Source organism: Herminiimonas sp. GW821-FHT09C12 (assembly GCF_059416385.1).
Map to the genome: position 1 here is coordinate 473,018 of NZ_JBWKPC010000002.1, position 45,082 is coordinate 518,099.

General features: G+C 50.8%; 44 protein-coding genes and 2 tRNA genes. 30 read left to right on the forward strand and 16 right to left on the reverse strand.

Translation table 11 applies throughout. The features are described 5' to 3' along the window. From AC07N2_RS12135 to AC07N2_RS12150, 4 genes are all read left to right on the forward strand, one after another. Window positions 1-220, forward strand: a 220-nt coding sequence (locus AC07N2_RS12135; RefSeq protein WP_494778490.1) for a hypothetical protein, incomplete at its 5' end; no start/stop codon positions are given. 153 nt (window positions 221-373) lie between these two features. Then, window positions 374-1,741, forward strand: a complete 1,368-nt coding sequence (locus AC07N2_RS12140) for an aspartate aminotransferase family protein (protein WP_494778491.1) — start codon at window positions 374-376, stop codon at window positions 1,739-1,741. 13 nt (window positions 1,742-1,754) lie between these two features. Continuing rightward, complete coding sequence (locus AC07N2_RS12145) at window positions 1,755-2,819, forward strand: GNAT family N-acetyltransferase (protein WP_494779248.1); 1,065 nt, start codon at window positions 1,755-1,757, stop codon at window positions 2,817-2,819. Next, window positions 2,812-3,699: an arginase family protein gene (locus tag AC07N2_RS12150; RefSeq protein ID WP_494778492.1), complete on the forward strand. Its 888-nt coding sequence runs from the start codon at window positions 2,812-2,814 to the stop codon at window positions 3,697-3,699. The genes AC07N2_RS12145 and AC07N2_RS12150 overlap by 8 nt, the downstream gene beginning before the upstream one ends. Here AC07N2_RS12150 and AC07N2_RS12155 read toward each other — a convergent pair whose 3' ends face one another. Genes AC07N2_RS12155 through AC07N2_RS12205 form a run of 11 tightly spaced genes read right to left on the reverse strand, consistent with a single transcriptional unit; the run spans window position 3,700 to window position 13,475 of the window. Further along, entirely contained in the window at window positions 3,700-4,941 is a 1,242-nt protein-coding gene (locus AC07N2_RS12155; RefSeq protein WP_494778493.1) for a DegT/DnrJ/EryC1/StrS family aminotransferase, read from the reverse strand. Then, window positions 4,928-5,341, reverse strand: coding sequence for a DMT family transporter (locus tag AC07N2_RS12160; RefSeq protein WP_494778494.1), 414 nt, complete (start codon window positions 5,339-5,341; stop codon window positions 4,928-4,930). The genes AC07N2_RS12155 and AC07N2_RS12160 overlap by 14 nt, the downstream gene beginning before the upstream one ends. Further along, on the reverse strand, window positions 5,338-5,712 hold the full coding sequence (locus tag AC07N2_RS12165) for an EamA family transporter (protein ID WP_157889122.1): 375 nt from the start codon (window positions 5,710-5,712) through the stop codon (window positions 5,338-5,340). The genes AC07N2_RS12160 and AC07N2_RS12165 overlap by 4 nt, the downstream gene beginning before the upstream one ends. Continuing rightward, the gene (locus AC07N2_RS12170) at window positions 5,709-6,581 is read right to left on the reverse strand and encodes an alpha/beta hydrolase (protein ID WP_494778495.1); all 873 of its coding nucleotides are present in this window, start codon (window positions 6,579-6,581) and stop codon (window positions 5,709-5,711) included. The genes AC07N2_RS12165 and AC07N2_RS12170 overlap by 4 nt, the downstream gene beginning before the upstream one ends. Then, on the reverse strand, window positions 6,578-7,303 hold the full coding sequence (locus AC07N2_RS12175) for an MtnX-like HAD-IB family phosphatase (protein ID WP_494778496.1): 726 nt from the start codon (window positions 7,301-7,303) through the stop codon (window positions 6,578-6,580). The genes AC07N2_RS12170 and AC07N2_RS12175 overlap by 4 nt, the downstream gene beginning before the upstream one ends. After that, window positions 7,296-8,204 (reverse strand): HlyD family secretion protein, encoded by a 909-nt coding sequence (locus tag AC07N2_RS12180; RefSeq protein ID WP_494778497.1) that lies wholly within the window; start codon window positions 8,202-8,204, stop codon window positions 7,296-7,298. The genes AC07N2_RS12175 and AC07N2_RS12180 overlap by 8 nt, the downstream gene beginning before the upstream one ends. Beyond that, on the reverse strand, window positions 8,201-8,950 hold the full coding sequence (locus AC07N2_RS12185) for an ABC transporter ATP-binding protein (RefSeq protein WP_494778498.1): 750 nt from the start codon (window positions 8,948-8,950) through the stop codon (window positions 8,201-8,203). Before AC07N2_RS12185 ends, AC07N2_RS12180 begins: the two co-directional genes overlap by 4 nt. Window positions 8,951-8,953: 3 nt before the next feature. Next, window positions 8,954-10,078 (reverse strand): ABC transporter permease, encoded by a 1,125-nt coding sequence (locus AC07N2_RS12190; protein WP_494778499.1) that lies wholly within the window; start codon window positions 10,076-10,078, stop codon window positions 8,954-8,956. Continuing rightward, entirely contained in the window at window positions 10,075-11,571 is a 1,497-nt protein-coding gene (locus AC07N2_RS12195) for an efflux transporter outer membrane subunit (protein ID WP_494778500.1), read from the reverse strand. The genes AC07N2_RS12190 and AC07N2_RS12195 overlap by 4 nt, the downstream gene beginning before the upstream one ends. Window positions 11,572-11,616: 45 nt before the next feature. Then, entirely contained in the window at window positions 11,617-12,768 is a 1,152-nt protein-coding gene (locus AC07N2_RS12200) for a sensor histidine kinase (RefSeq protein WP_494778501.1), read from the reverse strand. Next, window positions 12,753-13,475, reverse strand: coding sequence for a response regulator (locus AC07N2_RS12205; protein ID WP_494778502.1), 723 nt, complete (start codon window positions 13,473-13,475; stop codon window positions 12,753-12,755). Before AC07N2_RS12205 ends, AC07N2_RS12200 begins: the two co-directional genes overlap by 16 nt. Before the next feature lie 360 nt (window positions 13,476-13,835). On the opposite strand from AC07N2_RS12205, the gene AC07N2_RS12210 reads away from it, so the two are divergent. From AC07N2_RS12210 to AC07N2_RS12225, 4 genes are all read left to right on the forward strand, one after another. Then, window positions 13,836-13,909 (forward strand) — tRNA-Cys (locus AC07N2_RS12210). A gap of 66 nt (window positions 13,910-13,975) precedes the next feature. Beyond that, window positions 13,976-14,062 (forward strand) — tRNA-Leu (locus tag AC07N2_RS12215). Window positions 14,063-14,067: 5 nt separating this feature from the next. Beyond that, entirely contained in the window at window positions 14,068-14,490 is a 423-nt protein-coding gene (locus tag AC07N2_RS12220; RefSeq protein ID WP_494778503.1) for a DUF1178 family protein, read from the forward strand. A gap of 16 nt (window positions 14,491-14,506) precedes the next feature. After that, a complete protein-coding gene (locus tag AC07N2_RS12225; protein WP_494778504.1) occupies window positions 14,507-14,962 on the forward strand; it encodes a MaoC family dehydratase in 456 nt (151 codons plus the stop codon). A gap of 61 nt (window positions 14,963-15,023) precedes the next feature. Here the strand turns inward: AC07N2_RS12225 and AC07N2_RS12230 are convergent, their stop codons facing one another. From AC07N2_RS12230 to AC07N2_RS12240, 3 genes are all read right to left on the reverse strand, one after another. Continuing rightward, window positions 15,024-15,716, reverse strand: coding sequence for a glutathione binding-like protein (locus AC07N2_RS12230; RefSeq protein ID WP_494778505.1), 693 nt, complete (start codon window positions 15,714-15,716; stop codon window positions 15,024-15,026). 124 nt (window positions 15,717-15,840) lie between these two features. Further along, on the reverse strand, window positions 15,841-16,548 hold the full coding sequence (locus AC07N2_RS12235; protein ID WP_494778506.1) for a histidine phosphatase family protein: 708 nt from the start codon (window positions 16,546-16,548) through the stop codon (window positions 15,841-15,843). Continuing rightward, window positions 16,545-17,324, reverse strand: a complete 780-nt coding sequence (locus AC07N2_RS12240; RefSeq protein ID WP_494778507.1) for an oxepin-CoA hydrolase, alternative type — start codon at window positions 17,322-17,324, stop codon at window positions 16,545-16,547. The genes AC07N2_RS12235 and AC07N2_RS12240 overlap by 4 nt, the downstream gene beginning before the upstream one ends. Before the next feature lie 240 nt (window positions 17,325-17,564). On the opposite strand from AC07N2_RS12240, the gene AC07N2_RS12245 reads away from it, so the two are divergent. The 15 genes from AC07N2_RS12245 (at window position 17,565) to AC07N2_RS12315 (ending at window position 31,005) form a co-directional block, all read left to right on the forward strand. Beyond that, window positions 17,565-19,268 carry a GspE/PulE family protein gene (locus AC07N2_RS12245; RefSeq protein WP_494778508.1) on the forward strand — a complete coding sequence of 568 codons (1,704 nt, stop codon included), beginning with the start codon at window positions 17,565-17,567 and terminating at the stop codon, window positions 19,266-19,268. Window positions 19,269-19,607: 339 nt separating this feature from the next. Beyond that, complete coding sequence (locus tag AC07N2_RS12250; RefSeq protein ID WP_494778509.1) at window positions 19,608-20,837, forward strand: type II secretion system F family protein; 1,230 nt, start codon at window positions 19,608-19,610, stop codon at window positions 20,835-20,837. Further along, complete coding sequence (locus AC07N2_RS12255) at window positions 20,837-21,385, forward strand: type II secretion system protein (protein WP_494778510.1); 549 nt, start codon at window positions 20,837-20,839, stop codon at window positions 21,383-21,385. Before AC07N2_RS12250 ends, AC07N2_RS12255 begins: the two co-directional genes overlap by 1 nt. Beyond that, a complete protein-coding gene (locus AC07N2_RS12260) occupies window positions 21,376-21,858 on the forward strand; it encodes a type II secretion system protein (protein ID WP_494778511.1) in 483 nt (160 codons plus the stop codon). Before AC07N2_RS12255 ends, AC07N2_RS12260 begins: the two co-directional genes overlap by 10 nt. Before the next feature lie 72 nt (window positions 21,859-21,930). After that, entirely contained in the window at window positions 21,931-22,446 is a 516-nt protein-coding gene (locus AC07N2_RS12265; protein WP_494778512.1) for a prepilin-type N-terminal cleavage/methylation domain-containing protein, read from the forward strand. A 22-nt stretch (window positions 22,447-22,468) separates the two neighbouring features. After that, complete coding sequence (locus tag AC07N2_RS12270) at window positions 22,469-22,981, forward strand: type II secretion system protein (protein ID WP_494778513.1); 513 nt, start codon at window positions 22,469-22,471, stop codon at window positions 22,979-22,981. Continuing rightward, window positions 22,978-23,877, forward strand: coding sequence for a prepilin-type N-terminal cleavage/methylation domain-containing protein (locus AC07N2_RS12275; RefSeq protein WP_494778514.1), 900 nt, complete (start codon window positions 22,978-22,980; stop codon window positions 23,875-23,877). Before AC07N2_RS12270 ends, AC07N2_RS12275 begins: the two co-directional genes overlap by 4 nt. Next, window positions 23,874-24,335: an agglutinin biogenesis protein MshP gene (locus AC07N2_RS12280; RefSeq protein WP_494778515.1), complete on the forward strand. Its 462-nt coding sequence runs from the start codon at window positions 23,874-23,876 to the stop codon at window positions 24,333-24,335. Before AC07N2_RS12275 ends, AC07N2_RS12280 begins: the two co-directional genes overlap by 4 nt. A 242-nt stretch (window positions 24,336-24,577) precedes the next feature. Beyond that, complete coding sequence (locus AC07N2_RS12285) at window positions 24,578-25,456, forward strand: agglutinin biogenesis protein MshI (protein WP_494778516.1); 879 nt, start codon at window positions 24,578-24,580, stop codon at window positions 25,454-25,456. Beyond that, window positions 25,453-26,127 carry a PilN domain-containing protein gene (locus tag AC07N2_RS12290; protein WP_494778517.1) on the forward strand — a complete coding sequence of 225 codons (675 nt, stop codon included), beginning with the start codon at window positions 25,453-25,455 and terminating at the stop codon, window positions 26,125-26,127. The genes AC07N2_RS12285 and AC07N2_RS12290 overlap by 4 nt, the downstream gene beginning before the upstream one ends. Next, a complete protein-coding gene (locus AC07N2_RS12295; RefSeq protein ID WP_494778518.1) occupies window positions 26,124-26,822 on the forward strand; it encodes an MSHA biogenesis protein MshJ in 699 nt (232 codons plus the stop codon). The genes AC07N2_RS12290 and AC07N2_RS12295 overlap by 4 nt, the downstream gene beginning before the upstream one ends. Before the next feature lie 41 nt (window positions 26,823-26,863). Beyond that, a complete protein-coding gene (locus tag AC07N2_RS12300) occupies window positions 26,864-27,184 on the forward strand; it encodes an MSHA biogenesis protein MshK (protein WP_494778519.1) in 321 nt (106 codons plus the stop codon). 98 nt (window positions 27,185-27,282) lie between these two features. Further along, window positions 27,283-28,938, forward strand: coding sequence for a pilus (MSHA type) biogenesis protein MshL (mshL, locus tag AC07N2_RS12305; RefSeq protein ID WP_494778520.1), 1,656 nt, complete (start codon window positions 27,283-27,285; stop codon window positions 28,936-28,938). A gap of 7 nt (window positions 28,939-28,945) precedes the next feature. Next, complete coding sequence (locus AC07N2_RS12310; protein WP_494778521.1) at window positions 28,946-29,842, forward strand: ExeA family protein; 897 nt, start codon at window positions 28,946-28,948, stop codon at window positions 29,840-29,842. Continuing rightward, window positions 29,839-31,005, forward strand: coding sequence for a tetratricopeptide repeat protein (locus AC07N2_RS12315; protein ID WP_494778522.1), 1,167 nt, complete (start codon window positions 29,839-29,841; stop codon window positions 31,003-31,005). Before AC07N2_RS12310 ends, AC07N2_RS12315 begins: the two co-directional genes overlap by 4 nt. Before the next feature lie 33 nt (window positions 31,006-31,038). Here the strand turns inward: AC07N2_RS12315 and AC07N2_RS12320 are convergent, their stop codons facing one another. Further along, on the reverse strand, window positions 31,039-32,235 hold the full coding sequence (locus AC07N2_RS12320; RefSeq protein WP_494778523.1) for a pyridoxal phosphate-dependent aminotransferase: 1,197 nt from the start codon (window positions 32,233-32,235) through the stop codon (window positions 31,039-31,041). A gap of 28 nt (window positions 32,236-32,263) precedes the next feature. Continuing rightward, window positions 32,264-32,725 carry a putative toxin-antitoxin system toxin component, PIN family gene (locus AC07N2_RS12325; RefSeq protein ID WP_494779249.1) on the reverse strand — a complete coding sequence of 154 codons (462 nt, stop codon included), beginning with the start codon at window positions 32,723-32,725 and terminating at the stop codon, window positions 32,264-32,266. A gap of 30 nt (window positions 32,726-32,755) precedes the next feature. Between AC07N2_RS12325 and yaaA the strand changes: the two genes are divergently transcribed. The 7 genes from yaaA to AC07N2_RS12360 form a co-directional block, all read left to right on the forward strand. After that, window positions 32,756-33,532, forward strand: a complete 777-nt coding sequence (yaaA, locus tag AC07N2_RS12330) for a peroxide stress protein YaaA (protein ID WP_494778524.1) — start codon at window positions 32,756-32,758, stop codon at window positions 33,530-33,532. A 488-nt stretch (window positions 33,533-34,020) separates the two neighbouring features. After that, entirely contained in the window at window positions 34,021-35,676 is a 1,656-nt protein-coding gene (locus AC07N2_RS12335) for a TolC family protein (RefSeq protein ID WP_494778525.1), read from the forward strand. Between the two features lie 21 nt (window positions 35,677-35,697). Next, window positions 35,698-36,477 carry an OmpA family protein gene (locus AC07N2_RS12340; protein WP_494778526.1) on the forward strand — a complete coding sequence of 260 codons (780 nt, stop codon included), beginning with the start codon at window positions 35,698-35,700 and terminating at the stop codon, window positions 36,475-36,477. Further along, window positions 36,474-37,847, forward strand: a complete 1,374-nt coding sequence (locus tag AC07N2_RS12345) for an HlyD family type I secretion periplasmic adaptor subunit (RefSeq protein ID WP_494778527.1) — start codon at window positions 36,474-36,476, stop codon at window positions 37,845-37,847. Before AC07N2_RS12340 ends, AC07N2_RS12345 begins: the two co-directional genes overlap by 4 nt. 64 nt (window positions 37,848-37,911) lie before the next feature. Then, window positions 37,912-39,576, forward strand: a complete 1,665-nt coding sequence (locus tag AC07N2_RS12350) for a biopolymer transporter ExbB (protein WP_494778528.1) — start codon at window positions 37,912-37,914, stop codon at window positions 39,574-39,576. Between the two features lie 17 nt (window positions 39,577-39,593). Then, on the forward strand, window positions 39,594-41,351 hold the full coding sequence (locus AC07N2_RS12355) for a peptidase domain-containing ABC transporter (protein ID WP_494778529.1): 1,758 nt from the start codon (window positions 39,594-39,596) through the stop codon (window positions 41,349-41,351). A 50-nt stretch (window positions 41,352-41,401) separates the two neighbouring features. Next, window positions 41,402-45,082: beta strand repeat-containing protein (locus AC07N2_RS12360; RefSeq protein ID WP_494778530.1), on the forward strand; the 3,681-nt coding region annotated here is incomplete at its 3' end.

The following is a 45,082-nucleotide window of genomic DNA, read 5'->3' on the forward strand; positions in this document are numbered from 1 at the left end:
AGATTTAACTGCAATAATTTGCAGACATCAGGTGTTAAAAAAGGAGCTTATAGCTCCTTTTTTCATTTTCGCTTCACTTTCTATCTCTTCCACTGTTATTTGCCCGAGCTTGATGCATACGCTGTTGTGCGGTCTTGCCTATGCAAAATGGAACGTCGTCGCATTTCTGTTTTGTCATCAACGAGCTTCCGATGTGCTTTCAATTCTGCCATCGTCATGATGTTTGTGAAATGTTCTGGCCTTCCAGCTTTTCCCTCCACAAATTCCACACAATTCCTCGACAGTTGCGAAAGATTGCCATTCCAGAATGACGCCAGTCGTCGTTGCGCCTATGGGCTAGCAATGACTTTTCAACGCACAATCTGGAGTATGCATGAGCGCAAACCTGTTGGCTGACGAAGCGAAATATTGTTCCTTCGGCGATACCGTCCATTACGTTAACCCGCCTAAGATTTTCGCCGGCTGCGAAGGCAGCTACATGATCGACGCTGAAGATACGCGTTACCTTGATTTACAGATGTGGTATTCGGCCGTTAACTTCGGTTACAAGAACAAGCGTCTTGAAGATGCGATGCGGAAGCAGCTCGACGTGTTGCCACAGATTGCCAGCCAGTACCTGCATCCAACCAAGATTGAATTGGCAAAATGGATAGCACAGGATGCAGAGAAAAAATGGGGCCGTGAAGGTCGCGTGCATTTCAACGTCGGCGGTGCGCAGGCGATTGAAGACTCATTGAAAATTGTGCGTAATGCCAGCAACGGCAAGAGCCTGATGTTCGCCTTCGAAGGCGGTTATCACGGTCGTACCTTGGGCGCATCGAGCATTACTTCCAGCTACCGTTATCGTCGTCGCTATGGTCATTTTGGTGACCGTGCGCATTTTCTACCTTTCCCTTATCCATTTCGTCGCCCTAAAGGCATGACGGCTGAAGAATATGGTGAGTCGCTGGTCAAAGAATTTGCGCGCAAGTTCGAAAACGAATATCACGCAGTGTGGGATCCAAAAGCCAATCAGTGCGAATACGCTGCTTTCTATATTGAGCCGATTCAAGGTACAGGTGGTTACGTCATTCCACCACCGAACTACTTCAAAGGTATGAAGAAGGTTCTGGACGATCACGGTGTACTGCTGGTGGTCGATGAAATCCAAATGGGCTTCTGGCGTACCGGTAAACTCTGGTCGATCGAAAACTTTGGCGTGCAACCTGACGTATTGGTTTTTGCTAAAGCGTTGACGAATGGTTTGAATGCACTGAGCGGTCTGTGGGCACGCGAAGAGTTGATCAACCCTACGATCTTCCCACCAGGTTCGACACACTCGACCTTCGCATCTAATCCGCTGGGCACCGCCATCGGTCTGGAAGTGTTGAAGATGACGCACGAAGTGGACTTTGGCAAACAAGTCTGCGACAGCGGTGCTTACTTCCTCGAAGGTTTGCGCGATCTGCAAAAACGTCACAAGGAAATCGGCGATGTCGATGGCTTGGGTCTGGCCTTGCGGGCAGAGATTTGCACGGATGACGGTTTCACACCTAATCGTGCATTGCTCGACAAGATGGTCGATATGGGCCTCGAAGGTACGCTCGAATACAAAGGTCAAAAACGTGGTTTGGTGCTGGACGTTGGCGGCTACTATAAAAACGTGATCACCTTCGCACCGTCATTGATGATCAGCCGTGACGAGATCGATGAAGCAATGGTCTTGCTGGATCAACTACTGACACGCGCCAAGCGTGCCTGATGTGCAGGATGGCGTGTCGGCGACACGCCTGAATCAGCTCGAGCCGGATGCGTTGGTCGCACTGTTTGAGGCGCATCCTCCGCAAGGGTTTGCGCCTCTTTCACTGTTGCACGGCACACCTGGTTTCGTTGCGTCTTTTGATTTATTGACGACAGCGGACGATGCGTTGCGACGACGTGTGCATGCCTTGCCGTGGGCCAGCCGCTGGCTGCCATGGTTACGCGTGCGTACCGCGTTTGTCGGCACTACCGTCACTGAATACACCTTGTTGCCAGATGCTGAGCCTGCGAGCTTTGCCGACAGCTTGCGCTGTGTGCCAGGGCGCGATTATCGTCTGGTCATCGTAAAAGACATTCCACAGCAATCTCCTTTACTCGATGCACATACCAATGCACGTGCAGAACAATTTGCGCTCGCGTGTGAGGAGCAAGGATTTGTGTTGGTCGAGGGACAGGCGCTGGCTTATGTGGCTATCGATTTCGATCATATCGATGCTTATCTTGAGCGACTCTCTAATAGCCGTCGTAAAAACCTGCGCCGTAAATTACGCAAGCGTGATGGTTTGCAGATAGATCGTGTACATACCGGCAATCCACTTTTTGATGACGATGCTGTTGTCGATACTTACTACGCGCTGTATCTGGATGTGTATAAACAGAGTGAAATACATTTCGACTTGCTCACGCGTGATTTCTTTGCGGCTATGCTGCGGGATGGTAAGAACGGTGGCATCAGCTTTGAATATAGGTACGAAGACGAACTGATAGGCTACAACTTGTGCTTTGAGCACGATGGGCGCTTGATCGATAAATATATCGGTTTGCGTTATCCGCAAGCGCGCGAGAATAATTTGTATTTCATTAGCTGGTTTGTGAACCTTGAGTACGCCTTGGAGCGAGGATTGACACATTACGTAGCAGGCTGGACCGATCCACAGGTCAAGGCTGACTTGGGTGCGTCTTTCACCTATACGCGGCATGCGGTGTATGTGCGTAATCGTGTGTTGCGTGCATTGGCACGACGATTCGTAGGCAGTTTTGAAAGCGATAGACAATGGAGCGAGCAGCATCATGCATAAACAGCCGATAGTGCTAGATCTTGATGGCTCTACTGGTGTTCCGGATGGCGCATTGCATTTGCCGTTGCAGGATTGGCAGGAACGTCTACGCTTTGGTTGTCGTCGCAGTGTATTGGCTGCATTTGCTCGTTATCTGAGCACGCAGTTGCCGGCCGAATACGGACCGGTGTTGATGGGGAGCGGAGATTTCCATCATCTCAGTTTGCCCTTGGTAAAACGCTTGGCGGAAAAGCGGCAGCGTCCGCTGCGCTTGGTGGTGATCGACAATCATCCAGACAATATGCGTTACCTGTTTGGTGTGCATTGCGGTTCGTGGGTGCGACGTGTGGCGATGTTGCCGCAAGTCAGTCACGTGCATGTGGTCGGAATTACTTCACCCGATATCGGCAGTGGTCATGCGTGGGAAAACTATCTGACGCCGCTGCTGGCAGGCAAGCTCAGTTACTGGAGTGTTGGTGTAGATACGAGTTGGTCACGTTTCTTGCGACTGAATCACGCTTTTCACAACTTCGATAATGCGGCAACGCTGACTGATGCAGTGTGCGCAATGCTGGTTGAGAACAAAGAAGATACTTATCTATCCATCGACAAAGATGCATTCAGTCCGGACGTGGTGCGTACCAACTGGGATCAGGGGCAATTGCTGGAAGAACAGTTGATGCGCATGATCGCTACCCTTGATGGTCAAATGATGGCCAGCGATATCACTGGTGATGTTTCGGAATATCGTCATGCAAGTGCGTGGAAGCGTTGGTTGAGTGCGGGCGATGAACAGACTTTGGCGATTCCTTCTGCCATGTTGCAAGCTTGGCAGGTTGATCAACAAGCCTTGAATCAGCGCTTGGTGACACGTTTGCAGCAGGCGATGAGCAGAGATTAATTATGTTTGTTTGCAGATACGTGCAAGCGTGCTGCAGATAGATGCAAATGTTGCGTCGTCCAACCACGGACTGTTGCTGATTGTCAGTACGCGTGTAGCCAGCATGCGAGCGTTTGGCAAAGCATGTTTATCTTGTGCACTAGTCGGTATTACTTCATTCAAATACGCGTAGTCGGGTAGAGCATGCACGAAAGGCAGGCTCACACCGCATCTCATTCCCCATAAAGCCTGCAATGCCGCATCGCGACGCGTGCGATCCGGCATGAGCAAGCTGAGCACCGGCCATGTGCCACAGCCTTCTTCATCTTCAAACGGTATGATTCCTTCGATGGAGCGCAGTTGGGGCAGACGGCGTAGTGCTTGTTCGCGTGTACTCGTTTGAAATGCAGCTAATCTTTTTATGGCACGTACGCCAACTACCTGCCGCCATTTTCCGGGACGATGCAATACGGTACGAGTAGGGAAGCGATCGCCTGCGGCATCCAGCCAATCGTTGAGCTGCAGCGCGCGGCGTAATGGTTTGCCGTAGGCGAGGGGTAACAACGAAGGACGATATAGCACGGCATAGGCAGCCAGTTCCAGCGAACGCTGGCATTCGACAAGAGGGCGCGCTGGTGCAAGACGTGCGCTAGCCTTGGCGCAGGCAGCACGTACTGCGGCATCGCGTGCGATCAGAATGCCACCTTCGTAGATAGTCAAACCTTTGCCGATTGCAAGGCTAAAAATGGCGAGATCGCTTTCAGTACCGACGCTGTGTCCATCTACACGTGCACCTAGCGCTTGTGCTGCATCTTCGATCACCCAGGCACCACAGGCGCGGGCGCATGCTTGTATGGGGGTGACGGCGCTGATTCTTCCACATAGATGCGTGGGCAGGATGGCGAGCGTGTTGGCATCACACAGGCTCGCCAGCATGACTGGATCCATGCTCAGACTGTCTGGCAGCAGATCGCAGATGCGTAGCGTCAAGCCGCATTGTGCGACGGCCAATGCAACCAGCGGGCAAGTGTAGGCAGGAACGATGACGGTGTGGCGCGTCGGCGCGATGTCGTGCAGGGCATGCAAGGCAATGACCAGTGCAGCGGTGCCTGAGCTTTCCAGTTGTGCGTGTTCTACATTCAGGAATTGTGCGACGGCTACTGCCAGGTCGGCACTGCCAGGCAAAAGATCGCTTAGGTACAAGGGCAGGCCGGCGGTCGGCGGTACCTCGTACCTGGCATTTTTACTTTCAGCGAACTGCATGTTCCTCACCGCTGGCGGCTTCGGGATGGAGTTCGTTTTCACTGAAGGCGAGGCAGATGACGCCGGCAACAATCAGAACGGCAGCGAGTATTTGCGGCCAACCGATTTTTTCGTCGAACAGCCAGACGGACAGCAGCATGACGGACAGGATTTCCAAATGCGAAGCAGCAAAGGCCGGGCCGATGGGCGCGTGTTTCAGCAGCGTCATCCAACTGAAGAATGCACCTATGTAACCGATGAAGGCGCCATAGATCCACGGCATGCTGAATACCCGTAATAGCCACTCGGTATTTGCCTGCAGTGGTAGCGCGTGGATGGCTGCGTACTTGAAGCTTAGCTGCGCCAAGGTGTCGAAGGCGAGCAAGGCCATGAAGCCGATGATGTAGAAACTTTTCTTCATGCCGGCAATCCCACAATCGCGACGCCCAAGGACACCAGCAGAATACCGATCACGCGCAAGCGTGTGAGTTTTTCACGGAACAGCCAGCGTCCAGCCAGCATGATGGCGACGATATTGATCGACCCCATCAGCACGCCTTGCGACAGTGGTACCAGCGACAGAAAAGCCAACCACAGTACAAATTCCAATACGTAGCAACCTATGCCTAACCACAACCACGGTTGTTGCGCCATTCGATACCAACGTGCCAAACCTTCAGCATCCGCATCATTGATGGCAGCAGCCTTGAATGCCAGTTGACCGGCACTATCCACAATCACATTGGCAGCCCATAGGACAATTGCCAGCCACGGCAGTGTTTCACCTATCATGCTGCGGCCAGATGGGACGATGTAGAGTTGGTGTGCTTGCTTGTCGAGGAGTTCATGCCCAATGTCTGTGCGATGAAGTCGCAGGCTCGTTCGATCACCAAGCGGCGTTCGCGGTCGATGGTGACCATGTGATAGCTGTCTTGCAGCCACAGTGTTTGCACTGGACCTTTGACACTGTTTTGCACAAGCAGAGCGTTTTTTTGCAGACTCGCGACATCGTCCTCTGTGGCGTGAACCAAGAGGCAGGGAGCGGTGATCGCAGGTAGTTGGCGGCGTACTTCTGCAGCTAAACCATACAGTTCCGCTACCGACCACCATGGATTGCCAGGCAGGCCAGCTTCCGAGCTATCGCCGGAATGCATTTGCGCCACGATACGTTTGCGCAGGGCAGCATCCTTGATGCCATACGGTGGCTGTTCGGTAAAGCAGCTATTGCGACCTATACGCAATGCTTTGAAAATACGCAGCAGAAAACTGAGGCGCGTATAACGCGGCATGCTCCAGCCATCATGTTGGAACATGGTCGCCAATGCGCCTACGCCGGCCACTTTTTCTGGCTGATCGGCGGCAAGCTTCAAGGACAATAGCGCACCCATCGACAGACCCATGACGAAGATGCGATCCACGCCCACGCGTGTACGTAAATGATCTGCTGCAACGAGTACGCTGTTGTACCAATCCTGCCAGCTGGTGGCAATCAAATCATCTGCCGTGCCGCAATGGCCAGCCAGTTGCATGCCGTACACGGTATGGCCTGCACGATGCAGACCTTTACCGAGCAGGCGCATTTCATTTGGTGTGCCGGTCAATCCGTGTATCAGCAGCACACCAGTACGTCCACCTTCGAACAGAAATTCATGTTCGGTCATGCCTGCATTTCCTCTCTTGCGACTACCTGTGACAGCAGCGTAATGGCTTCATCAAAGTCGGCGAAAGCGGCGTGCGCATAAGCGTTTTTGCGGCAGTGTTCGAGCAAACGGCTGGTGGCCAATACGAAATCAGCTTGACCAGATACGCAGAAATCAGATGTGCCATCGCCAATGAAAAGCACGCGAGCATGCTTGGCGCGTTGTGTTTCCAGCAGTGCGCATTTGCAAGTACCGCTGTTACGGTTGCAAGATGTGCTGGCGTGTGGTGATTGTAATTGCCAGCTACGTGGTCCGGTTTGTACCAGGTGATTGGCTAGGACTTGCAGATGGCCGAGGCCATGGCGTTTCAATACATAAGAGATGACATAGTCCATGCCATCGCTGACGATTTGCAGCGGTAGTCCGCGTGCCGATGCAGCTTGTACGAATGCAGGGAAGGCCGGATCAATTTCAATCAGATCCAGATGTGCGTGCAAGTCGTCCATGCTCATATCGAGCAAGGCAATTTGTTTTTGCATGCAAACGCGCGAGCCGATTTCTCCACGTACCCACGCTTCTTCCAATTCTTCGTAGCCGTCACGGGCAAAGCGGTTAAGCAGAGAATCGGTCACGTCAACGGTACTGATGGTGCCGTCGAAATCACATTGGATTGCCCATTCCGATATTTCGGATGGCGCCTGTCTGGATGCCGTGACAGGGCGGAAGTTCAGGTTCTTATTCATGGAAGCTCACTCTCACATTTTGTCCGATGCGTACATCCGGCACTTCGTCGAAGGCCAGTACACAATCGACCACGCGTAAATTGCTGCGTGGATTGCCGTCATCGCTCAGGCGGCTGTTGGCGAATACCTGCCCGATGCGTACTACACGTGCGCGCAGGGGTTTGCGTTGCGGATCAGCCTCGATGCTGATGTCGGCATGCATGCCGGGTTTGACTTGCGATACAAAACTCTCATTCAACTCGGCGCGAATTTGTGGTGGACGTGCTGGCAACAAGGTCATCAGCGGCTTGCCACCTTGTGCCAACGTTTGTGTACCGATAGTGGCGTCGAGCATGATGATCGTGCCTGCTTGTGGTGCGTGCAAAGTGCGTGCGGCAAGACGTTGCTTGGCAGCTTCCACTCGTTCACGTGCAATCGCGACATCGTTGCCGGATATCGTGGCGGCAGCCTGTAGTTGTTGCACACGTTGATTGGCTTCATCCGCACGTTGTACGTCGCTGGCACCAGCTTCGGCAGCTTGATGTAGTCGTTGTGCCAGATCGCGTGCACCGGACAGCGGTAAAGTAGCTGCTTGCGCCTGTGCTTGCGCCTGACGCAGACGCGCTTCGGATTCACTCAATTCAATTTGTTCATTGCGGCTGTCGAGTTCTGCGAGTACGGCGCCGGACGCAACTTGTTGCCCTTCGCTGACTGGCAAGCGTACGACACGACCGTCTTGTGCAGGTTGGATAGCGACCAGGCCTCCTTGTGCTTCAATCTTGCCGCGTGCGATGGCAACGTAGGCATGATCGTTTCCAGCAGCTTTGGGTGCGGCTGCCGGTTTGTCATCGGAGCAGGCAGTCAAGCCTATGCAGGCACTCAGTGCCAGCAGGCTGTAAATATGCCGATGGGCATTCATCATTGTTGTCCTTCTTTGTAAAGTGGCGTGGGCCGAATACGTTCAGGGCGCCAATCATTGCGGATCACGCCATCTTCCATTTCCAGTACGCGGTCGGCGTGTCGGATCAAGCGCGGATCATGGCTGACACAAAGCACGGTGGCTTGGTGTGTGTGGGCGATGCGATGCAGGATGTCGATCACGTTCTGACCATTGTCAGCATCGAGTGAACTGGTCGGTTCATCTGCAAATAAAAGTTGTGGTTGCTTGGCGATCGCGCGTGCAATAGCAACGCGCTGACGTTCGCCACCGGACAGTTTGGCAGGACGTTCATCGGCGCGATGCGACATGCCAACTTCTTCCAATGCGGCCATCGCGCTTTTACGCGCATCGTTGTCGTTCATGCCCATATAACCAAGCGGCAATTGCACTTGTTCGCAAGCGGTGAGGGCAGGGAAAAGATTGAAGCCTTGAAACACGAATCCTGTGTGCTTGAGGCGGAAGCGTTCTAGTTGATGGCGGCCGATATTGCCCAGCTCTTCATCCAGCGCAGTAATACGACCTTCATCCGGTGCCTGCAGTCCGCTAAGCAGTGACAGCAAGGTACTTTTGCCGCAGCCGGATGGTCCGGAAATCAATGTCAACTCACCTGGGTAAATCGATACCGATAACCGTTGCAGGACGTGAATACGCACCAAGCCGGAAAGAAAAGATTTGCTGACACGCTCGGCGGCCAGACTAGGTGGGGGGGTGTTAATGTCGAGCGGCATGATTTACCTTAACAACAGGGTAGGGTCTGCACGCATCAAGCCGCGTAATGCAAACAGGCCGGAAACAAGTGCCAGTATCAGGACCAAGGCCGTGCAAATCAGCGCGACCGATATGCTCATGTTGATGGGCACACCATACGCGGCAGCGATAGAGAGCAATGCGGTAGACGCCAGTGCTGCGATGATCAATCCAGCACCACCTATCCAGCCGGATTGCGAGATGACGACACGGCTGAGCGAGCGATGACTGACGCCGAGCGCATTCAGCATCGCGTATTCACGCGCTGAAGATGCGACCACACCAAGCAACGACTGACTGGTAATGACGGCACCAACCAGCAACACAATCGCGGCCATGAACAGTACTGCTACACCGGCACCGGTATCGAATAGCCAGTACAGTTGGGAGCGTTTGGCAAAGGAGCGTGCGGTCCATACGGAGAATGGGCCGAAGCGAGCATCAGGTTCGAAGCGTGCTGCAACTGTTGCAGGCTTCGCGTTACTGCGAATTTTGGCGACGTAATAGCTTGGACCTTGTGCACCGTCTGTTTGCAGCATGCGAGCGGTATCCAGCGATGTGATCACGTTGACGCCACCCAGTCCGCGCAAGCCATTGAGAGCAGCAACAATATGGACGCGCTGGCCATTGATCCAGGCTGTGTCATCGGTGCCAGCACGTAATTGATCACGTTCGGCGCGATCAATGATGACGGCACCCGGTTCTTGCAATAGCTGACGCATACCCGGCGAGAGTATGCGTGAAAACATCATGCTGCCTTGTGTGTCGATACCGGATACATAAACCGAGACGCCACTAGCGCTGGCACTACCGCGCCAATCGCCATCAACCCAGATGTATGGTTCTACTGCGGTCACGTCCGGATCCATACGCAAGCGCATTTCTACATCCTGTCCTATCGGACGGCCAAAATTGACACTTTGCGTACCTGGATAACCGGCCCATAAGTCAGCGGAAGACGCGGTGACATACACTGCGGCGCTACCAAAGATACCCATTACCAGTGCTGCTTGTACGGCGAGAAGAACGCCAGCGAAGCCGACTGCCATCACGGCCGGCATAAAGCGGAACCATTCGTACAGTAGCGTCTTGCGTGCTAATGGAATCATGATTGCGGCTCGTTATCAGCTAGTGGCAACGGGGCGCCGCCAAGAGCGCGGAACAAGGTGGCGTATGCAATGCCGTAGTCAGTTTCAGCAGCGGTCAACGATTGCTGCGCCTGCAGTACATTTTGTTTGTATTCGAGGCCACTCCATTCGCTGGATAATCCCAATCGCGTCAGTGAACGGTCTTTATCTGCCATCGTTTGCGTTGCTGCCAGTGCATCGCGCAGATGTTGCACGCGTTGTTGAGCTTGTGTGAGCAATGCAATGCCGGTTTCTACCTGCGCAACGCTGTCCAGCAATACTTGTCGATAACCGGCCAGTGATGCGTCTACTTCATGTTGGCGGGCTGTGGCGATGGCTTTACGTTGTCCCCAATCAAACAGCGGCAGATCGATGAGTGGTCCGATGGTAGGCACGCCGTTTTGGGTCGTTCTTCCATTCTGGGTCAGATTGTAGGAGTACAGATAAGATGCGCCGAGTGCGATACGCGGATACAGCGCTGATTTGGCGATGCCAAGTTCGCCGACGGCTTGCAATACTTCTGCTTCGGCAACACGCATGTCAGGGCGGCTACGTAATAGGTCACTCGGAATTTGTGTAATTCCTCCTGCTTGCAAAGCCGGTAATGGATGTGGCTGTGACCAAGTGCTGTCTGGTTGGGCTTGTCCGACTAACGCTGCCAATGCGTATAGCGCGCGCGCCTCTGCTTGCTTGGGCAAACTGAGTGCTGCTCGCGTGCGTGCCAATCGTGCTTGTAGTTGCAAGCGTTGATCAGGACCGGCTAAACGATTGGTGATGCGTACCTCTGTTAATTCCAAGGTGCGTCTATCGAGAGCGACCAGTTCTTCTGCCGTTGCAATTTGTTGTTGTGCTGCACGCAGCTCCAGATAATTGCGCACGACTTCAGCTACCAGCCCCACTCTTGCTTCCTGCTCGGCAGCGGCAGCACGTTCTAAGCTGGCACCAGCGCGTCGTTCAGCACCTTCTTGATCGCCGAACAAGCCTAGTTTCCAGACTGCGTTCAGACTCAATTGATAATAAGCGTCTACTGCCGCAGCATCTTCTGTTCCATACGAACTGAAGTCTAATTGCGGCAAATAGCTTTTGCTGACATTGCCAGCTAATGCGCGTGCTGCCTGCAGTCTGAGTTTGGCTTGTCGCAGCGACATATTTGAACTCAATGCACGTTCAACCAACGCATCCAGCTCGGCATCGCCGAAACGTTTCCACCAGCCAGTCAGATCAACAGGCGGAATATTTTTATCGGGAGCAGATGCTGCTGGTGTCTGCGTCCAGTGGGATGGCAGAAGGTTGGGCAGCTTGGGCATGTCCACCTGCGCGCAGCCTGACACCAGCACTAGCGATACGCATGAAACAGCAAATCTGGGGAGAGGAAATCGCAGCAAATGGGTATCCGCTTGAAAGGGGCGGCAAGAGGCGAAATAGCCCTTTATTGCCGAAAACCCGATTCTGGCCGCGCAAGATTGCGCCGCCATGCAGATATTGTGGAGAAATGATGGAGATTAGAGAGGGCGACGCTATTAACTACGTGGCAACTGAATGACAAACCGTGCGCCACCGCGTTCAGCCTTGTCGATGGAAACATGGCCACCTTGCAATTCTACCAAGGTACGTACTATCGACAGACCTAATCCACTACCACCGGTAGCCCGATTGCGCGACGGATCCAGACGATGAAAGCGCTGGAATACCTGTTCATGCATATCCGCTGACAGTCCTTCGCCTGCATCACTGACTGAAATGACAACATCGTTATCTTTGGATTGTAAATCTATGCCCAACCAACCACCGCTCTGAGCATATTGAAGTGCATTTTCAATCAGATTGTTCAACATCTGATGCAAGCGGTCTTCGTCTGCTTGAATCAGCGGAATCTCGCCCTGTATCGTCAATTCGGCCTGCATGCCGTGTTCTTCAAGACGGCTGGCGTACTTGGACAGAACATCGCGTACCAATGCGACCAGATCGAGTTCTTTGCGATGCAAGGACAAGCGTCCCGCATCGGCAACGGAAAGCGTATGCAAATCGCTCACCAGACGCGTCAGATGACGTACCTGTTCCAGCAGACGTGAAAATTCTTTCGGATCGGCCGGGATCACGCCGTCGCATATCGCATGCAGTCTGGCCTGCAATACTGCCAGTGGCGTACGCAATTCGTGCGAGATCGCTGCCATCGTCGATTTGCGCTCGCGCTCCAGCGTTTCCAGCGCATCGGTCATGTGATTGAAATCGTTGACGAGGCTGGTCATTTCCCCGCCTTGGCTACGTGCATGTGCACGCACGCTGAAATCGCCGACCGCGACTCGCCGTGCCGCCTCGGCTATCGATTGCACCGGTTGTGTGACCATGCGCGAAGTCCACAAGCCGGCAACCAAGCCGAATGGTAGGCATACCAACAGATCGATGATGATCGCAAAGACATCGGTGTCCCAGCGATTACCTAACCAGTACTGCTGATAGATTTCCATTGCACGCGGACTGTCATCCATATCACGCGCATTGAGTAGATCGAATTCGACGCGCACTTGTTCGGGAAGGCTGTCACGAAAACGCTCGAATTCCACTTGCCCGTAAACATAGCTGGTTGCGCCCATGACGACCATCGTGACCAGCACCGTTGCAGCGATGCCGAGTCCGAAGCGGATCCAGATGCGGTCTAGGTATCGCGCCATAGTCGGTATCCGATGCCACGTACGGTTTCAATCAAATCGTTGCAACCTGCGTCCTGCAATTTTTTCCGCAACTTGCTGAGATGGGAATCGATCACGCGATCGAGTGCATCGCTTTCTGGCAGACATGCCTCAATCAGTTCTGCACGAGAGAAACAGCGCTTGGGACGTTTTGCAAGACAGACCAGAATGCGGAATTCAGTCAGCGTCAGTGGCAGCACAACAGGACGTTCCTCCGCATCAAAAGCGCGCGCGGTGTAAGCCTGTTGATCGATTTCGAGTTGACCTATACGTAGGGGAGCATCGTTGCGCGGCTCCGGTGCGCGGAATGTTCGACGCAGCACGGCGCGCACGCGCTCAATGATTTCGGCTGGATTGTAAGGTTTGACAACATAATCGTCGGCGCCCAATCTCAGACTAAGCATTTTGTCTAGATCGTCTGCCAACGCTGTTGTCATGATGACAGGCGTATCACTTTCCTGACGAATTTCTTTCAAGACATCCACGCCGTCTTTGCCTGGCAGTCGAATATCGAGCAATACGATAGAAGGCTGATGCTCGCGAAAGAGGCGCAAGGCATCCGGCCCAGTTGCCGCATGCAAAGTGCGCAAGTTATCGCGTTGCAGATAAGCCAGCAGGATGTCGGACAGTTCGGTTTCGTCTTCGACGACCAGTACGAGCGGGGTAGTCGCCGTATTCGTTCTATTCATGGATAAACAATTCCGATTCTGTCGCGATGATAAAAAACAGCATTCTATGCAAAGAGTAATCACATGACCAGCGCAGCCCCGACGCTCAGATTTTGTGTCGCCAGGAAGAGGGCAACTACGGAGTCAGGCGCGTTAATGTTGTTCATGGAACGTCACAAGGTATTTGCATGCCAGTACATCTTGCAAAGCTGCAGCATACTAGGGCATAATACGCGCTACCGGAAAATCTTTCCGACTCGGATTTCCAAAAGGGAGCTCGTTCGTCAGCTTCCTTTTTTATTCGCTGTAGGTTTGAGATTTCGTTTTCGTTTTGTTATGCACATGCGGCAACATCGCTTGCGCTGTACAATACGGCCCCATGGCGGGGTAGCAAAGTGGTTATGCAGCGGCCTGCAAAGCCGTTTACGCCGGTTCGATCCCGACCCCCGCCTCCAGTTTTTTTGAAAGCGCCGCGAGCGCTTTTATTTTGTCCTAGAATCGTGGTTTAAAATCGTGATTATGCCCGGGTGGTGAAATCGGTAGACACAAGGGACTTAAAATCCCTCGCTCTAATAGGCGTGCCGGTTCAAGTCCGGCCCCGGGCACCAAACTCATGAAAGTCTATAACCTTTGTTGTGAACTCGATCATCGCTTTGAGGGATGGTTTTCCTCCGAAGATGACTTCTTCACGCAATCCTCCAAACATTTGATTGAATGCCCTTTATGCGGCAATCAAGAGATCAAACGTTTACCATCATCTCCTCGTTTAAATTTATCCGGTGCAACTGCACGTGTGAACGACGACAGTGCGCGTATGCAAGATCAGTTAATGGATTTTGCGCGCAAGGTGATTGCCAATACGGAAGACGTCGGCAATCAATTTGCCGAAGAAGCACGTCGCATTCATTACAAGGAAGTTGCGGAGCACGGCATACGCGGTACCGCGACAGCCGACGAACGTTCTGCCTTGGCAGAAGAGGGAATCGATGTCATGACTTTGCCCATTCCTGATGTGTTGAAACAACCGCTCCAATAAATCGATCGGAAACGATATGCGTCAAATTGCATCGCTGGCTGAATTAAAAGATTTGGTCGGACAAGAAGTGGCCGTATCCGATTGGCTGGAGATCACGCAGGAGCGCATCGATCTGTTTGCGCAGGCCAGCGGCGATCACCAATGGATACACGTCGATGCCGAACGTTGTCGCCAAGAGTCACCCTACGGTGCGCCGATTGCACACGGATTTCTAACTCTCTCTTTATTGCCGACCATGTTGCAGGTATCGATTGCGTTCCCGCTGTGCAAACTGGCGGTGAATTACGGTTTGAATCGGGTACGTTTTCCGGCTCCGGTGCCAGTTGATCATCGCGTACGTGGCCGTATGCTGTTGCAGTCAGTCGAAGAAATTACCGGCGGAATGCAGATGGTGTGGCAAGTAACAGTTGAATGCGAGGGCAGTGACAAGCCCGTCTGTGTCGCTGAATTGATACTGCGGCATTACATCTAACTCTCAAACACCAGCGATTATTCCTCACATTAAAACAGGAATAATCGCTGATACTTTCTCATTAGCGCTTCGCGTACTGTGTTGCGCCAAACAATATTTCCTTCGATTTTTCATCAGCGATAGGCTTGCGCAGATCTGTAAACAGCGTGACGCCTTTCTTGACTGCCGGACGTTCGCTGATTTCGTTGAACCAGTTTTGCAGGTGAGGGTAGTCGGACAATTCGATTCCCTGTTTTTCCCACGAGCGCAGCCAAGGGAAAGTCGCGATATCGGCAACGGTGTAGTTATCGCCGGCGAGGTATTTACTTTCAGCCAGACGTTTTTCAATGACGCCGTACAAGCGCTTTGCTTCATTGGTGTAGCGATTGACTGCGTAATCGATTTTTTCCGGTGCATACATGCGGAAGTGATGCGCTTGGCCCAACATAGGACCGACGCCACCCATTTGGAACATCAGCCATTGCAAGGTCGTGAATTTTTCGCGATCAGTCATGCCGAGAAACTTGCCAACCTTGCTGGCGAGATAAATCAGAATGGCACCAGATTCGAACAAGGACATCGCTTTGCCGTCAGGGCCGTCGCTATCAATAATTGCTGGAATCTTGTTGTTCGGCGAGATGGCGAGGAAATCTGCTGTGAATTGATCGCCTGCGCCGATATCGATGTGATGCATGTTGTACGCTAGGCCGCATTCTTCCAGCATGATGTGGACTTTGTGGCCGTTGGGCGTGGCGGTGGAATAAAGGTCTATCATTTCTTCTCCTGTAAGTGAGCTGCGGCAGAGCGCATAAATCTGAATCTTGGGCGAGATTATGCAGAAATTCAGGATTCCTTGCTCTGCAACGCGAGAAACGGCGGAAGGCTAGCGGCAACCTTACTTACAGGCCACGTGATCTGCGGTAATGCAGCAGGACTTCTTCCATCGTGGTGAGGCGCGATGCCGTATGTAGCGGCAGTGGCGGTGCGTAGTTGATGGTTTGGATGACCCAATCATCTGGGCGTTCGCCTACATCCAGAATATTGATGCAGCCAGGCGCTTGTTCGATATTGCCGAGGAACAAGCGTTGATTGGTAATCGCATAAGACAAGACGGCACGATTGACTCCGCCGTGCAAGACGAGCAAAACAGTGTCCCACGAAGTATCTGCACGCAGGCGATCAATCGCTGTGTGGATGCGATCCATTAATTGACCGACGCTTTCGCCTTCCAGGAATTTTTTATCTTCTGCTGCCATGCACGTAAAGGCGCCGGTAAAGGCATGCTCAAGATGGTCGTCTGCAATATCTTCCAGTGAGTGACAGCCACGTACTTCCTGCAAGTCTTGCCATTGTTCCAGCGTGATTTGCTGGCCGGTTTCTGCCAGTACGCGGGTAGCGGATTCCACCGTGCGCGGTAGATTGGAGGTGATGACGCGGTCGAATTGTATGCCTTGTCGCGCGAAGGTTTTACCTGCTTCGCTCGTTTGCATGCGGCCTTTTTCGTTCAGCGGTACTTCATCATGTGCGTATGGTTTTCCTTCGTCATCGAAGTAAGTCACACTGCCGTGACGCATCAGATAGACGCGCCTTCTTTTCGCTAATGTCATTTGTAATGTGGTTTTCTTTTTTCCAGGAACGCGTGGATACCTTCTTGTGCATCACGATGATTGAGGCTTTCAACGAAGTTGAATTTCTCCAACTCGAAATGCTGTGAGAGTGGATGATCTTTGGCATCGCGTATCAATGACTTGGTACGTTCGACAGCATTGCTTGATAACTCAGCTAATTCATCGGCCCACTTCAGCGCCACATCCAGTGTCGTGCCATCGGGAACCATCTTGTTGATCAGACCCAGATCGTACAAACGTTGAGCAGGAATCGTTTTGCCTTCAATCAAGATCTCGGTCGCCAATTGGCGAGGCAGACTTTGCGTCAAGAACCAGGATGCGCCGCCATCAGGCGTCAATCCCACTCTGACGTAAGACATGGCAAATTTCGCATAGTTACCAGCGACGATTAAATCGCAAGCCAAGGCTAGAGAGAACCCTGCGCCGGCAGCGGCACCTTCGATGGCGGCGATCACAGGTTTAGGGCAATCGCGGATTGCGTCTATCCAGCTACGCAAGCTATCGACGGCATCGCCTTGATCGACCTTGCTCATGGCACGATGTTCCAGCAGATGATTGAGATTGCCGCCAGCACAGAAGAAGTTGTCTGCGCCAGTCAGAATCACCGCACGGATAGAGTCATCGCGCTCGGCTGTCGACAGCGCTTCAACAGCGGCGGCGAACATATCCGGGTGCAGTGCATTCTTCGCACCAGGATTGGAGAGAGTCAAGATCAGGGTCGCTTCGTGACGGGATGCTTGGATTTCTGCAGACATGGTGGCCGTTAGAGTAGGGTGGAATTGTCTAAGAATATACAGCAAGCTTTTGCGTTTGGCAGCTTGCCGCATGGGATGGGAGCCAATGCTGCTTTGCTCGGCACGGCATTTGCGATGAGTCATCGTTAAGCAATGAAGTGTTTCATTAACGACGGTCAATTTGTTAATTCACGATAAATGCGGCGGAACATAGGATGTTCCGGCATAAAATACGCACGTATTTTTAATGAAAAGGACGATATGGCACGGCCCGAAAAGGTTCGCTTAGGTGAAATCCTGTTTCAGCAGAAATTGATTTCTGAGGAACAGCTTCAATTTTCTCTCGCTGAACAAAAGCGCACAGGGAGAAAGCTCGGGCGCGTTTTTGTCGAAAACGGTTTGGTGACGGAAGAGCAGATATCGACTGCACTCGCCAAACAGTTGGACATTCCTTACATCAATATCAAGTTTTTCAACGTACATCCAGAGACGGTACGCCTCTTGCCAGAGACGCAAGCGCGCCGCTTCCGCGCCTTGGTGCTGGAAGACAGGCGCAAGACGCTGCTGGTTGGCATGGCCGATCCTACCGATCTGTTTGCTTACGATGAAATTTCCCGCGCGGTCAAAAGAGATATCGAACTTGCTGTCATTAACGAGAGCGAGTTGCTGCATGCGATAGATCGTATCTACCGTCGCACTGAAGAGATTACAGATTTTGCACGTGAGCTAGAGCAGGATCTGGGCGATAGCCATGTCGATTTCGGCTCGTCTGGCATGACGCCAGGGCTGGAAGAGGCTCCTATCGTCAAGCTGCTGCAATCCGTATTTGATGATGCGACGCAGGTGCGCGCATCCGATATTCATATCGAGCCGCAAGAAGGACGCTTGCAGATACGCTTCCGTATCGATGGCATGTTGCATCTGCAAACCGAGGCCGACATCAAAATTGCTGCCTCGCTGGCGCTGCGTTTGAAGTTGATGTCCGAACTGGATATTTCAGAAAAACGCTTGCCGCAGGATGGTCGTTTTGCGATCAAGGTGCGCAATCAGAATATCGACGTACGTATTTCAACCATGCCGACGCAATATGGCGAATCGGTCGTCATGCGTTTGCTCAATCAAAGTGGTGGCACGCTGATGCTGGATTCGATCGGCATGCCGGTCGAGATGATGAAGCGCCTGCGCAAGATCATCCGCCGTCCAAATGGTTTGGTACTGGTAACTGGCCCGACCGGTAGTGGTAAAACGACGACGCTGTATGGCGCCTTGGCAGAATTGAATTCGCAAGAACGTAAATTGATTACCGTCGAAGATCCGGTTGAATATCGTCTGCCCGGCATCAATCAGGTGCAAGTGAATGACAAGATTGATCTGAATTTTGCGCGAGTCCTGCGTTCTGCATTACGGCAAGATCCCGATGTGATTCTGGTCGGCGAGATGCGTGACCAAGAGACGGCGCTAATTGGTATGCGCGCGGCATTGACAGGCCATCTGGTGCTATCAACCTTGCATACCAACGATGCGATCAGCACGCCTATTCGTCTGTTGGATATGGGTGTGCCGCACTACATGGTGGCGACGTCCTTGCAGGCAGTGTTGGCGCAGCGTTTGGTACGCGTTAATTGCGAAAGCTGTGAGACCGACTATGAATTGCTGCCTACCGAGCATGAGTGGTTGCAAATAGAGTTGGGCGATACGGTGGATCACTATCACTATAAACACGGAAAAGGCTGTTCGCATTGCAATGGTACTGGTTATCGTGGACGTACTGGCGTGTATGAAATGCTGGAAATGACGGCCGCTGTTACGCATGCGGCAAACAGTCAGGATCCGAATCTGTTTATTAAAGTTGCTCAGGAGCAAATGGCGGGGCAAACCTTGCGTCGTCATGCGGTTACCTTGGTGACTGCCGGCAAGACAACGGTGAGTGAAGCCATGCGGATAACGAATCAATTTGAAGAGTGATGCAATATATTTCACGTCACATTATCTTGCAGCGTGGCAATATGGCGGCCGTTGTTCTCCTCGATTTTTAACCCCGGCATTGATTGCTTGTTTCTTCTCCGCTTGTTTGGTCTAATGCTGGCGGCCACATTTTCAATGTGAATGATGGGAGAAACAGCTTCTTTTATTTCGAGCTACTTGCTTGATAAAAGCGGGATGATGAATAATAAGTTTCCACGCGGAAATTTGTGTGCACTTCCTTCCAATATATTTGTCAATTTTTGTTAAATAAGCTTATTCGCTTTGGTGCATAAGCATTTTTCTATTACTCTCGCGCAAGAACTCATCTTAGGAATCGATGTGCCGTTTTTTGCGTACAAAGCTCGAAATGCTCGTGGCGAAATGCTGCAAGGTGTTCTGGAAGGTCCAGATAGCGGAGGCGTCGCCGATCAACTCTTCAGCACAGGTATCACGCCGGTTGAAATCGTCCTCACCAGCAAACCTGCTGGCAATGATGTCGATAGTTGGTGGAGCAAGCTGACCGAACAAAAAGTACGCTCTATCGATGTGCAACTCTTCAGCCGTCAGTTGTACACCTTGCTGAAGGCTGGCGTGCCCATCATGCGCAGTCTGGCAGGGCTGCAGGAATCGGCGATCAATAAATCCTTTGGACGTGTCATCAAGGATTTGCGCGAATCGCTGGATGCCGGGCGTGAGTTATCCGCCGCAATGCGTCGCCATCCAAAAATATTTACTCCTTTCTATACCAGCATGGTGCGCGTCGGCGAGATGACCGGGCGATTGGAAGAAGTGTTCCTGCGCTTGTTTGATTATCTGGAGTTCGATCGCGAGATGCGTCAACGCGTCCGCACTGCATTACGTTATCCGATGTTCGTCGTCTCGGCTTTGTGCGTGGCAATGGCTGTGATCAATCTGTTCGTCATTCCAACTTTTGCCAAGGTATATGCCGGCTTCAAGGCGGAATTGCCTTTCATGACCAAGCTCTTGATCGGCGTATCGGATTTCACTGTGGAGTATTGGCCAGTGATTTTGGCACTGGCTTTGGGTGCGGCAGTTGCTTTCAAGATGTATATCGGCACAACTAGCGGCAAGTATCAATGGGATAAAACCAAGCTGCGCATTCCTATTGCTGGAAAAATAATGTTGAAAGGTACGCTAGCGCGCTTTGCGCGCAGCTTTGCCTTGTCCAGCAAGAGCGGCGTGCCGATAGTACAAGGCTTGAACGTGGTCGCGCAGACGGTGGATAACAGTTATATCGCTAGTCGCGTCGAACAAATGCGTGATGGCGTCGAGCGGGGTGAAAGTATTTTGCGGACCGCCGTGACTACGGGTGTGTTTACACCGGTCGTCATACAAATGATTGCAGTCGGTGAAGAAACCGGTGAACTGGATAGTTTGATGGATGAAGTCGCGGCGATGTACGAGCGCGAAGTGGATTATGAATTGAAGACGCTCTCTGCGCAGATCGAGCCGATCTTGATTATTGGTTTGGGAATATTGGTATTGATACTGGCCTTGGGCGTGTTCTTGCCGATTTGGGATTTGGGCAAGGTAGCGATGGGTCGCTAATGCTAGATTCGTTACGGGATTTTCAGTTTGCTAAGCGTACTGGTTTCACACTGCTGGAGTTGATGGTTGTTGCATGCATTGTTGCAGTACTGTCGACGATATTGTTGAATCGTGTGCAGTTTTACCAGCGAATGGCGGAAAAAGCCGCTGTGGAACAAACGGTTGGTGTGTTGCAAAGTGTATTGCAGCTACGTTTTGCGTCGTTGATTGCAAGCAACCAACTTGGCGAAGCGAGTGAGCTTGTAAAGCAGAATCCTATGGAATGGCTTGCACAAAAACCAGCTAACTATGCAGGAGAATATTTTGATCAGATACCGGATGAAGACGTATCTGGGAAGTGGTATTTCGATTTGAGTGCGCGCGCTTTAGTGTATTTCGTGCATAACCATGTGGTTTCAGGTAATGCCAATGAAGTGCCTCCTCAGTTGCGTTTTAAAACAAATTTAGTGTTAGCAGTAAAGAATTTTCCAGTTGCGGAACGACCGATTTCTGGAAAGGTAGTTGAAGGTGTAGTGCTGGAGCAGATCGTTCCTTATGCATGGAATTAAGCAAATTTATTATTTTTACAGGGAGTTTTAAAATGAAAGTGAAGTCTTTTTCCAAACAACAAGCAGGTTTTACGTTGATCGAATTGGTTGTCGTGATTGTCATTCTGGGTGTTTTGGCAGCGACGGCTATTCCGCGCTTTATCGATCTAGGGAAGCAAGCACGTGACGCAGCATTAGATGGGATGTTGGGCGCAGTGCAAGCGGCCTCTGCTCTTGCGCATGCTCAATCTTTGATTACAACTACTCCTAATGGAAACATTACGATGGATGGTACGCAAGTTGCCGTAGTAAATGGTTATCCAACTACAGCAAGTATCGGGACGGCATTGGCGGCTCAGGATGGCTTTACTCTTGCTGGCGGCGTATTTAGCTTGAATAAAGCAACAACTCCTGCTACTTGCATTGTTACCTATACTGCACCAGCGGCCGCAGGCAGTGCACCTGGGATTGTGGCCGATAAGTCCGGTTGTTAATTTACAAGTCGCTTGTTGAAGCCCGTGCCTGTTAGCTGGCGCGGGTTTGTTATATGTAGATTTGGAGATGTCGTGAGAGATGAACGCCATTTGTTCGATGCTGGTTTTACCTTGATCGAACTTATTTTGGTTTTGATTCTGCTTGGCATTCTTTCGGTTTTTATCCTACCGCGTTTTTTCGACCGAAATACATTTGATATTCGTGCTTTTGGCGATGAGGCGCAGGCAACGTTGCGTTACGCTCAAAAAACGGCGATTGCACAAAACAGGCCAGTTTTTGTTGGTTTGGGGGGCGGTAGGCTTGCATTATGTTTTGATGCAGCTTGCAATATACCTGTCCTTGGGCCCGCTGCACGCAGAGCATTGCCCGTGTGTGGAAATAACACGGCATGGATGTGTGCAGCGATTCCCGATAACGTTGTTGTAGCGCCTGCTGAGTCAACTTTTTTTTTCAACGCTTTAGGGCGCCCATTCAATGTTAGTGATGTTGATCCGGTATCCAGTTTTGCGCTTTTGAACATTACGTTGACAAGCGGTGATTTGGTTCGAACCATCGTTGTTGAACCGGAAACTGGTTATGTTCACTAGGCATCGTTTACAACCGCGATGGATGAAGTCCGGTTTCACTCTGGTGGAGCTGGTGATATTTATTGTCATCGTCGGTGTTGCGGTAATTGGAGTTCTGCAGGTCTTGAATATGACGGCAAGTAATAGCGTCGATCCGCAATTGCGTAAGCAAGCCTTGTCGATAGCAGAAGCGCTGATGGAGAGAGTGTCGTCGGCGCGTTTTACTTTTTGTGATCCTACAGATCCAAATGCTGAAACGAGTGCAGGAGCTTGCACCATCGCAGAAGTTGCTGGACCGGAGAATGGCAATCTCGATAATGTGAATGATTTCGTTGCAGCATTTGATGTGCCGCAAGCGATTGCGATTGCAGATGTAAATGGAGTAAATGCCCCTAATTTGGCCAACTATGCTGCAAGGCTTACGATTTCACAGCAAGCGTTGGGAAATGTGCCTGCGAACGCATCACTGTTGATTACGATTGAGGTTGCATACGGCACCGAAACAATCCGGCTAGATGGTTATCGGACTCAGTACGCACCGAATTGGATGCCATGAACAAGCAACTTTTCTCCTTGTTCCTGACATCGACTGGACGTCAGCGCGGATTTACTCTGGTTGAGATGGTGATTGTGATTGTCATCACTGGGATTGTTGCGGCGATTGTTGCTGTATTTATTCGCGCGCCAGTGGAGGGCTATGTCAATAGTGTGAGTCGAGCTGAGCTGACGGATGAAGCTGATACTGCAGTACGTCGCATGTCGCGTGATTTGCGCCTAGCTTTGCCGAATAGTATTCGCATTGTTAATGTTGGTAATAATACGTTTCTTGAGTTTTTATTGACGCGTACAGGTGGTCGATATTTGGCAGACGAGGATGGCATCTTGAATGGTGACGTTCTCAATTTTATTGATGCAGCAGATCTAAATTTTAGAGTAGTAGGGCCATTGGTTGGAGCAGGCTCTCAGCAAATTGTGGCTGGCGATCAAATCGTAGTTTATAACCTGGGTGCGGGGCAGGCGCCTGCGGATGCTTATAACTGTCCCGGCCCTTGCAATCGGGCGGCAGTTGTAGCGGTTAATTCAGGTACGCGAACAATTACATTGGCAGCTAATCCGTTTGCATTACAAGTGCCGACTATGCGTTCGCCTGGTAATCGCTTCCAGGTTGTTAGTACGCCAGTGACGTATATGTGTGATTTGGATGCAGGGTCGCTGACAAGATTTAATAGATATGCGATTCAGGCTGCACAGCCGCTTAATGCAAATGCAGCGCCACTTGCTGGCGCTGCATTTGGATTGCTGGCTGCGAATGTGACGGCTTGCAGATTTGATTACACAACGGTAGCGAACGCACGTAGTGCGCTGGTGGGAATTACCTTGAGCATGCGACGTGATGCGGATAGCGGCGAGGTTACTTTGTTCCATCAGCTTCATGTGGACAATACACCATGATTTTTCAGCGAAAAGTTCTAGGTAAGCTCTCGGTTGGTTTACATCGCATGCATGGTTTTAGTTTGGTCAGTGCGATATTTCTATTGGTTGTACTTGCTGCCTTGGGAGCTGCAATCGTGAAAGTTTCCACTATTCAGTATCAAAGCTCTGCCCTAGATGTGCAAGGTGTACGTGCCTATCAGGCGGCACGGGCAGGAATTGAATGGGGCTTGTTTCAAAGGTTGCGAACGGGCGCTTGTGCTGGTGCCGCGAATATTGCTTTACCTGGGGGAACCTCGCTGTCGAATTTTACTGTGACGGTGACGTGCGTAGTCGATAATGGACTGGGCTTGAATATTCCTACTGCGGTGATACAAGCGACTGCTTGCAGCCAGCCGACGCCAGCCGGAGTTTGTCCCAATCCAGCACCGAACAGCGGCGATTATGTGCAAAGGGTATTACAGGTACAAGTGCAGTAATAACAGATTTAAGCAGTAAGCCGAGTTGAAATATGGCGTTGTGTGATTCACGCTTAACCAGAATTAACAATTGAATGACTGCGATTACCGTCATTCCTTTTATGATGAAGAAAATGTGATTTTTTAAACATCGCATCTGATTCGACGCAAGTTTTAGCAAAGATACCGGCATGGGTTTGTTTGACAAGAACAAAAAATTTACAGGATGGTTGATTGTTCACATAGCGCAGGATTGCATCTATGTGACAAGCATCAAACGTTCGCCTTCTACCAAGCCTTTGGTGGAAGTAGCGGCGCGTTTCTCTCTGGATGGAACGACACCTTCCGATGCCTTGCCTCGATTGGCGAAAGAATTGCGGGCCGAACGTTATAGCTTTACGAATCTGCTGACGGCGAATGAATATCAACTTCTGTCGGTTGAGGCACCGAATGTGCCTGTCGATGAATTGAAAACGGCGATACGCTGGCGTTTGAAGGATATGCTGGATTTTCATATTGATGATGCCACCATTGATGTGCTGGATGTGCCGCTCGATAAAAGTGCAGGCAATCGTAATCATTTGATGTATGCGGTCGCTGCACGTAATCAAGCCATCGAACAACGTCAGACCTTGTTCAGTGAAGCAAAGTTGGCATTGCGCGTGATCGATATTCCGGAAATGGCGCAACGTAATATTGCGGCCTTGCTGGAGCCGGAAGGACGTGGCTTGGCCTTGCTGTCATTTGATGCAGAAGGTGGTTTGCTGACGGTATCGTATGGCGGCGATTTGTATCTGTCTCGACGTATCGATGTCAGCTTGGCGCAATTGCTGCAAACAGATGAGGAGCAGCGTAAATCCTGCTATGAGCGTATTACGCTGGAATTGCAGCGCTCACTGGATCACTTCGACCGTCAGTATCACTACATTACTTTGTCCAAACTGGTGTTGGCACCCCTTGGTGCGACGGAAACCGGTTTGCTCGCATATTTGACCGAGAATTTATACATACCGATTGAGGCCTTGAGTCTGGAAACTATCCTCGATTGTGCCAAAGTGCCTGCATTGAGATCGCCGGATGTGCAGCAAGCGTATTTTCTTGCGTTAGGTGCAGCGCTTCGCCCAGAGTCGGTGGCGTCATGAGTCAGCAGATCAATCTTTTCAATCCGATTTTCCTGAAGCAGGAAAAGCACTTTTCTGCGCTGACGATGTTGCAGGGCTTGGGTGTGATTCTGTTTGCCGGGATTCTTTTGACGGCGTACACGGGCTATCAATTGTCCAGTCTGCAAAATGAACAGACCAATATAACGACGCAATTGCAACTGGCGAAAAATCAATTGGCGAAAGTAACGGCAGACTATCCGCCAAAACAAAAAGATGCGCAGTTGGAGGAGCGACTCCAACAAGCAGAAGCACGTGTGAAATCCTTACAGCAAGTGTCGGATGTGTTGGGAAAGGGAGAGTTTGGCAATACCAATGGATACGCGGATTACTTCCGTGCATTTGCGCGTCAGATCATCGATGGTGTGTGGCTGACCGGATTAACGATACATGGAGCTGGTAGCGAGATTTCCATACAAGGCAGTACCTTGCGTCCGGAATTGGTGCCGGCGTATTTGACGCGACTGAAATCAGAACCCGTGATGCAGGGCGCATCTTTCTCCACTTTGGAAATGGCTTTGCCGAAAGAGAAAGATGACAAGGCACCAGATGCTGGTGACAAGAAAGCGGCGACGCCTGCGTTTATTAATTTCAATTTGCATTCTTCCGGCATCAAAGAGAAATCGAATCTGCCAGGAGGGAATACGCAATGAAGCAATTCTGGCAAAAATGGTCGCTCAAGATCGATGCTCTGTCATTGCGCGAGCGCGTGATTGTTTTCACAGTGGCGGTTCTGATTCTGGTTGTGTTGATCAATACCGTATTGCTTGATCCGCAATATGCAAAGCAGACCAAGCTGTCGCAACAAATCAGGCAGCAACAGTCGCAGATCGCTGATATTCAAAATCAGATTCAGCAAAGAGTCAAAGCACAAGCAGACGACCCTAATCGCATGATGCAGGAGCATCTGCAAGTATTGAATCAGCGTGCCAGCCAAATGAATGGTGCCTTGAGCGATATGCAAAAAGGCTTGGTGCCGCCGGAAAAAATGGCAGATCTGCTGGAAAGCGTTTTAAAGAAAAACAACAAGCTATTGCTTGTGTCATTGAAGACTTTGCCGGTCAAAAGTTTGAATGAGCCTATAGATGCGATTCTGCCCAACAAGGCTGGTACCGTGAAGACAGGCGATGAGCAAGCGGGGAGCGTGGAGGCGGTTTTCAAACATGCGGTCGAGCTGAAGGTGCAGGGCAGTTACATGGATATGCTCAATTACATGCAATCGCTAGAGCGTATGCCTTGGCAGATATTCTGGGGAAGTGCGCAATTGAATGTGGATGAGTATCCACGGGCGACATTGACGCTGACCTTGTTTACATTAAGCCTGGACAAGAAATGGCTGAATCTGTGAGAACACTTTTATCCATAGCTGGAATGCTCTGCACACTCTCCTTGAGTTTGACTGCTTCAGCACAGCAATTGCAGGACCCGACCCGGCCGTCAGGTGTGAATGATCAAGGTGGTGTGATGAGTGCCGACGGTGGGCCGGTGTTGCAGTCCGTTCTTATTTCTCCCGGTCGTCGTGTCGCTGTCATCAGCGGACAGACTGTCAAGGTGGGAGATCAGTTTGGTGGTGCGAGAGTGATCAAGATTGCAGAAAACGAAGTGGTGCTGCGTAACGGCAATGAGTTACAGACTCTGAAGCTTTTCCCCAGCCTTGGAAAAAAATTGATGTCCAATCGTGTGAATCAAAATCCCGATAATCGGAAGTGATGAGGTAGGCAAGCGTGTATAAATTTTCATTAGCCATATTGGTTCTTTTCGTTGCCGGGTGTGCAGCGCCTACGTCCAAGCGAGCAACCTACGACTTGATGAACGAGGAAATGGCCAAAGCGGTACAGGGTAATGTGCAGCCTGCGAAACAGGATGCGGTATCCGCAGCGCTTCTACCTCCTATTAATATCGAGTTGCCACAAGCGAGACAACCGCTTGAAGAGCGCTTCAGTCTGACATTCAATAACGTCCCGGCAACGCAATTCTTCAATTCGATAGTGACAGGCACACGCTACAACATGCTGGTGCATCCTGATGTGAATGGCACGATTTCGGCAACGTTGAAGGATGTGACTTTGTTCGAGGCGCTGGATGCGATACGCGAGTTGTATGGCTACGATTACAAGGTAGAAGGATCGCGTATTGTCATCAAACCGCTGACGATGCAAACCAGTGTATTTCAGGTCAACTATCTGACAGGTAATCGTAAAGGGGTGTCGAATACACGTGTTATCTCTGGTGGATCCAACACTTCGCAACCAAATGCATCAGGGAATACGAATAATCAGAATAATACCGGCGGTACCAATCCAACTACTTCCAATCAGGCGGCAATGGAAAGTAGCCGGGTCAATACAACTTCTTCCAGCGATTTCTGGGCAGAGTTGAAAATGGCGCTGGATGCCATTGTCGGTAATGGCAAAGATGGTCGTAGTGTCGTGATCAGTCCGCAATCTGGTGTGATCGTTATCAGAGCGATGCCGGATGAGTTACGTAGTGTTGCCACCTATTTGAAAGCCACACAATTATCGGTAGATCGCCAGGTAATTCTGGAAGCGAAAATTCTGGAAGTGGAGTTGAGCGACAGCTTCCAATCCGGTATTAACTGGTCAGGATTTCGCACCGGTAGCACGCGTATCTCTGCCGGTTCGGTTGCGCCGGGTACTGTGTTGCAAACTAATGGTTCTTTGGTAACCGGCGCATCTAGTATTGATACCGCGGCCAGAACCTTTGCAGGTGGTGTCTTGAGTTCGGTCGCTGGTCAGGATCTGGTTGGAAGCACAGCCAATTTGGGCAGTATGTTTGGCTTGGCTTTGCAAACCAAGAATTTTTCTGCCTTGATTTCTTTCCTTGAAACACAGGGCAATGTGCATGTGTTGTCCAGTCCGCGTATTGCGACGCTGAATAATCAAAAGGCTGTCTTGAAAGTGGGCACGGATGAATTTTTCGTGACCAATGTCAGCAGCAATATCAATACTTCGGTAACGGGAACAACATCAACACCGAATGTGACCTTGCAATCGTTCTTCTCTGGCGTGGTCCTAGACGTGACGCCGCAAATCGATGAGCAAGGCAATATCATTTTGCATATTCATCCTTCGGTCAGCGATGTACAAACTTCTGAAAAAGTCATCAATCTGGGTACTAGCGGAGGCACGCTGATTCTTCCTTTGGCAAAGAGCAATACATCTGAAACAGATAGCGTAGTGCGTGCGCAAGACGGCAATATCATTGCGTTGGGTGGTTTGATGCGTCAAGCCACCAGTTCGGATCGTTCACAAATACCGGGCGCAGGCGATGTGCCGGTGTTGGGTAATCTTTTCCGCAATACCAACCAGACTACGCAAAAACGTGAACTGGTGATTCTGTTGAAACCGACCGTCATCCAGAACGAAAGCAGTTGGGCGCAGGATATATTGGACGCGCAGAGTCGCATTCAAAATATGGCGCCGCGTGATAGAGCGCGGGATTAAAACTGAAATGTACAAGCAACATTTTGGTTTAAGAGAACTGCCATTTGGTATCACGCCTGATACCAGTTATTTCTTTGCCTGCCCGAGTTATCAGCAGGCGCTGAATACCTTGTTGGTCGCGGCGAAAAGCGGCGAAGGTTTTATCAAAATTACTGGCGAAGTCGGTACGGGTAAAACACTGCTTTGCCGAAAATTCCTGGCGACATTAGATGATGGTTTCGTCACTGCCTACATCCCTAATCCTTATCTGGAACCGCGCAGTTTAATGCTGGCATTGGCAGATGAGTTGGAAATCGAGCTCGAAAAAGACGTCGATCAACATCAATTGCTGAAGGCGATCAATCATCGTTTATTGATACTGGCACGCGATGGTAAGCGCGTTCTTCTTTGCCTGGATGAAGCGCAAGCGATGCCGTTGGAGAGTTTGGAGGCATTGCGTCTGCTGACGAATCTGGAAACGGAAAAACGCAAGTTACTGCAAATCGTTTTATTCGGCCAGCCGGAACTGGACGTGAAGTTACAGCAGGATGCGATCAGACAGCTTACGCAGCGCATTACCTTTCACTATCAATTGCAACCTTTATCCAGAGATGAACTGGATTTTTACGTGGCACATAGATTGAATGTGGCGGGTTTTTCAGGCAGCAGATTATTGGCGCGAGATGCGATCAGGGCGCTACATTCCGCCAGTGGCGGTGTTCCTCGTTTGGCGAATATTCTTGTGAACAAGGCATTGATGCTGGCCTATGGCGAAGGCAAGCAGCAGGTGCGAGCGCAGCATATACACGCGGCAGTAAAAGACACAGAGGCGGCTCGAAATGGCCTGCGGCCATGGATGACCTGGCTTGCAGGCGCAGCACTTTTGATTACCGTATCAGGCATGGCTTGGGCTTATTTGCGATGAGTATTATTAATAAAATGTTGCAAGACTTGGAGCAACGTCATCCAGATGGTGTTGTCAATGGCATATCAGGTCAGGTCAGAGCTGTCCCTTATGAGAAGAAGTCGCGGGCACCATGGCTGGTTGCGGCATTGCTCGCCGTGTTATTGGGCGGCGTGTTGGCATGGTTTTGGTTGAAGCCTGTAGCAGTTGTAAAGTCCTTGCCGATTGCGCAAACAGTGCAAGCACCATTTGCATTGAAGCCAGAATCGAACTTGAACGAGTTGCCGCAAGCTGCAGTAACGGAGTTGGCTGAAATAGCGGAAGCGCCATCAGCTCCACCATTGCTTGATGCGGCTGCTATCCAGACGGCGAGTGCGCCACCTCAGGAAAATGCAGCGATCTCCTCTTCAGTTAAAAATGATAAACCTCTTGCGATCAAGCCGACTCCTGTTCCCCTTGCGTCGGCGCAGCCAGTGTCTATCAAAGCTAAGACAGTTGAAAACGCGCAAGCGCCAGCAGCGGCAACCAATAATGTCGCATCACCCACCACGAATAAAGTAGTAGCAACGGACACATCAACAACACTGAACAAACAAGTTAAAGAACTGACTCCGCAACAGCGCGCAGAAAATGATTATCGCAGGGCGACCAGTTTGGTTCAGCAAGGACGCACAGCAGAGGCGATCAATTTGCTGGAGCAAGTATTGCAAACTGATGCTGCCAATGCCGCCGCGAGACAAACATTGATTGCTCTGTTGATCAGCAGCAAGCGGCAGGATGATGCGATGCGCTATGCGCAAGAAGGGTTGAATCTAGATGTGAAGCAAACTGGCTTTGCGATGATATTGGCGCGCTTGCAAGTCGAAAAAGGCGATCAGCAATTGGCGATCAATACTTTACAGCGCAGCCTGCCTTATGCGCTGGAACGTGCAGAGTATCAGGCATTCCTGGCTGCGCTATTGCAACGCGAGGGGCGACACAAGGATGCGATAGAACATTATCTGGTGGCTGTACGCAAAACGCCGCAAAGCGGCTTGTGGTGGATGGGGATGGGAATTTCCATGCAGGCAGATAAGCGTGATGCAGAAGCGCGTGAGGCTTTTACGCGTGCGCGTGAAACACAAACATTGTCGCCTGAGTTGCAAGCCTTTGTTGATCAGAAGTTGAAACAGCTACCGCGCTGATTTCACGCGCCTGCTCTCTGAGCAGGCGCGTCCTCATATTTTGGACAGACGTTCTAGTGCTGTTTTCAGTGTTTCTTCCTTCTTCGCAAAACAGAAACGCACGATGCCGGAATTCTTGGGTTCGTTATAGAAGGCAGATACTGGAATGGCTGCTACGCCGATTTCGGCAGTCAGCCATTGCGCAAAATCATTCTCAGGTAAATCTGAAATTGCACGGTAATCGACGCATTGGAAATAGGTGCCGTCTGCAGGTAATAATTTGAAGCGTGTATTTTTCAGACCATCGCGGAACAGATCACGCTTGCGTTGGTAGAACGTCGGCAAGGTCAGGTAAGGCTGCGGATTTGCCATGTAAGCCGCAATCGCATGCTGCATAGGCGTATTGACTGAGAACAAACTGTATTGATGAACTTTGTGGAACTCTTTCATCAATTCAGCTGGCGCTGCGACATAGCCGATTTTCCATCCTGTGACGTGATAGGTTTTGCCGAAGCTGGATACGACGAAGGTGCGTGCGGCCAGTTCGGGATGGCGACATATGGATTCGTGTTGCATGCCGTCGTACACCATGTGTTCGTAGACCTCATCGGACAGCAATAAAACGTCTGTGTCGCGGACGATATCAGCGAGCTTTTGCAAATCGCTTGCGCGCAATATAGAGCCAGTAGGATTGTGCGGCGAGTTGATCAGTATCAGACGTGTTCTGTTAGTGATGGCTGCTGCGACTTTGTCCCATGGCACTGCATAGCCGGTTTCATCAACTTCCATTTGTACGCATACGGCTTTGCCACCAGCGAGCGCGATGGCCGGCAAGTAGCTGTCGAAAGCCGGTTCGATCACGATGACTTCATCATCGGTACGGACGCAGCAAAGTATGCTGGTTAGCAATGCTTGCGTGGCGCCTGCAGTAATCGTGATCTCGTTTTGCGGGTTGTAGCGATGGTCGTAGATGGATGCTATTTTTTGTGCAATTGCTTCACGCAGTGCAGCTACGCCAGTCATGGGTGGATACTGATTCCAACCATTTTTCATGGCAGTTGTTACTGCGTCGAGCAATGCCGGATCGCAGTCGAAATCCGGAAAGCCTTGACCTAGATTGACTGCCTTTTTCTCTGCGGCGAGCGCTGACATTAAAGTGAAAATAGTCGTGCCTACTTGCGGCAGCTTGCTCGCTATCGATGGCGTATTGAATAAGGACGCGTCGTTTGCAGGGTTGTTGAGAGTAGGCATGCGATGTTGATTGTTTGAAGGTATGGGGTTATTCAATCGCTTGGGGCGGTGCCGACATTTCAAGCGTCCATGCTTCTGGTGTCATGATAGCGAACAAGCCGTCACGACGCGTTTTTCGGGCACATTTCAGTAGTGCCTTGTCTTTTGTGATCAGCACATCTGCTTTTTCATCGCGCGATAGCTCAAGGAATTTTTGATCGTCTTTGTCTTTGCAGACGGGTAATTTAGCCGACTCTGCATTGACTTCAGCTATGGGATAGCAATGTATCAAGGTATCAAACTCTGCCGAGACGCGCACGCGATCTGCTTCGTCCAACTTCAAATGTGGATAGCTTAAAACGATGTTCCACTCCATGCGACAATCGACGCGCGTGATGGCTTGCACTTGCCCACTTTTGAGCGCGTCATGCAGCAGCGTCCAGCGTGGATCACGAAATACAAACAGATCCAGACAGACGTTTGTGTCGAGTACGATGCGCTTCGGTATCATTGTCAAAATTATTCTTGCCCGGATGTAGAAATGCTTATTGTTTTATCGCCTGCCAAAACCCTTGATTACGACACGCCCGCCCATACGGAAATCAGCAGTAAACCTGATTTCATCAAGCGATCCGCAGAATTGATCGCCATCTTGCGACAGTCGTCGCCGGATCAGATTGCCAGCTTGATGCGTATCTCTGATCCTCTCGCGACCCTGAATGCTAATCGTTTTGCGGAATGGTCGCCTAAATTTACGCTGAAAAACTCCAAGCAGGCGATGCTGGCATTTAATGGCGATGTATATGAAGGCTTGGATGCTGCGAGCTTGAACGCGCAACAACTCGCTTATGCACAATCACACATCCGCATTTTATCCGGCTTGTACGGTGTATTGCGACCGCTTGATTTGATGCAGCCATATCGCCTGGAGATGGGGACCCGACTGGCTAATCCCGTCGGCAAGGATTTATATGCATTCTGGGGTGATGCTGTCACGCATACCTTGAATCAGCGTATGGCCGAACATCGATCGGAGGCTTTGATCAATCTGGCATCAGAAGAGTACTTCAAGGTTGTTAAGTCCAAATTGTTGAATGCGCCAGTGATCACGCCTGTTTTTCAGGATTGGAAGAATGGGCAATACAAGGTGATTTCTTTCTATGCCAAACGGGCGCGTGGTTTGATGGCGCGTTATGCGGCAACAGAAGGAATTGTTAATCCTGATGCACTAAAGTCGTTCAATGTTGATGGTTATGCCTTCGATCAGGCTTTGTCGGATGAAAAAAACTGGATGTTTAGACGAAAAATAACGGCCTGATTTTCAGAAAAAAGGCTGATTAAATTTCCTTGTGGAAATTAATATTTCTACAAGGAAATAAAATGCTTGTAATTGCACAATTGCATCGAATATTTTTTGTAACAATGAAATTGTTAAATCTTTCTTCGTGTTCCACGACCTCTTTGTTACCTCTATTTGTTGCATTGCAAGGCTAACTTGATTTGCTGACGATATTGAATTGTAAATTCGAGTTGTCGATATATCACGCATTGCAAATTTAATTGTTAAATCAATAGCTTATCTAAGCAAATCTGAGCGATTTATCGTTGTTCGCCTACAACTTCTTTGTCGTGCGGCAAGCATTCTCTCAGGCATGTTCCCCTATAATACTTCCTTGTAAGAACGGGAAGTTATTTTACCTTTTGTCACATTTGGAACTTATTTAGAGCAGCATGCATGAGATTGCATTGGATGCACCTTTTTGCAGCACAATCGCCGGTTGGCGGAATTGATCGGCCAGTTGTTAGATGACAAGTACATTCAAATTAAGATTGCTCGCAGGTCTTCAACTTCTCATTAGCTCGCAAATAGTTTTTGCAGAGCCGCTGCAACTTTCAACCGCACTGAATGATTCAAATCTGTTTCGCTCCCCATCGCGCGAACAACCATTTTCCCAAGACGTACAACGCCTCACCCCAACACCGAGCGCAGATATAGCGCCGGCATCTCCTGCATTGCCATTACCTTCCGATGTACCAAAGTCAGTGAAGCCGCGTAATAGCGGTAATGCTGCGAAAGCATCGGAGAATCAGGCCGCAGATTTGGCTAAGGATGATGAAATCATTCAATTACTGCGCCAATCCGACAAGGCATTTGCAAGTGCTTCAGTCGCCTTGCCGGAAGATATTGTGGCGGCAGGAGATGGACGCTTGCAAAACATGCTGTCGCTCGAAGAAGCTCTGGCACGCACATTGCAGAACAGTTATAGCTACGCTGCGGCGAGTGCACAGGCAGAGGGCGCTGTGTATGGCAAAAAAGCGGCATTAGGGCAAATGGGGCCGACGATTGATTTGCGCGGACAGCGTGGTCGCGAGTATTCAGCGCCTGGTGCGTACACAGATTTGAGCACTGGTAGAGCAGTGGCCAATGATACGCATATACGCTGGGACAACAGCGTCATCATTCGTCAACCGATTTTCAATCCAGGTTCCTATTTTGAATATCGCAAGCAGGCGACGCTGGCCGATGCTGCCGACTTCCGCAAAGAAGATGCGCGTGAAGCCTTGTACTACCAGACGATCAAGGCGTACTACGATTTGCTGCGTAGCTACGTCGCATTGACCTTTGCACGCAGTTATGCCGAGCGCATGGATACCTTGCAGGATTACATGAACAAACGCTTGCAGGGCGGTGGTGCGAGCAAGGTTGATTTCGAACGTGTACGTGGTCGTGCGTTGACGGCACAGTCGGCCATGATCGAAGCGCAAGGCGTGCTTGAAAGTGCAATGATCACACTGGTGCAATTGACTGGTGTGCGTTCACAGCAACTTGGCATTCCATCAAAGATGATGCCGATTGTTCCGGTGACGTCCAAACAGGCACTGTCGCTTATTTATGAAAACAATCCTGCTGTGCGCGCGGCTCGTCAGGACGCCGCAGCAGCGAATGAAGAATTGAAATCGGCACGTTCGCGTTTTTCCCCAAACCTGTCAGTCGAAGTTACACAGGCGCGGACAGATAACGCTGGTGGTGGCGGCATACTGACCACGGACAGACGCTACATGCTGGTCATGAACATGAATCTGTTGAACGGTGGTTCGGACTACTACTATCAAAAACAAATCGGCAGCAAGTTTGTCGAGAAGTCGAATACCGCAGCCGATATCGAGCGCAAGCTCAAGGAACAGATAGAAATCAATTACCGCACGCTCGATGCGGTTAGAAAACGAATCGTCATTGCGCGTCAGGCGTATCAAACCAATGCAGGTGTCGCCGACGTGTTTCTCGAACAGCTGACAACGGGCAATAAGCAATTGCTCGACGTACTTGATGCGTATCAACAAGCGTATTTATCGCGGGTTGATCTGGCGCAGTTGCTGTTTTTGCAGGCTGATATCAGCTATCAAATTTTGCGTAATACCGGTCGTGCCTCTTCCTTCGTGGAAGGCATGCAGCAGCCTTAATGCCGTAACCTTGGGGGAAAGATGGAAGGTGGAAAGGAACAGAATTTCTGGCCCGGATTCGTCGATGCGTTATCCAATGTCGTGTTGGTGATGATTTTCGTCGTCGTCGTTTTTGTGGTGACCCTGTTCTACTACTCGCAGAAGCTTGCGCAATTCAAGGCCGTGAAGTTCATGGAGAAGAAAGAATTGCAGGAGCAGGTCGCTACGCCATCGAAGAACCAACCGAATATCAGCCGTCTCGATGATGGCAAAAATCCCGATGTCGCGCGCTTCAAGCTGGAGAGCCAGGAGCAGATAAAAGAAATCGCAGCATTAAAAGGCCAGGTCGCTTTGCTGCAGGCGAAGCTGAACAGTACAAGCACATCAGCTGCTGGTAGTTTGCGTAGCGACGAAGGGGCACCGACTAATGCGATTCAGATTGAGAAGACACGTACCTCGACTGCAGTCGATACCTTGGCCGGGATCAAGATCGATGGTCGTACCGATGCGATCACATTGCGTTTTGATAAAGATGGCGTGGAGTTGAACAATGACGCCACAAAAACGTTGGATGCCAATATCAAAAGCTGGACTGACAAGATCAAATCACGCCAAGGAAAATTGGTCATCACCGGTGTGGTTGGTTCGCTTGCGTATACCGAAGGCCGTCGTCGCGCTTATTACCGCACGATCGCAGTTCGTAATTACCTGATCGATCTTGGCGTTGCGCCGACCAGTGTCGTTAGTCGTGTTGTACCAGGTAATGAAAGCGCGGAAAGCGACTCGACCGTAGTGATTCAATATTCTGCAGCAGCAAAATGAAATTTCCTCGACTAGCCAGCTTTATCAAGACCAGCCTTCAGCGTGCAGAAACTGCAACGCGCAAGGCTGTGCCTTTGCTGGATCGAGGTTTGGAAATGCATCGCGAGATGCCAGGGCCAAAACTATTCGTGCTATGGCTGCTGGCTATTTTGTTCTTGTTGGTTATTTGGGCGTATTTCGCACCTATCGATATGGTTGTGCGTGGGCAGGGGCGCATTGTTCCTTCTGACCATAATCAAATCATTCAGCATCTGGAAGGCGGCATCGTCTCGACGATTGCTGTGCGCGAAGGTGCAGCGGTACGCAAGGATCAAATACTGATCACGATCAAAGACGTGCGCGCCAGCTCGGATCAAGGCGAAGGCAGAGTCAAGCTACTTGGCTTGCGTACACGTGTCGCACGACTGACGGCAGAGGCGAATGGCGCAACGCAGCTGAGCTTGCCTGCTGATATACCGCTGGATGCGGCAGCAGTACAAAGTGAACAAGCTGCATTTGTTGCGCGTCAGTCCAAGTTGAATGGTGAGTTGAATATCTTGCGTGAACAAAGCACGCAACGTCAGGCTGAGCTGAGCGAAACGACTAGCCGTCAAAAAAGTTTGACCGATGAATACAACCTCGCGCAACAGCAATATCAGTTAGTGCATGCGATGTATGTCAAAAGCGCAGCATCTCAACTGGAAGACATTCAAGCGCAATCGAAAGCGCAGGATGTACGTAGTCGCTTGAATGCGACCAGCGCGATGATTCCGCGGCTGCGTGCTGCGATCTCTGAAGCGCAGGCCAAGGTGGCGGATGGCGTATCGCGTTTTCGTGCGGAAGCACGTGCTGATTTAACGACAGCAGAAACTGAACTGGCGCGTCTGTCGGAAGAGATGAAGTCACGCAATGATCGCGTGCTGCGTTCTGAAGTCAAAGCGCCTATGGATGGCGTAGTCAATCGCATCTTCGTTAATACCGTAGGTGGCGTCGTCAAGCCGGGCGATCCGATACTGGAAATGACACCGATTGATGACAAGGTTGTGGTTGAAGCCAACGTCAATCCGACTGACCGTGCCGAATTGGCGATAGGCAAACCAGCACGCGTCAAAGTGACCGCGTATGACTACGGTGTCTACGGTTCGATGCAAGGCGTGGTCACCGAGATCAGTGCCGATACCGTGCCGGAAGAGCGTGGTGAGCGCCACTATCGCGTCAAGATCGAAGTCACACGCGACATGGAACACCTTAAGAATGCTGACAACGGTACACCGCTCATGCCTGGTATGACGGCTACTGCAGATATCGTCGTTGGTCGTCGCACAGTATGGCAATACCTGATGTCACCGTTAAATCGTTTCACGCAGACTGCTCTGCGTGAACCACGATGAAAATGAAAATAATCCTGATAGCAGCAATGTTAATTTCAATTACCCGATCGGAATATTCCGCACCATGAAAACGCTACGCAAATACTACCTTCTTGCGATGATTCCTTCCCTCGTTTTGCTGGCGGGCGGCATCCTTTTCAAGGACTTCGTTCTTCACGCGATTCATATCAATCCTGTATTGAATTTGTTCATCATCGGGGTGGCGGTATTTGGTGTTGCCCTGATCATGTACGACATCTACAAGGTCAATTGGGAATACAACAAACTGAAATTATTCTATGCGCGCGCATCTGCTGGCGAGTCGCTGGAAGATTTGGTGCTGGACCCAACATTTGAAGGTACGGAGATTGCCAAGGTGCTGGTCAGTGTGGCCAATACCAAAGGGCGCTTGACCACGCGTATCGAGCAGGAAACCATCGAACGTTCGTTGGCTGAGTTGCATACCCATCTGGAAGCACGGATGGAGTTCCCGCAATATCTGACGGGCTTCATGATCGCGTTGGGCTTGTTGGGTACGTTTATCGGCTTGTTGGAAACCCTGGTCAGTACCGCTGATCTGATTAATGGATTCGGCAAAGCGAGCCAAGGTAGCGACATGGATGCATCGTTTGCGCATCTGGTGGCCGATTTGAATAAACCATTGGCCAGTATGGGTACGGCGTTTAGTGCATCCATGTTCGGTTTGATCGGATCGTTGACGCTAGGCTTGACGCTGGTTTGTTTGCGCGGTGCTGGTAAGCGTCTGGTGGTGGCTGCACGCCAATGCATCAGCGATATGGTGCAGCACGTTGTGCATGAAATGTCTGGCCCGGGCGCATCGCAACGCCAAGGTATTTCCGAATCCTTCCTCACTGAATTTCTGCACGATTTGATGGTCTTGCAGCGCGAATCAGTGCTGACTTCACGCAATAGTTCAGACGCTTCATTGCAAGCGGGTGTGAAACTGGAAGCAATGAATGAACGTCTTGCGACTGTAGCGCGTTTGTTCCAGGACAGCATCGATGAATCGAAGAATATGCGGCAGCTGGTTTCATTCGGACCACGTATGCATGAAGTCGGGCAGCAGACGCTGGAAGAAATTCGCAACCTTGGCCAGATGATCAATCAGAAACTGGCATCGACCGAAGACATTACACAAAGCTTGTCGCTGTTGAGTGAACGTTTGAGTGTCAACGGTGATATCGCGTTGCGCAGCTTTGATGTGTTGCCGCAAATCGTCGGCACGATGCAAAGTGGACAGACCGCGTTGTCGTCAGCTTTGTCTTCGCTGCAAAGTCAACAAGCCGATCTGGCCAGCGTGCATGAAAAATCAGCACAGCACATTGCGCAATTACCCGGCTTGCTGTCGCAGGTTTCTATCCGTATGGGCGATGAGTTGAATGCGATTCAGCATCAGGCGGAAATCCATTCGACGGTGGCGACACGTCTCGGTCAGCTTGGTACGGTCATTGGCGAAAATTCCAGCAACATTACGCGCGATGCCTTGGCTGCACGTCAATTGCAGATCGATTTGGCCAAGCACATGGCTACGCAGAACGAACGTATCAAAGGTCTGGATGCGATTCCGCAAGCCTTGGCAAACATCAGCGAAGCGCTAGTTCGTCAGAATGTCATGTCACAGACCATCATTGAAGAAATGCGGAATGGCCGCCAAACGATGATCAAGGATTTGCGTTTGGAGTTGCGCGAAGCAATGCGTGAACTCGCTACGCGTACTGATAATAAATAAGCAGGAAGTATTCAGTCATGAGCAAGATACCCGACCTTCCAACTGCCGCCGCGCAGTCAACCGACACCGGTGCTCCCGCCGCTGTCGGCGTCGGTGTTTTGAGCGATGCACTCGGAAACATTACACGTGATCCGATGTATGTGACGCTGCTGCGTGCATACGGCAAGCGATTGGTGGAGATCGTGGTCGCCGGATTCTTGATCAATATATTCGGTTTGCTGTTGCCGCTTTATTCGCGTCTTGTGTACGACAAGGTGATTGGTAACCACATTCCAGATACCTTGTGGGCGTTGACGCTGGGTATGTTGTTGTTCATTGTGCTGGAATTCGTTTTGCGCGTGATCCGCACGTTTTATATTGAGCAACTTGCAGGCAAGTTCGATATCGAATTCGACCAGGCAGTCGTCAAGAAATTGTTGGCAGCACGTGTGTCGTGGCCGGTTGGTGTGGTGCTGGCCAAGTATCGCGATATCACCGGTGCGCGTGATCTGCTGTCATCTAATTACATGCTGATCATCATCGATTTTCCATTCCTACTTTTGTATTTGCTGGCGATTGGTTTGATCGGTGGTTCTATCGTTTGGGTAGTACTGGTCGGCGGCCTATTGTTGGTCGGCGCGCAATTGCTGTGCAAGATTCCGGCAAACGACTATGCACGTATAGGCATGGGCGTAGGTGCAGCCAAGACCGACAAGCTTGCCGGTTTGGTATTTGGTATTGAAACTCTTAAAACATCAGCGTTACAAAAACGCGTGATTGATCTGTTTGCAAAAGATGCGGAACAATCGGCCGTGACGCAGGCAAAAAGCCGCTTCTGGTCAACTGTGGGTTATACGATTTCATCCAGCGGTTATACCTTGATCACGATAGGCACGATGGTCGTCGGCGTGTATTTAGTAGAAGCCAATTCGCTGACAGTCGGTGCCTTGATTGCATCGTCGATGCTGGCTGGCCGTGCTGCATCGATGCTGTCTTCGGTTGCATTGGTGGTAGGGCGTATCGATGCGTTCAAGCAGGCGAGGGCATCCTTCGAAGAGTTGTTTGTCGAAGGGCCAAACGCCAAGACAACGAACGAAGTTGATCGCCAGCAGATACAGGGAAAAATTCAAGTTTCAAATCTGAGCTTCAGCATCAAACCTACCGAACCAGCGATGCTGAAGCAGATTTCCTTTGTGATCAATCCGGGTGAAAAGGTTGGTTTGGTCGGACGCTCAGGTTCCGGTAAATCGACATTGCTGCGTTGCCTGGCGGGTGTGCACCATGCAGACGATGGGCAGGTCTTGATGGATGGTATTTCCGTCAACGCTTATCCAGAAGCTGTACGTATGCGCTCGATTGCTTACAAGCCGCAGGATCCGTTTCTATTCGATGGCACGCTGGCTTCCAATATCTTTGTCGACAACACCATCAGCACGGGGATTTATCAGACTGTATTGCATGTGTCTTGTCTGGACGATTTATTGGGCGGCGGGCAGTTACGCCTCGATCAGATGATCACTGCGCCGGGCAATTTGTCTGGTGGCCAGAGGCAAATGGTTGCGCTGGCGCGTGCGGTGGCTGGCATGCCTAGTGTCTTGTTGCTGGATGAACCGACAACCGGCATCGATCAAGTGACAGAAAACAAGATTATCGAAAGACTGGTCGCGTTTGCCGCTAATCGCACGCTGGTTGTGGCGACACACAGTCCGGTGCTGTTGCGCCAGATGGATCGCATTATCGTTATTAATGACGGCAAGATCGTGGCTGATGGGCCACGGGCTCAAATATTGCAGTAATCACTTTGATGGGCCGGGGGTATGCCGGTTTCACAATGAAGGAAATTCAGATGGCAACCGCTCCTGCTTCCAAGTCGGGTACGAATCAGTCCACCGTAGACAAGAACGGTGCGCCGATCAGAGTCGTCACGCCGGATCAAAGTGGTAATTTTCAACTGAAAATTTCACAGAGCGATGTTGCGAAAATTCATATCGTCGACGTCGATATGGTGCTTTATCTGAATGATGGCACCAAGTTGGTGCTCGCAGGCGGTGCCATCGGTGCGATGGATGCAACTGTCATGGTAGATTTCAGCAGCGGCCGCGATAGCGCCAGCCACATGCTGGATCAAGTCGGCAAGATTCCACTGCAAAAACTCGATCAGCCTTTGGTGCTCAGTACTGAACCTGTGAATTCGGATGGTCGAGGTAATGGCGCCGAAGATGCAGCCTATCGTCAGACCGAAGGTGCACAGGATCTTGCGAGCCAGGCACAGGCAGCCAATGCTGCGTTGTCGGCCATCAGTAAAGCCATGGTGCAATTAGCCAATGTGGTGCAAGCCAACACGACACCGGTCAATAACTTCAAATCCAATTTTGACGGACAAGCGGCACAGCAACAGCCTTTGACCAAACAAGTTGCTGAAATTCTGCCAGAGCGTCCAGGTAAGGCACCGCAAGAGTTTGTCATCGGCCCGAATGAACCAGCGATTGCTATTCATCTGGTTAATACGGTTGGTACTACGCAGATAGGTGATAAGTTGTACGGTAGTGGTGGTAGCAGTGAACTGCTGTCCGGAACCAATACATCCAACGCTGCGCAGATTGCTCCGCAGATTATCAATGCGGGTAATGACGTTCGTACGATTTATGCGACAGGCAATGAGCAACCTGCCGGCAACAATGTGCCGGTCGAAATCTTCAGTAAAGTTTTGGATATTCAAATCACGGGTGATGGCAAAGTACAGACGCTGACAGTATCAGGTGTGCCCACAGGCATGAGCATTGTGGGGGCGACATCGTTGGGTGGCGGAGTGTATCAAATTGCCGTGTCGCCAGACATCAAGAATTACGGGCTGGAGCTACAGTACAACACTGTACCGCCAAATGCTGGCGCACCTATTCATCAAGATTTCAAACTAACATTTTCGTTATCGGTTGTTACCGCCGATGGTGTGCAGTCGCTGACTAGCGTCAAGCAAGTTGTGGTCAAGGATGCGACTACCGCAAATGATCTGTCGTATGCCAATCCAGTGACGGGCGAAAGTGTCTTTGTATTACCGGCACAAGGTTTGTCGCACATTGTGCATGCTGGGGACAATGCGGGAACGACGATTTTTGGCAGTAATGCCAATGACTTCCTATATGGCGGTACCGGCAACGATACGATATATGGCGGCAAGGGCAATACCTATTTCGAAGGTGGTGCCGGCAACGATACCTTGGTTGGTGGCGTGAATGCCACCGCTAGTAATGTCAACACTGTTGGCTATACAAGCTCAACTGCAGGTGTGCTTGTCGATTTGAATACAGGTCATGCGCTGGATGGTTTTGGTGGGCAGGATACTTTAAGTAATATCCAGAAGGTAATCGGCAGCGCACATGACGATACTTTCATCGTCGGCGCTACAACCAAGGGAGTTGATGGCGGTTTATCTGGTAGCGATACGATTGATTTTTCAGCGTCGAACGCGGCGGTTAACGTCAACCTGAATACCGGCACTGGTACTGGTGGTTATGCGCAGAATGTAACGTTCAGCAATATTGAGAATGTAGTCGGCAGCAGCTATAGCGATACTTTCATCGCTAGCAGCGTTGCGAATATTTTTGATGGTGGCGCAGGTGGCTCGAACACGGTGTCGTATGCGAATTCACCATCGAGCTCGACGTCAGGTGTGACTGTTGATTTGCTGAACGGTGTGGGCAGCGGTAATGATGCAACTGGTGATAAGTACATCAATATCCAGAACGTGATTGGGAGTGCTTACAACGATACGTTCATTGCGAATCAGGAAGCCAATAATTTCGATGGTATGGGTGGTATCAACACGGTCAGCTATGCGGGTTCAGCTGCCGGCGTTGAAGTGGATTTTTACAAAGGCCAGGGTGCGGGTGGTAATGCCGCGGGCGACACCTATAAAAATATCCAGAACGTAATCGGTAGTTCTCACGACGATAAGTTTGTTGCCGATACCGATAGCTTGAACTTTGATGGTGGTGCGGGTGGCAACGATACTGTTAGCTATGAACGTTATCTGTCAGGTGTCATCGTTGACGCATCGCGTAATGTTGGCGGCATCGAACTTACGCCTGCTGATGCACAGCATCTGGCGACCTACTCCAATAGCTATACCAATATAGAAAAATTCGTAGGCACCGCTTATGCCGATACATTTATCGCCAGCAATCGCGCCGATAATTTTGATGGTTTGGGTGGTGTAGACACGGTCAGCTATGCAGCGGATACCGTAGGTGTGACTGTCAATCTGGTAACCGGACTTGGCTCTGGTGCGGGCAGCTTGGCTGATGGCGACCGGCTGGCGAATATCGAAAATGTCATCGGTGGTAGTGGCAACGATACATTTGTCGCGAATGATTCCGCGAATGTATTTGATGGCGGCGCCGGCTCCAACACCGTAGATTACAGCGCATCGACTACTGGTGCGGTGACAGTCGATCTGTTCCATGCAAACGGCGTGGGCACCAGCGGTGGTTTTGCGCAGGGCGACAAATTCATCAATATTCAAAACGTCATTGGTAGCACGTTCGACGATACCTTTGTCGCCAGTGCCGATGCCAACACCTTTGACGGCGGTGGCGGTACGCACAATCGCGTCAGCTATGCTAACGATACGGTAGGCGTGACGATAGATCTGGTTAACGGACTGGGATCAGGCGTAGGTAGCCTGGCGGCAGGCGATAAATTCATCAATATCCAGGATGCAACGGGCGGCAGCGGAAACGATACTTTTATTGCGAGTTCTGTTGCGAATGCCTTCAATGGCGGACTGGGTACGAATACTGTCAGCTATGAGTATTCGAATGCCGGTGTGACGGTTGATTTGGTCGCTGGCACGGGCAGTGGTGGCTATGCAGATGGCGATACTTTAACCAATATCCAGAATGTCAAAGGTAGTACCAGCGATGATTTGTTCATCGCGAATAATGTTGCCAACTCCTTTGTCGGTAATGGTGGCGTTGATACCGTCAGTTATATCAAAGCAACCGATGGTCATGGCGTCACGGTAGATTTGAATGCCGGCGTAGGTACTGGTGGTTATGCGGACGGTGACCATTATCAGGGCATACGTAATGCAATCGGTACCAGTTACGACGATACCTTCGTCGCCAGCAATCTGGTCAATACTTTCGATGGTGGCCTGGGTTCCAATACCGTTAGCTACGCTGCTTCCACCAGCGGAGTGACGGTTGATCTGTTGGCTGGAACAGGTACTGGCGGGTATGCACAAGGCGATCAGTACATTTCGATTCAAAACGTGATCGGCAGTACCAGCGATGATTTGTTTATCGCCAGCGCAGCAGCGAATGCTTTTGATGGTGGTGGCGGTACACACAATCGTGTCAGCTATGCGACTGATACAGCGAACCTGACGATTGATTTGTTGACTGCAGGTGCGATTGGCCTGGGCGGCAATGCACAAGGCGATACCTATACCAATATTCAAGACCTGACAGGCGGCTTGGGTAACGACACCTTCATCGCCAGTGCAGCAGCAAATGCGTTCGATGGG

Bases quoted from the DNA above. Each gene is read 5' to 3' on its own strand.
- AC07N2_RS12310 (WP_494778521.1), top strand. From the start codon at position 28,946: ATGTACAAGCAACATTTTGGTTTAAGAGAACTGCCATTTGGTATCACG.
- AC07N2_RS12345 (WP_494778527.1), top strand. From the start codon at position 36,474: ATGAAATTTCCTCGACTAGCCAGCTTTATCAAGACCAGCCTTCAGCGT.
- AC07N2_RS12180 (WP_494778497.1), bottom strand. From the start codon at position 8,204: ATGATGAATGCCCATCGGCATATTTACAGCCTGCTGGCACTGAGTGCC.
- AC07N2_RS12325 (WP_494779249.1), bottom strand. From the start codon at position 32,725: ATGATACCGAAGCGCATCGTACTCGACACAAACGTCTGTCTGGATCTG.
- AC07N2_RS12160 (WP_494778494.1), bottom strand. From the start codon at position 5,341: ATGAAGAAAAGTTTCTACATCATCGGCTTCATGGCCTTGCTCGCCTTC.
- AC07N2_RS12140 (WP_494778491.1), top strand. From the start codon at position 374: ATGAGCGCAAACCTGTTGGCTGACGAAGCGAAATATTGTTCCTTCGGC.
- AC07N2_RS12155 (WP_494778493.1), bottom strand. From the start codon at position 4,941: ATGCAGTTCGCTGAAAGTAAAAATGCCAGGTACGAGGTACCGCCGACC.
- AC07N2_RS12245 (WP_494778508.1), top strand. From the start codon at position 17,565: ATGGCACGGCCCGAAAAGGTTCGCTTAGGTGAAATCCTGTTTCAGCAG.
- AC07N2_RS12255 (WP_494778510.1), top strand. From the start codon at position 20,837: ATGCTAGATTCGTTACGGGATTTTCAGTTTGCTAAGCGTACTGGTTTC.
- AC07N2_RS12230 (WP_494778505.1), bottom strand. From the start codon at position 15,716: ATGATAGACCTTTATTCCACCGCCACGCCCAACGGCCACAAAGTCCAC.
- AC07N2_RS12165 (WP_157889122.1), bottom strand. From the start codon at position 5,712: ATGATAGGTGAAACACTGCCGTGGCTGGCAATTGTCCTATGGGCTGCC.
- AC07N2_RS12350 (WP_494778528.1), top strand. From the start codon at position 37,912: ATGAAAACGCTACGCAAATACTACCTTCTTGCGATGATTCCTTCCCTC.
- AC07N2_RS12240 (WP_494778507.1), bottom strand. From the start codon at position 17,324: ATGTCTGCAGAAATCCAAGCATCCCGTCACGAAGCGACCCTGATCTTG.
- mshL (WP_494778520.1), top strand. From the start codon at position 27,283: ATGAACGAGGAAATGGCCAAAGCGGTACAGGGTAATGTGCAGCCTGCG.
- AC07N2_RS12220 (WP_494778503.1), top strand. From the start codon at position 14,068: ATGAAAGTCTATAACCTTTGTTGTGAACTCGATCATCGCTTTGAGGGA.
- AC07N2_RS12335 (WP_494778525.1), top strand. From the start codon at position 34,021: ATGACAAGTACATTCAAATTAAGATTGCTCGCAGGTCTTCAACTTCTC.
- AC07N2_RS12320 (WP_494778523.1), bottom strand. From the start codon at position 32,235: ATGCCTACTCTCAACAACCCTGCAAACGACGCGTCCTTATTCAATACG.
- AC07N2_RS12270 (WP_494778513.1), top strand. From the start codon at position 22,469: ATGAAGTCCGGTTTCACTCTGGTGGAGCTGGTGATATTTATTGTCATC.
- AC07N2_RS12190 (WP_494778499.1), bottom strand. From the start codon at position 10,078: ATGATTCCATTAGCACGCAAGACGCTACTGTACGAATGGTTCCGCTTT.
- AC07N2_RS12280 (WP_494778515.1), top strand. From the start codon at position 23,874: ATGATTTTTCAGCGAAAAGTTCTAGGTAAGCTCTCGGTTGGTTTACAT.
- AC07N2_RS12295 (WP_494778518.1), top strand. From the start codon at position 26,124: ATGAAGCAATTCTGGCAAAAATGGTCGCTCAAGATCGATGCTCTGTCA.
- AC07N2_RS12205 (WP_494778502.1), bottom strand. From the start codon at position 13,475: ATGAATAGAACGAATACGGCGACTACCCCGCTCGTACTGGTCGTCGAA.
- AC07N2_RS12175 (WP_494778496.1), bottom strand. From the start codon at position 7,303: ATGAATAAGAACCTGAACTTCCGCCCTGTCACGGCATCCAGACAGGCG.
- AC07N2_RS12185 (WP_494778498.1), bottom strand. From the start codon at position 8,950: ATGCCGCTCGACATTAACACCCCCCCACCTAGTCTGGCCGCCGAGCGT.
- AC07N2_RS12355 (WP_494778529.1), top strand. From the start codon at position 39,594: ATGAGCAAGATACCCGACCTTCCAACTGCCGCCGCGCAGTCAACCGAC.
- AC07N2_RS12195 (WP_494778500.1), bottom strand. From the start codon at position 11,571: ATGGCGGCGCAATCTTGCGCGGCCAGAATCGGGTTTTCGGCAATAAAG.
- AC07N2_RS12150 (WP_494778492.1), top strand. From the start codon at position 2,812: ATGCATAAACAGCCGATAGTGCTAGATCTTGATGGCTCTACTGGTGTT.
- AC07N2_RS12290 (WP_494778517.1), top strand. From the start codon at position 25,453: ATGAGTCAGCAGATCAATCTTTTCAATCCGATTTTCCTGAAGCAGGAA.
- yaaA (WP_494778524.1), top strand. From the start codon at position 32,756: ATGCTTATTGTTTTATCGCCTGCCAAAACCCTTGATTACGACACGCCC.
- AC07N2_RS12225 (WP_494778504.1), top strand. From the start codon at position 14,507: ATGCGTCAAATTGCATCGCTGGCTGAATTAAAAGATTTGGTCGGACAA.
- AC07N2_RS12340 (WP_494778526.1), top strand. From the start codon at position 35,698: ATGGAAGGTGGAAAGGAACAGAATTTCTGGCCCGGATTCGTCGATGCG.
- AC07N2_RS12260 (WP_494778511.1), top strand. From the start codon at position 21,376: ATGGAATTAAGCAAATTTATTATTTTTACAGGGAGTTTTAAAATGAAA.
- AC07N2_RS12200 (WP_494778501.1), bottom strand. From the start codon at position 12,768: ATGGCGCGATACCTAGACCGCATCTGGATCCGCTTCGGACTCGGCATC.
- AC07N2_RS12275 (WP_494778514.1), top strand. From the start codon at position 22,978: ATGAACAAGCAACTTTTCTCCTTGTTCCTGACATCGACTGGACGTCAG.
- AC07N2_RS12170 (WP_494778495.1), bottom strand. From the start codon at position 6,581: ATGACCGAACATGAATTTCTGTTCGAAGGTGGACGTACTGGTGTGCTG.
- AC07N2_RS12315 (WP_494778522.1), top strand. From the start codon at position 29,839: ATGAGTATTATTAATAAAATGTTGCAAGACTTGGAGCAACGTCATCCA.
- AC07N2_RS12235 (WP_494778506.1), bottom strand. From the start codon at position 16,548: ATGACATTAGCGAAAAGAAGGCGCGTCTATCTGATGCGTCACGGCAGT.